General features: G+C 60.3%; 55 protein-coding genes (2 of these 55 running past the window's edge). 20 read left to right on the top strand and 35 right to left on the bottom strand.

Features of this window, described 5'->3' with window-relative positions:
* The 7 genes from MWL89_RS04345 to MWL89_RS04315 all read right to left on the bottom strand — a co-directional run.
* A protein-coding gene (locus tag MWL89_RS04345; RefSeq protein WP_244411900.1) for a 4Fe-4S dicluster domain-containing protein crosses the window boundary here: on the bottom strand, window positions 1–419 show its 5' portion. 199 nt of this gene lie to the left of the window's left edge; only the first 419 of its 618 coding nucleotides appear in the window; the start codon lies at window positions 417–419; the stop codon falls past the left edge of the window.
* Window positions 420–429: 10 nt separating this feature from the next.
* A complete protein-coding gene (locus MWL89_RS04340; protein ID WP_244411899.1) occupies window positions 430–2859 on the bottom strand; it encodes a molybdopterin-dependent oxidoreductase in 2430 nt (809 codons plus the stop codon).
* Window positions 2860–3049: 190 nt separating this feature from the next.
* Window positions 3050–3811 carry a hypothetical protein gene (locus MWL89_RS04335; RefSeq protein WP_244411898.1) on the bottom strand — a complete coding sequence of 254 codons (762 nt, stop codon included), beginning with the start codon at window positions 3809–3811 and terminating at the stop codon, window positions 3050–3052.
* Between the two features lie 896 nt (window positions 3812–4707).
* Entirely contained in the window at window positions 4708–5646 is a 939-nt protein-coding gene (locus tag MWL89_RS04330) for a slipin family protein (protein WP_244411897.1), read from the bottom strand.
* Window positions 5647–5666: 20 nt separating this feature from the next.
* A complete protein-coding gene (locus MWL89_RS04325) occupies window positions 5667–6062 on the bottom strand; it encodes a GntR family transcriptional regulator (protein WP_244411896.1) in 396 nt (131 codons plus the stop codon).
* Window positions 6063–6148: 86 nt separating this feature from the next.
* Entirely contained in the window at window positions 6149–7108 is a 960-nt protein-coding gene (gene nrfD / locus MWL89_RS04320) for an NrfD/PsrC family molybdoenzyme membrane anchor subunit (protein ID WP_244411895.1), read from the bottom strand.
* 55 nt (window positions 7109–7163) lie between these two features.
* Window positions 7164–8414, bottom strand: coding sequence for a helix-turn-helix transcriptional regulator (locus MWL89_RS04315; protein ID WP_244411894.1), 1251 nt, complete (start codon window positions 8412–8414; stop codon window positions 7164–7166).
* 445 nt (window positions 8415–8859) lie between these two features.
* Between MWL89_RS04315 and MWL89_RS04310 the strand changes: the two genes are divergently transcribed.
* Complete coding sequence (locus tag MWL89_RS04310; protein ID WP_244411893.1) at window positions 8860–10134, top strand: aminopeptidase; 1275 nt, start codon at window positions 8860–8862, stop codon at window positions 10132–10134.
* On the opposite strand, the gene MWL89_RS04305 is transcribed toward MWL89_RS04310, so the two are convergent.
* A complete protein-coding gene (locus MWL89_RS04305; RefSeq protein ID WP_244411892.1) occupies window positions 10131–11078 on the bottom strand; it encodes a DMT family transporter in 948 nt (315 codons plus the stop codon). The two genes, MWL89_RS04310 and MWL89_RS04305, sit on opposite strands and share 4 nt — an antisense overlap.
* Before the next feature lie 130 nt (window positions 11079–11208).
* Between MWL89_RS04305 and MWL89_RS04300 the strand changes: the two genes are divergently transcribed.
* Window positions 11209–12090 carry a LysR family transcriptional regulator gene (locus MWL89_RS04300; RefSeq protein ID WP_102378834.1) on the top strand — a complete coding sequence of 294 codons (882 nt, stop codon included), beginning with the start codon at window positions 11209–11211 and terminating at the stop codon, window positions 12088–12090.
* On the opposite strand, the gene MWL89_RS04295 is transcribed toward MWL89_RS04300, so the two are convergent.
* The 4 genes from MWL89_RS04295 to MWL89_RS04280 form a co-directional block, all read right to left on the bottom strand.
* Window positions 12081–12785, bottom strand: a complete 705-nt coding sequence (locus MWL89_RS04295; protein ID WP_244411891.1) for a Pr6Pr family membrane protein — start codon at window positions 12783–12785, stop codon at window positions 12081–12083. The genes MWL89_RS04300 and MWL89_RS04295 overlap by 10 nt on opposite strands.
* A 102-nt stretch (window positions 12786–12887) precedes the next feature.
* The gene (locus tag MWL89_RS04290) at window positions 12888–13148 is read right to left on the bottom strand and encodes a helix-turn-helix domain-containing protein (RefSeq protein ID WP_102378836.1); all 261 of its coding nucleotides are present in this window, start codon (window positions 13146–13148) and stop codon (window positions 12888–12890) included.
* Between the two features lie 17 nt (window positions 13149–13165).
* Window positions 13166–13723 carry a DUF2975 domain-containing protein gene (locus tag MWL89_RS04285; protein ID WP_244411890.1) on the bottom strand — a complete coding sequence of 186 codons (558 nt, stop codon included), beginning with the start codon at window positions 13721–13723 and terminating at the stop codon, window positions 13166–13168.
* A 290-nt stretch (window positions 13724–14013) separates the two neighbouring features.
* The gene (locus MWL89_RS04280; RefSeq protein WP_102378838.1) at window positions 14014–15267 is read right to left on the bottom strand and encodes a radical SAM/SPASM domain-containing protein; all 1254 of its coding nucleotides are present in this window, start codon (window positions 15265–15267) and stop codon (window positions 14014–14016) included.
* 216 nt (window positions 15268–15483) lie between these two features.
* On the opposite strand from MWL89_RS04280, the gene MWL89_RS04275 reads away from it, so the two are divergent.
* A complete protein-coding gene (locus MWL89_RS04275; protein WP_102378839.1) occupies window positions 15484–15723 on the top strand; it encodes a hypothetical protein in 240 nt (79 codons plus the stop codon).
* 50 nt (window positions 15724–15773) lie between these two features.
* On the opposite strand, the gene MWL89_RS04270 is transcribed toward MWL89_RS04275, so the two are convergent.
* From MWL89_RS04270 to MWL89_RS04220, 11 genes are all read right to left on the bottom strand, one after another.
* Window positions 15774–16409 carry an HAD family hydrolase gene (locus MWL89_RS04270; RefSeq protein WP_244411889.1) on the bottom strand — a complete coding sequence of 212 codons (636 nt, stop codon included), beginning with the start codon at window positions 16407–16409 and terminating at the stop codon, window positions 15774–15776.
* A gap of 10 nt (window positions 16410–16419) precedes the next feature.
* Window positions 16420–18171 (bottom strand): proline--tRNA ligase, encoded by a 1752-nt coding sequence (locus tag MWL89_RS04265; protein ID WP_279611957.1) that lies wholly within the window; start codon window positions 18169–18171, stop codon window positions 16420–16422.
* Complete coding sequence (ispG, locus tag MWL89_RS04260; protein WP_244411888.1) at window positions 18168–19271, bottom strand: flavodoxin-dependent (E)-4-hydroxy-3-methylbut-2-enyl-diphosphate synthase; 1104 nt, start codon at window positions 19269–19271, stop codon at window positions 18168–18170. The genes MWL89_RS04265 and ispG overlap by 4 nt, the downstream gene beginning before the upstream one ends.
* A gap of 15 nt (window positions 19272–19286) precedes the next feature.
* A complete protein-coding gene (locus tag MWL89_RS04255; RefSeq protein WP_244411887.1) occupies window positions 19287–20378 on the bottom strand; it encodes a site-2 protease family protein in 1092 nt (363 codons plus the stop codon).
* 249 nt (window positions 20379–20627) lie between these two features.
* On the bottom strand, window positions 20628–21539 hold the full coding sequence (locus MWL89_RS04250; protein ID WP_244411886.1) for a carbohydrate kinase family protein: 912 nt from the start codon (window positions 21537–21539) through the stop codon (window positions 20628–20630).
* A gap of 11 nt (window positions 21540–21550) precedes the next feature.
* Complete coding sequence (gene dxr, locus MWL89_RS04245) at window positions 21551–22789, bottom strand: 1-deoxy-D-xylulose-5-phosphate reductoisomerase (protein WP_244411885.1); 1239 nt, start codon at window positions 22787–22789, stop codon at window positions 21551–21553.
* Window positions 22790–22841: 52 nt separating this feature from the next.
* Window positions 22842–23750 carry a phosphatidate cytidylyltransferase gene (locus MWL89_RS04240; protein WP_244411884.1) on the bottom strand — a complete coding sequence of 303 codons (909 nt, stop codon included), beginning with the start codon at window positions 23748–23750 and terminating at the stop codon, window positions 22842–22844.
* On the bottom strand, window positions 23751–24530 hold the full coding sequence (locus MWL89_RS04235; RefSeq protein WP_244411883.1) for an isoprenyl transferase: 780 nt from the start codon (window positions 24528–24530) through the stop codon (window positions 23751–23753).
* 22 nt (window positions 24531–24552) lie between these two features.
* Window positions 24553–25110: a ribosome recycling factor gene (gene frr, locus MWL89_RS04230; RefSeq protein ID WP_244411882.1), complete on the bottom strand. Its 558-nt coding sequence runs from the start codon at window positions 25108–25110 to the stop codon at window positions 24553–24555.
* Window positions 25111–25178: 68 nt separating this feature from the next.
* On the bottom strand, window positions 25179–25895 hold the full coding sequence (gene pyrH / locus MWL89_RS04225; protein WP_102378848.1) for a UMP kinase: 717 nt from the start codon (window positions 25893–25895) through the stop codon (window positions 25179–25181).
* A gap of 314 nt (window positions 25896–26209) precedes the next feature.
* Entirely contained in the window at window positions 26210–27691 is a 1482-nt protein-coding gene (locus MWL89_RS04220) for a S1C family serine protease (RefSeq protein WP_244411881.1), read from the bottom strand.
* Window positions 27692–28165: 474 nt separating this feature from the next.
* On the opposite strand from MWL89_RS04220, the gene MWL89_RS04215 reads away from it, so the two are divergent.
* The 3 genes from MWL89_RS04215 (at window position 28166) to MWL89_RS04205 (ending at window position 31344) form a co-directional block, all read left to right on the top strand.
* Window positions 28166–28681, top strand: a complete 516-nt coding sequence (locus MWL89_RS04215; protein ID WP_102379597.1) for a D-alanyl-D-alanine carboxypeptidase — start codon at window positions 28166–28168, stop codon at window positions 28679–28681.
* Between the two features lie 9 nt (window positions 28682–28690).
* A complete protein-coding gene (locus MWL89_RS04210; RefSeq protein WP_244411880.1) occupies window positions 28691–29866 on the top strand; it encodes an iron-containing alcohol dehydrogenase in 1176 nt (391 codons plus the stop codon).
* A 68-nt stretch (window positions 29867–29934) separates the two neighbouring features.
* Window positions 29935–31344, top strand: coding sequence for an aldehyde dehydrogenase (locus MWL89_RS04205; protein ID WP_244411879.1), 1410 nt, complete (start codon window positions 29935–29937; stop codon window positions 31342–31344).
* An 18-nt stretch (window positions 31345–31362) separates the two neighbouring features.
* Here the strand turns inward: MWL89_RS04205 and MWL89_RS16300 are convergent, their stop codons facing one another.
* Window positions 31363–31491 (bottom strand): hypothetical protein, encoded by a 129-nt coding sequence (locus MWL89_RS16300; RefSeq protein WP_279611956.1) that lies wholly within the window; start codon window positions 31489–31491, stop codon window positions 31363–31365.
* A gap of 65 nt (window positions 31492–31556) precedes the next feature.
* Between MWL89_RS16300 and MWL89_RS04200 the strand changes: the two genes are divergently transcribed.
* Both MWL89_RS04200 and MWL89_RS04195 read left to right on the top strand, forming a co-directional pair.
* Entirely contained in the window at window positions 31557–31811 is a 255-nt protein-coding gene (locus tag MWL89_RS04200; RefSeq protein ID WP_244411878.1) for a hypothetical protein, read from the top strand.
* Window positions 31812–32184: 373 nt separating this feature from the next.
* Window positions 32185–32802 (top strand): helix-turn-helix domain-containing protein, encoded by a 618-nt coding sequence (locus MWL89_RS04195; RefSeq protein WP_102378854.1) that lies wholly within the window; start codon window positions 32185–32187, stop codon window positions 32800–32802.
* A gap of 160 nt (window positions 32803–32962) precedes the next feature.
* Here MWL89_RS04195 and MWL89_RS04190 read toward each other — a convergent pair whose 3' ends face one another.
* Window positions 32963–34804: a flavocytochrome c gene (locus tag MWL89_RS04190; protein ID WP_244411877.1), complete on the bottom strand. Its 1842-nt coding sequence runs from the start codon at window positions 34802–34804 to the stop codon at window positions 32963–32965.
* A 332-nt stretch (window positions 34805–35136) separates the two neighbouring features.
* On the opposite strand from MWL89_RS04190, the gene MWL89_RS04185 reads away from it, so the two are divergent.
* A complete protein-coding gene (locus tag MWL89_RS04185; RefSeq protein WP_180995102.1) occupies window positions 35137–36522 on the top strand; it encodes a helix-turn-helix transcriptional regulator in 1386 nt (461 codons plus the stop codon).
* 41 nt (window positions 36523–36563) lie between these two features.
* Here the strand turns inward: MWL89_RS04185 and MWL89_RS04180 are convergent, their stop codons facing one another.
* Window positions 36564–37004: a hypothetical protein gene (locus tag MWL89_RS04180; protein WP_102378857.1), complete on the bottom strand. Its 441-nt coding sequence runs from the start codon at window positions 37002–37004 to the stop codon at window positions 36564–36566.
* A gap of 97 nt (window positions 37005–37101) precedes the next feature.
* Complete coding sequence (locus tag MWL89_RS04175) at window positions 37102–37911, bottom strand: MerR family transcriptional regulator (protein ID WP_102378858.1); 810 nt, start codon at window positions 37909–37911, stop codon at window positions 37102–37104.
* Between the two features lie 237 nt (window positions 37912–38148).
* Here MWL89_RS04175 and MWL89_RS04170 point away from each other — a divergent pair, with 237 nt between their 5' ends.
* The gene (locus MWL89_RS04170) at window positions 38149–40305 is read left to right on the top strand and encodes a molybdopterin-containing oxidoreductase family protein (RefSeq protein WP_244411876.1); all 2157 of its coding nucleotides are present in this window, start codon (window positions 38149–38151) and stop codon (window positions 40303–40305) included.
* Window positions 40306–40373: 68 nt separating this feature from the next.
* Here the strand turns inward: MWL89_RS04170 and aguA are convergent, their stop codons facing one another.
* Window positions 40374–41495, bottom strand: a complete 1122-nt coding sequence (gene aguA, locus MWL89_RS04165) for an agmatine deiminase (protein WP_244411875.1) — start codon at window positions 41493–41495, stop codon at window positions 40374–40376.
* Between the two features lie 267 nt (window positions 41496–41762).
* Here aguA and MWL89_RS04160 point away from each other — a divergent pair, with 267 nt between their 5' ends.
* The 5 genes from MWL89_RS04160 to MWL89_RS04140 all read left to right on the top strand — a co-directional run bounded on the left by MWL89_RS04160 (window position 41763) and on the right by MWL89_RS04140 (window position 47611).
* Entirely contained in the window at window positions 41763–42428 is a 666-nt protein-coding gene (locus tag MWL89_RS04160) for a GNAT family N-acetyltransferase (RefSeq protein ID WP_244411874.1), read from the top strand.
* A gap of 44 nt (window positions 42429–42472) precedes the next feature.
* A complete protein-coding gene (locus MWL89_RS04155; RefSeq protein ID WP_244411873.1) occupies window positions 42473–43282 on the top strand; it encodes a helix-turn-helix domain-containing protein in 810 nt (269 codons plus the stop codon).
* 194 nt (window positions 43283–43476) lie between these two features.
* Window positions 43477–44886, top strand: coding sequence for an MFS transporter (locus tag MWL89_RS04150; RefSeq protein ID WP_244411872.1), 1410 nt, complete (start codon window positions 43477–43479; stop codon window positions 44884–44886).
* Window positions 44883–45923, top strand: coding sequence for a hypothetical protein (locus MWL89_RS04145; RefSeq protein WP_244411871.1), 1041 nt, complete (start codon window positions 44883–44885; stop codon window positions 45921–45923). The genes MWL89_RS04150 and MWL89_RS04145 overlap by 4 nt, the downstream gene beginning before the upstream one ends.
* 137 nt (window positions 45924–46060) lie before the next feature.
* Complete coding sequence (locus MWL89_RS04140) at window positions 46061–47611, top strand: FAD-dependent oxidoreductase (protein WP_244411870.1); 1551 nt, start codon at window positions 46061–46063, stop codon at window positions 47609–47611.
* 637 nt (window positions 47612–48248) lie between these two features.
* Here the strand turns inward: MWL89_RS04140 and MWL89_RS04135 are convergent.
* Window positions 48249–49784: a helix-turn-helix transcriptional regulator gene (locus tag MWL89_RS04135; RefSeq protein WP_244411869.1), complete on the bottom strand. Its 1536-nt coding sequence runs from the start codon at window positions 49782–49784 to the stop codon at window positions 48249–48251.
* Window positions 49785–49880: 96 nt separating this feature from the next.
* A complete protein-coding gene (locus MWL89_RS04130; protein ID WP_244411868.1) occupies window positions 49881–50537 on the bottom strand; it encodes a histidine phosphatase family protein in 657 nt (218 codons plus the stop codon).
* Window positions 50538–50714: 177 nt separating this feature from the next.
* Here MWL89_RS04130 and MWL89_RS04125 point away from each other — a divergent pair, with 177 nt between their 5' ends.
* On the top strand, window positions 50715–51008 hold the full coding sequence (locus MWL89_RS04125; RefSeq protein ID WP_244411867.1) for a DUF3795 domain-containing protein: 294 nt from the start codon (window positions 50715–50717) through the stop codon (window positions 51006–51008).
* A 130-nt stretch (window positions 51009–51138) separates the two neighbouring features.
* On the opposite strand, the gene MWL89_RS04120 is transcribed toward MWL89_RS04125, so the two are convergent.
* Complete coding sequence (locus MWL89_RS04120) at window positions 51139–51468, bottom strand: YbaK/EbsC family protein (RefSeq protein ID WP_244411866.1); 330 nt, start codon at window positions 51466–51468, stop codon at window positions 51139–51141.
* 253 nt (window positions 51469–51721) lie between these two features.
* On the opposite strand from MWL89_RS04120, the gene MWL89_RS04115 reads away from it, so the two are divergent.
* Window positions 51722–51916 carry a hypothetical protein gene (locus MWL89_RS04115; RefSeq protein WP_244411865.1) on the top strand — a complete coding sequence of 65 codons (195 nt, stop codon included), beginning with the start codon at window positions 51722–51724 and terminating at the stop codon, window positions 51914–51916.
* Between the two features lie 9 nt (window positions 51917–51925).
* Here MWL89_RS04115 and MWL89_RS04110 read toward each other — a convergent pair whose 3' ends face one another.
* A complete protein-coding gene (locus tag MWL89_RS04110; RefSeq protein WP_244411864.1) occupies window positions 51926–52759 on the bottom strand; it encodes a C39 family peptidase in 834 nt (277 codons plus the stop codon).
* 244 nt (window positions 52760–53003) lie between these two features.
* On the opposite strand from MWL89_RS04110, the gene MWL89_RS04105 reads away from it, so the two are divergent.
* On the top strand, window positions 53004–53222 hold the full coding sequence (locus MWL89_RS04105; RefSeq protein WP_244411863.1) for an acyl carrier protein: 219 nt from the start codon (window positions 53004–53006) through the stop codon (window positions 53220–53222).
* A gap of 155 nt (window positions 53223–53377) precedes the next feature.
* Here the strand turns inward: MWL89_RS04105 and MWL89_RS04100 are convergent, their stop codons facing one another.
* Both MWL89_RS04100 and aspS read right to left on the bottom strand, forming a co-directional pair.
* The gene (locus MWL89_RS04100; protein WP_244411862.1) at window positions 53378–54232 is read right to left on the bottom strand and encodes a DegV family protein; all 855 of its coding nucleotides are present in this window, start codon (window positions 54230–54232) and stop codon (window positions 53378–53380) included.
* Between the two features lie 260 nt (window positions 54233–54492).
* On the bottom strand, window positions 54493–56271 hold the full coding sequence (aspS, locus tag MWL89_RS04095) for an aspartate--tRNA ligase (protein ID WP_244411861.1): 1779 nt from the start codon (window positions 56269–56271) through the stop codon (window positions 54493–54495).
* 270 nt (window positions 56272–56541) lie between these two features.
* On the opposite strand from aspS, the gene MWL89_RS04090 reads away from it, so the two are divergent.
* On the top strand, window positions 56542–56811 hold the full coding sequence (locus tag MWL89_RS04090) for a type II toxin-antitoxin system prevent-host-death family antitoxin (protein WP_244411860.1): 270 nt from the start codon (window positions 56542–56544) through the stop codon (window positions 56809–56811).
* Complete coding sequence (locus tag MWL89_RS04085; protein ID WP_244411859.1) at window positions 56801–57115, top strand: type II toxin-antitoxin system RelE/ParE family toxin; 315 nt, start codon at window positions 56801–56803, stop codon at window positions 57113–57115. The genes MWL89_RS04090 and MWL89_RS04085 overlap by 11 nt, the downstream gene beginning before the upstream one ends.
* Before the next feature lie 86 nt (window positions 57116–57201).
* Here MWL89_RS04085 and MWL89_RS04080 read toward each other — a convergent pair whose 3' ends face one another.
* Window positions 57202–57671, bottom strand: partial view of a helix-turn-helix transcriptional regulator gene (locus MWL89_RS04080; protein WP_244411858.1) — the 3' portion only. Its footprint extends 1015 nt past the window's final position; only the last 470 of its 1485 coding nucleotides appear in the window; its start codon lies beyond the right edge, outside the window; its stop codon occupies window positions 57202–57204.

Below are 57671 nucleotides of genomic sequence, written 5' to 3'. Positions count from 1 at the left end.
ACGACGCCCTTCTGCCGGACAGGAACGCTTTTGTCGCCATAGTTGAAATCAGGGTCGCGCACCGGGTCTTCCCAGTTGAAAACGCGCGCGTTGTACGGGCATGCCGCCATGCACATGCGGCAGCCGATGCACTTGTCGTAATCGACCTCGACGCGCCCCTGGTCATCCTTATACGTCGCACCCGTCGGGCACACCTTTTGGCACGCGGGGTTCTCGCAGTGCTGGCACGCGATAGGCAGATAGGTGCGATAGAGATTTGGATATTCCCCGAGTGCTCCGTCGGGAACATCGCAGCCTTCGGTAATAACGCGATTCCAGCGCATGCCTGTAGGCACGTTGTTCTGCATTTTGCATGCATGGGCGCACGTCTGACAGCCGACGCAGCGCGTCAGGTTGATCGCCATTCCAAGCTTAGTCATTTCGTATCACCTACGCCTTTTCGATCTGGACGAGAGTGTCGTTATAGGGGATCTGAGGGCCATGGAACATAGCGTAGCAACGCTCGTTGCGCGCCGAGTTCGTCACATTCTGCAGAAAGCCCTCTTTGTAGTATTTCGTGTAGGTCGTCTCGGCCATGAAAAGCACGCCGGGCTGCAAGCCTGGATTTACCAGCGCAGTGCACACGAACGAACCGCGATCGTTGAATACTTTCACATCGTCGCCGGTCTTTATGCCGCGAGCCTCGGCGTCGGACGGGAAGATGTTGACGCAGGGGCCGAAATCCTCCTGGAACCATTGCGACGAGCTGTAATACGCGTGGATGCGATAGCGGGATTTGCCCTGCATGAAGTACAGCGGGTAGGTTTCCTTCAGCGGGTTGCTCTCGTACGCTTCGTTGGCATCCTCGTAGACGGGGAATTGATGGCCCTGGTCAAGCAGGTACTCGTAATACAACTCGATCTTCGTCGAAGGCGTCGTGTACACCTGGTCGGCGTGCCCATCGGGCCGCCAATCGTCGCCGGTTCCCGCTACCGGCATGCAACCGCCGTTCTTGAGAAGCGCATCGTAGGTTATGCCCCTCATGTTCGGATCGAGTTTATCGACGCCGTCAAGGGAGAACTTCGCCAACTCCTCGTAGGTTTCGGGTATCAGATGATCCAATCCCCATTTCGCTGCGAGCAAGCGCTCTATCTGCAGATCGCTCTTCGATTCGAACAGCGGATCGACCATGCCGTTCGCAAGCATGACATACCCGAAGCTGTCACGTAGCTGCTTGACGTCTTCCTCGCATTCGAACTTTGTGCAAGCAGGTAAAACGATGTCGGCATAGTCGACGGCAGACGAATGGTATATGTCGATGATCGCAAAGAAATCGAGGCTCTTCACCCATTCCAGCGTATCGTTGGCACTTGCGGCTTCAAGGGTAAAGGCATCGCCGAACGTCAGGGCGCAATGGATGTTGTTCTCCATGTACGGCATTTCGTACATGGCCATGCCGGAATCGTTGTAGTGGTACTCCTCCGGCAAAGCCCAGAAGTTCAAAGTCGCTGCGGGGTTATCCGCGCCAACGCCGCCGTAGAATCCGAACCCGGAGCCTTTGCGACCGTAGTTGCCCGTAATGGCCGTGAGAATGGACATGGAGTGACCGAGGACGTCGGCGTTCGTGTATTTATCGGGGCCGCCAAGGCCGTAGTCGATGATCGCGGGGCCGTTGTTTGCATAGCGATCGGCAAGATCAACGATCGTTTGCCTATCGATGCCGGAGGTTTCTGCAGCCCAGTCTATCGAATAGTCCGAGATCCATTCCTTCATCAGCGTAAACTCGGTAACAAGCTCTTTCCCGTCGATCTTCCACGAGCCCTCGAGCACGGGGTCGATGCCCTCCTCGCTGTAAAGTTTGAGGGAGTCGCTCACCTTATCCCATACGTACGGGGCCCCCGTTTCTTCGGCGGTTACAACCGTCGGGTTGGGGCACGTAACCTCATCGCTACGATAGCTCTTGCCGGTTTTCCGATCCACCAAGAACGGCAGAGACGTGTTGGCTTTAACGAAGTCCTCGTCGTACCAGCCTTCGTCGAGAATGGCGCGGATCATGCCTTGGATAACAGCGGCATCGGTACCGGGATGCACGGGCAGCCACAGGTCGGCCTTCGATGCCGTACCGCTGAAGCGCGGATCGAGGGCGACAATGTAGACTCCGGCTTCTTTTGCGTCCATCAAAGCACGCGACCACACGATGCCGCTTTCAAGCGGGTTATGCCCCACTTCGATGATGGTGGCGGCATCGGAGAATTCCCAGATAGAACGCGAGGGGCAGTAGCTGAATGCACCGAACGCCGGCGTTTGGCCGTTTGGTTGGCCGCGGTCGAGACCCCAGTTTCCACCTTGGTCCGCCAGAAGGAGCTGTCCGATAAAATCAAAGCCGATCGATGCTTCGGTTGATTTGCGAATGAATACAGAATCTTTTCCGTGCTTTGCCCACGAGTCGTTTATAGCCGTGGCGATGGCGTCGATGGCTTCATCCCAGCTGATAGCCACAAACTCCCCTTCGCCTCGCTCGCCAACGCGTTTGAGCGGGGTCTGCAGACGATCCTTCGAATAGATGTGCTCGACTTCGTTGATGCCGCGAAGGCATATGGTTCGATGGCCTTCATCGACAAGATCGCTCGGTTCGATAAGCGCAACGCGCTCGTCGCGAATGGTGCATTTCAAATTGCATCCGGTTAAACAATGGAACTGGTGGCAAAGATGCGCCACCCTTTCTTCCGGCTCGGCGTGAGCCTCCGTCGGAGACAGCCACCCTTCGGCCGTTACCATGCCCGCAGCTCCGGCTATGCCCAACGCGCCCGCAGCAGCACCAGACGCTTTGAGAAAGCTCCTGCGAGTAAGCCCGCCTTGCAGACTTTTCTCTCCCGTCATTTCTCCTCCTCAATGCTTACAGTGGAACACCGCAGGAAGCGTTCGACAAGAGGTCGATGGCAACACGTAACGTCGCCTCGTCTCGTTCACGCACACCCAGCGTCCCAAAACCATTGTAAAGACCGGCCGGATCTTTCCAATCATATTATCATATTGAAATAGTACAATATAGCAATTAGATTATGCTATCTTAAGAATATATTGGTGAATCATCGCCGTAAAGAAGCGTACGCCGCAAGACGGCGCGCTGAGCCGACCAATCGCACGTCGGCATTCGGCGATTTATGCCAAGGCAATGCTTTAGCCGCTGAACCACCAGATCAAGCTCGGCCTCGTTTTGCATCTGCCGCTTCGTAACGGTGACAACCGTATGAACGCCAAGTTCGGCTAACGCTGTGCGCCGAATCGAATCGTCTGCAATCCTCTCGCCGTGGTCCGCCCCGTCGTACTCGACCGCCAAACCGGCTTGCGGCCATAAAAGATCGCACCGAAAACTTGCTCGACCCGTTGCTTTTCGAACAGCATCGGTTGTCGGTATCGTCTGGTTGAGCACGGGCAGCGGAATGCCGTATCCGCCCAAGCTGATCGGAAAGCACAGAAGGATTACCAGCTTCGCCTCCATAGGCGATTCCGATCCGTCGCGAACGTAGCGCATCGCATGCTTCGCCTCGACGATCCCATGCATGCCCCCGCATTGCTCAAGATAGTCGGCAATCGCCGCAGCGGTGGTCAGGGGCGAACGCTGGAAAAGAGCGGGCTGGTTATTAACGGACATGCGGAACGCGCCGCAGATCTCGAATCCCGTCAATACCGCAGCGGGAAATGCGAGGATACGCATAGCTTGGACAAACGCAAGCTCGGGGCGGCAGACGTAAACGCCTTCGCAAATCTGGATGAACGACCCTTTGGGGATGCGCCGAGAGCACACATGGCAAACCACGTTGTTTCTCACCGATCTCATCCGATCGCTTGGCACGAGAAGGTGAGTTGGTTCCGATAAAAACTCGAATCCCTGGTTGCGCAGCTTTTTGATTCGGGAGCTGGTCAGATTTTGCGCGCCTTCCCCTATCGCGTCAACCTCAGGAAAGCGATCGGGGCGCCGAAGCACGAACTCTTTGCCGGATCGCCAGAATTCCAAAGCGGAGATATGCGAAAGGATGATCATCATGTGGGCAGAGTACCACGTATCCGCTGTAAAGATCTGGTGTTTTGGGTATTTGATCTGGTATTTATAACTTGCATAGTGTTGGAAACGCGTAAGGTTTTCAAGCAAAACACGCAAGGTTTCGGTAAGCTCTGAGGCGCATCGCCCGCACCCCGCGAAACCTGCTTCTGCCTTCCAGCAAGCCCATCGCCTACCAATGCCGAGCACCGCGCTAGCGGCAGCGCGACCCCGCCCAACCCGAGCAGGCGCGACGCAAGCGGATCGCAACCTGCCGACATCACAATAGGGAACATGCAACCTACGTCGTTTTGTGAAAGACTATTCGCTTTTCGGAAGCACCGTCTCTCCCCGATCAGGCGAAACGGTATTGCACGTCATGCCGCCTACGTCGTTTTTTTCACAAAACGACGTAGGTTGCACATTACCTATGGCAAAGGGAGCCTTCGGCGTGCACCTCAGTCGCAGTCCGCCTCCGATCCCAATGGAATAGCGAAGCGGTTAACAGCCGCATCGAGCACACAGGAAACAGCGGATGCAGCGCAGAAAACGGCTGCATCCATGCTCGCGGCGATAAGCGTACAACGATCCGTGCTCAAGGGGAGGGCGAGGCGCTCAGCGAAGGAAGGGCACGTACTGGGCGAGAGGGCGCTCAACGAAGGGGCCATTGGCGAGGGACGACACACCTAGTCGCCACCCAGAATCTTGCTCACGTCGAACCCGTCGGCAAGCGAGCTTGGGGCCAGCACCATGCCGTTGCCGTCCTTCGCGCTTTCGTACGCGAGGTTCATCGCACGCAGTTTGAGCGCCTTGGGATTCTTGTCGTAAACGTCGGCGGCTTCCACGAACATCTCGGAGATGTCCTTCTCCACTTCGGCCAGAATAACGCGCGCATTCCGCTCACGTTCGGCCTGAGCCTCCTTCGACAGGGCGTCCTGCAGTTCGAGCGGAATCACGATGTCGCGGATCTCAACCGACATGACCGTTATCCCCCACTGCTCGCATTTTGCACCCATGACCTCTTGCAGCTCGCGGTCGATCTGCTTGCGGCGCATGGACAGATCGGCAAGGTTGATCTGCCCGATCGCATCCCGCATGGCGGTTTGCGCCGACCACAGCACGGCCTTCGGGTAGTTCTCCACCTCAAGGCACGCCTTTTCGGCATCCCATACGAGCCAGAACAGGATCGCATCGACGTCGACGGGAACCAGATCGGCAGTCAGCGCCGCCTCGGCTGAAAACGACGAGGTCATGATACGGTGATCCACATGGATGGCGGCGTACTCGACGAAGGGAAGCAGCACGTAAACGCCCGGCCCCGCCACACGGTGGAACCGCCCCAAACGCAGTACCGCAACGCGCTCCCACTGCGGAGCGATGCGCACGCAGGTGGCAAGCAGCAAGCCGACAGCCGCTGCGGCGATCACCGTTACGACCGACATCCACGCGAGCGTCGCAAGAAACACGACAGCGAAGCCTACGGCGAACATAACGATGGCGAACACGTAAACGCCTACGCGCGTCGCCTCGTTCGGCTCCAACTCCGTAGCCGCGACCGTTCTGCGATCGTCGAGCTTCGGATTCGATACGTCCTTCTTCTTTTCGCTGCGAAAACTAAACTTCATGGCGAGCCCCTTGAATCTACTTACTCCGCTTCCCGCAAGCGCCGCTCGACGAGCGAGACGATATCCTGTCGAGGAATCCCAAACTCCCGACATTGCCGTATAAAATCATCGACCAGAGAATCGGCCTCGTTATCGGCCGCACCGGCATTGCTCAAGTACTTATCGGATACGAAGGTTCCGCGGCCACGGTAGGATGCGATGTAGCCGTCGCGTTCGATATCCTGGTAGACCTTGCTGACCGTGTTGTAGTTGATCCCCAGGTCAACAGCAAGCTCGCGGACCGTCGGCAGTTTATCGCCCACCGCGAAATGACCCGACCCGATGAGGTAGACCAGGCGGTTCCTCAGCTGCAACCATATAGGTATGCCGCTGTCGCTGTCGATGGTTATCTGAACTGTCTTACTGGCGTCTTCCAAGGTATCCTACAACTGCTCTTCCCGCTCGAAATGTTCCCGTACATGATACAGGAGGTCGCCCGTATTGCCATAAGAAACTATGACAATCATGCAAAACCGCCTATCGCGAGCGGGCTGTACAGCGCCGCACCCACAATGCAGAACCGCACGAAAAAGCCTCCGACGAGCACCCCTGCGGAAGCGGCGAAAACGAAGGCTTCGTTATGCGCGCTGCGATGCAGAGCGTGCAGCACGAGCGGTACGAGCATTCCGCATCCCACCACGCCTGTCCAAAAGAAACCCGCAAGATCACCCGTAAACAGCATGTCGCACGACGCTCGCGCGGCATCGGAGTAGCCGTACCGGTTACAAAAAAGCAAGATCACCACCAGGGCTTCGGCAATCCCGACAAAGCCGCTCGCCTTCCACAGGCAGCAGGAGGTCGATCTTTTGCCCCCGCTCGCCAGAACCCCGAACGCGAGCACGAGCGCGAGTCCCGTGGCAAACGACGAGGCGACGAACAGCACCGGGAGCAGCCAGCTGCGCCAAAAGTCTATCGATACCATATCCGACAGCAAGAGGCCCGTGTACGTCATCACGCCGAAGGCCAGCGCGCTTCCGACGGTCCACGCCAACCAGAGAAACCATGGGGGAATGCGGCGCATCACCAACCCGCACACTGCAACGGCAGCCGACAGAGCGAAAAACAGCGCAACGAGCCAAGCACCCGTTGACACGATCGATTCGAACGGCGAAAGCACGACAAGCCACGCGCGCTCGGGAGAACCCAGGTCGAGGAACAGGAACAGGGCCGCAAATGCGATGATGACGGGGGCGGCAAGAAATCCCGCTTGGACGCGAACGGCAACTTCCTCGGAATCGTCCGTCTGCCGAAGTGCATCGTAGGCCGAGCAGGCCGATGCGACCACAAACGCCCCCGCAGCCGTTCCTGCAAGGAAGAGATACCATACGATGTACGAGCTGAAAACCAAAACGCTTTCCCCCGACGGCAACCCCATTGCCCTATCCGCTTCGACGCACTGCAGCCATTGTACCATCTTTGTCATAAAGAACTAGTACATTCGGATCGAGCGGTGCTCATCGGGGAAAAGCGCGCAGCACCTACTGCGCCTCGACGTCGATGACCGATGCCTGCTTCTTGCGGCGGCGCCACCAGCGCGATACCGAATGCACGGCCCACTCGACGAGGGGAATCGTCAAAAACGCGACCCACGCGGGATGCGGCTGATTCAAAACGAACGCCATCCATAGAAACCACGCCACCACGGCGATCGGATACAAACCCCCAACGAAGTGCGCAACCTTCTTAGATTCGACCGTATGGCCGATCATGTAGTACACGGGTATCGTGAAGAACACGAACAAGCCCGTGCCCCACTCGTTCGCCGTAAAGCCGATGAGCAGATAGGCGATGATCACCACGAGCGGATAGGGAAACTTCATCCACGCCGCCATGCGGTAGTGCTTGCGCACCGGGATGCTCTTGCCCACTTCGTCGCCATAGCGCGCTCGCGCCTCTTCGAGCGTATCGAAGTATTCACCCTGAACCGTATAGCCGCTCGGCCTGCCCCAGTGGCCGCCGTGTCCGTTGCCGTACTTTTCCTGCGCATCGTGCCAGTTGTCGAACTGCTCCCCGTTGATCACCACGCCGCCGCTCGTCCATTCGACCGTGTTGCCTTCGTCGTCGCCCGCGGCACACCAATCCTTCCCGCTATGCGCGGTCGAGCCGGCCCAGTCATCGCGGCGGCCGCCGCGGCGACCCCGCGGCGAACCCTCCTTGACGTGGACGCCGTTCCATCCGACGTGAACCTCGTCGCCGTCTTTGGAGTCTTTCACATGGACGCCGTCGCGCCACGATACATGCACGTAGTCCTCGCCGTCGAGCACATGGATGCCGTCGAGGCCGATGTGAACCTTCTCGGGGCCCTTCCCGCTCGTCCAACCAGTCGAAGAGGTCGAGGACCCCGCTGCATCGGAAGCGCCGGGGGCCTCCGGACCGCCGGCAGAAGCCGCACCCGCCGGATCGCTTCCCGCCGCAGGCTCGCCCGGTGCAGGCGGCGTCCCGGGGGAAGCCTGCGCTTCTCCGCCCACGGAAGCCCGCTGCGCTGCGCGATCGGACATTTCGAACTCCACATCGTCTTCGATGCTGCCGTCTACGTAGAGGAGGTCGTCGAGAGAGACTCCGTACAGCTTCGCCAACGCGATGAGGTTATCGGTATCGGGGGAGGATTCGGAGCGCTCCCACTTCGAAACCGCCTGCCGGGAAACCCCGAGCTTTTCCGCTAAACCCTCTTGGGAAAGCCCTGCTTCCTTGCGCCGTGCCGCGAGGCGCTCCGCGATCTCAACGTTCATGCGTAACCCTTTCTTCGGTATTCAATCATCTTACCTTATCCAAGCTTACGGTTGCGGCTCCGTTGATTCGACCAATTCCAGTTGGAATTTTAGGAAACTATTGGTTGCGGGTATACGCCAAAGCGCTGAACAGGCAATTCGTAAGCTATACTTACCAACGTGGAGCAGAAACGCCCTCCGAAGAAAAGGCGATTCGTCCATCATCGCACCACAGGCTCACCGAAACGAGGGACAGAACCAACCTCGTATCTCGACCGAGAGCCCATCGCCATCTAACCTGACACCGAAAGAGGCGCGTCGAGTAACACCCGCATCGTCCGTCGAAGACAAAGCCCCGATATGCATGCACGTCGACCCATCGCGAGCGGCAAGCGCCCTTGCATCGACTCGGCAGCTGCGTTATACAATAGGAGTCCGTCTCGCACAACCGCCGGTAAGGAGCCCCGTGAAAAACACCGACCGCCCAACCGATTCCTCCGCATGCTTCGAATCGAACCTTGAGAAATACGCCCGCCTCATCGTCGAATCGGGCTGCAATGTGCAGCAAGGCCAAGAGCTTTTCCTTACCGCTTCGGTGGAGACCGCGGATTTCGCCCGCCTCGTTACCCGCATAGCCTACGAACGCGGAGCGCGTCACGTAACCGTACGGTACACCGACGAACAGATATCTCGCATGCACTACGACCATTGCGACCTCGCCGTGTTCGAAACCATGCCCGAATGGGCGGCGATGCTCAACAACTCGATGGCACGCGAAGGCGCGGCCATCCTTTCGATCATATCGGAAGACCCTGAGATCATGACGGGCATCGATCCGGCAAAAGCCGTCGCCAACGCACGGGCCTCGCACCTCGCCTGCAGCGAATTCTACGACGCTCTCGACTTCGGCCGAAACGTTTGGTGCATCGCGGGAGCTGCCTCATCCGCATGGGCGCGCAAGGTCTTCCCCGGCGTTTCGGAAAGCGAAGCTGTCGCGAAGCTCTGGGATGCGATCTTCACGACAGCTCGCATAGGTGATGCCGACCCCGTCGCGGCATGGGAAGAGCACCGCAAAAGCTTTGCAGCCCGCACCAAGCTCTTGAACGAGCAGCGCTTCGACGCACTTCGCTACCGCAACGGCGCAGGCACCGATTTCACCGTGGGGCTTACGGATAAGCACCTCTGGAACGGCGGCGGCGACACCACGCAAGGCGGTACGCCGTTCTTCCCCAACATTCCCACCGAGGAGGTATTCACAACCCCCGATCGCCTTCGCGCCGACGGCGCCGTCGTCTCGGCGATGCCCCTTATCCACAACGGTACGCTCATCGATAGCTTCAGCATTACGTTTCGAGACGGCAAAGCGGTCGATTTCTCGGCAGAACAAGGATACGACACGCTTAAATCCATCATCGAGACCGACGAGAACTCGTGCAGGCTCGGCGAAGTCGCGCTCGTGCCTTTCGCTTCCCCCATTCGCGAAACCGGTATCCTGTTCTACAACACGCTCTACGACGAGAACGCCTCGTGCCACTTGGCGCTCGGCCAGGGCTTTCCCGATTGCTACGAGGGAGGCACCGAAATGGATGCAGAATCGCTCTTCGAAGCGGGCGTCAACAAGAGCGCGACCCACGTCGATTTCATGATCGGCACCGAGGACCTCCGCATCGAGGGGATCAAGGCGGACGGGTCGGTTCTGCCGATCTTCGAGAACGGAAACTGGGCTGGGATATTCGCCTAGCTTGAACCGGATTCCAATGCGGGCGATTGACTTGCCCGCGACCCCCGCCTCGCCTTACTGCGTACATTCGCGGCGAGGCGGCCGTCGAGATACGTCTCGACGAGCACGCATGCCACGATAAGCCCCGCACCGGCGAATCCGACACCGCTCAGCATCTCACCGAGAACGATCCACGAGAACGCAGCCGTGAACAGAGGTTCGCCGCACAACAGCATCGATACCGTCGTCGAGGAGAGCCTCGTAAGGGCGACGTTCTGCAGCGCAAACGTCAAGCACGTACTCAGCAGCGCGAGAAACACGATAACGCCCCACGCAGGCGGCTGCACGGCCGCGACGTCGATCATAGGCTCGAGGGAGAGCGCCCCGACGAGCGACAGGACGAACGTCACGCCTATCTGGGCGGCCGACACCGTCGCCACGTCGAGGCTCTTCAAGCCGCGCTCGCCGAACACCAGGGCTCCGGCAAGCGACGCAGCGGAAACGAGGGCCAGCACCTCTCCCCATCCGAAGACGAAGGCCCCGCCGTTGCAGCACAGAAGGTACAGGCCGAAAACCGCGAGGGCCTGAAACGGGAGATGCACGAGTTTGTAAGGACGCTTGAGTACGAAAACCGCCGCGACCGGAGTGAACACGATAGGCAGCGCAACGAGAAACCCCACGTTCGTGGCGCTCGTCAACGCAAGCGCCACGTTGCATGAAATGTAGGAGACGGCCATGCACAGCGCCGCCGGAAGCCAGTCCACGAGGTTCGCTTGCCGAAGCTGCAATACGATACGACGTCCGAAGAATACAGCGAACACAAGCAGGGCGAGCCCGAAACGCAAAGCCAAACACCAAAACGGCGTGATGCTGTCGTAGGCAAGCTTGGTTACGGCGTTTCCCAACCCGAATATCGCCGTTTGCGCCACAATGCACCATACGTATGTCCAGCTTTTCGAACCCACAGCCCGTCCTTTCCAATTGCCGGAGAACATGGTACTGTTGAGCTTGATATAAGTAAAACGAGAAATTCTTCAAAAGAATTAAAGTACTTCTTGTTTTCTGAACGAACGATAAACCCCGAGCGGAGACGGCATGGGAGAGCAAAAATACGAAGCGTTCATCAAAGTCGCCGAAACCGGCAGCTTCAAGCAGGCGGCCGAAGAGCTCGGCTACACCCAAGCGGGCATCAGCTATATGATCAATTCGCTTGAAAAGGAGTTCGGCCTCACGCTGTTCGTCCGCGAATACGGCGGCACGCACCTTACGTCGGAGGGCAAAGAGCTCCTCCCCTGGGTTCACAGCGTCCGCAACAGCGAGCGGCAACTCGCCGCAAGGCTTTCGGAGCTCAAACAGCTTGAAGGAGGCTCAGTGCGAGTCGCCACGTTCACGAGCACTTCCATTCATTGGCTTCCGGGCATCACGAAGCTCTTTCACAAGCGCCACCCGACCATTGAACTCGAATTCATCTGCAACGACAACCAAAGCGAGGTCGAATCGCTCGTGTGGTCGGGAGACGCCGATTGCGGATTCTTCGCCCTCCCAGTGAAACTGGAGCTCGAAACGATCTCGTTGCGCCACGACCCGATGCTGATCGTCCTGCCCCGAAACCATCCCGAAGCCTCCAAGGAACGCTTCTCGCGCGAAGCGATGGCGAAATACCCGTGCATCAAGCTGAGCGATGGGTCGGATCTCGAAATGGACGAGGTATTCGCCCGCAACGGAGTCGAGCCGAGAATAGCGTTCTCCATCGCCAACGACTACGCGGCGCTCGCCATGGTCGATCAGGGATTGGGATACAGCGTATTCCCGGAGCTGATCCTTCGCGATCCCCTATTCGACATCGTCTGCAAGCACCCGGAGATCCCCACGAGCCGAGAACTCGCCATCGCGGTAAGGTCGTTTTCCGATGCGTCCACGGCTACGCATGCGTTCATCGACTGCACAACCGAATGGGTTGCCCAAGCCTACGGCTGAGAAGCGTCCACCTCGCCAAGCGGTCCCCCGCGACTTTCCGAGAGCCTTCCCAGCAGCCGATCAACAGCGAGCACCGCGTAGCCGAGCGCAAGAAACGCTGCCCCCACAAGTACGACGTTGACGGCCACACCCGACCATCCGATAAGGTTCGGGTCGATGAAGAAATAAGGATAGCTTGATCCGCCTCGATACGTAGCGCCAAGCGGAGCGGCAACCAGAGCAAACACGAGATAGTACAGCGGTAGAGCCAACCACCTAACCGGATCGAACGGCCTGATCGATCCTTTCCGATCGAACAGAAGCCAGTCGGCCACGGCCATAAGGGGAACGACGAGATGCACGGTTAAGTTCGAGGCCTCAGACCCGTTCGGCACCATAGAGAAATTTGCTCCCACCAGCACGAACCAGTATATCAGCAGCGTTACCACGATCCCCATGGTAACCGCGCCCTTGACCGCAGGAGAATAGTTGACGGTTCCCACCGCACCGCTGAATCTGATTTCGCGTGCGCATTTGCCAGCCGCATAGGCGAAGTACGCAAACACGAAAACATTGCTTTGAATGGTGTAGTAGAGAAACGTCGACGCGTTGAGCCGGCCGTCGGGTATTCCCGAGTTGAGGAAGATGCCCCATGCCGCGACGAGGACCAGAGCCGTTTTCCACACAAGGGAAGCGTATCGGTTCGTGATGCACATCGAGATTCACTCCCGTCCCAGTCACGCGGGCATATTAGTTATGTTCTTATCTAATATAGCGCTGCCTACAGGGTCGCACTCGGAAAACACATGCTTTGTAAGCTATTCGGCATCCTCTGACGAGATATCGGATCTCTCGTCGATGAAAATCCCTTCGCCGTTCGGGACGTACTCGAGTATATCGCCCGGCTGACAATCGAGCGTTTCGCAGATCATTTCGAGCGTGGAAAAGCGAATCGCTTTGATTTTCCCCGTCTTTATGCGCGACATATTCACGTTCGATATGCCAACCTTTTCGGAAAGCTCGTTAAGGGACATTTTCCGATCAGCCATGATGCGATCGAGCCTGAGGATGATTGGCATCGCTACCCGGCCTCGCCCTACAACGTTTCGTCAGAAAGCTGCTGGAGGAGCGTCCCGTACTCGAACACAAGCGATAGGCAATAGAGTATCGCGGCCGCGCTCAGCATGCCAAAGTTGATAGATAACGTTGGATTGCTATTAACGCTCGTCACAGAATACTTGACCATGAGCGATCCACTCTCGACCAGAGTGGTTTGCCCTATAGAGAAGACCGCCTCCACCACAACGTATACAATAAAGATAAGAGCGACAACCCTGATTCTTCTAACCTGGCGCATCGAAAAAGGCGACTCTCCCTTTTCGATGTCGCTAAGGAAGTGTATAGCCTGCCTTAAAAACACCGCAATCAACAAACCGAAAACTATGCAAAGGATAAAGGGGACGGCGCCTGCTGATTCCGCATCCGGAGAAACAATCTCAGGAAAAAAGGACAGGCATCCAAACAAAGCAACCAGCATAACCCAGACTATACAGAACAAAACAAAGACAACTTTGAAGAATACCCTGATTGCCTTTGCTGACTTTTTTAGCCGGTTCAAAGAGGCTTCGGTTTTTGTATATTCCTCAGTAGTCATAAAATGATTCCTTCATACGAAATAGCGCTTAGGCGAATCGTCCCGTACAGCAAAATCCAGCCACTTCCATGCATTATACAAACAACTCAACTAGATTGCCCAGAGGCATACACGTAAACCCACCGTCAGTAATAACGAAAGCAATACAAATGGCCCCCGTTACTACTGAGGGCCATCGAGTCTTTGGCGGAATCCATTAGCGCCACTACAGACCAACCTTAAAGCAAAATCCGTAGCCCACCTCTACACATGCAGCCAGCGTTCCCGCCTCACTATGAAACAGCATATCGTCACCTCCTTCCCTGCATCGCCACAGCGGCTTTGACCATTTCGCCGTAGCCGCTGAAGAACTCTTTCATCATTACGCAATACGCGTCGGGGGATCGTAGATTGCCAAACCCGAACAACGACCGGGCCCGGCACCCTCCCCCGCACAGCAGCTCGTACTCGCATTCGGCGCAACCTTCGAAGTCTTTCGTGTTCAGCGATCGAAACCCCTGGCCCACCTCGCTCGACAGGGCACTGTGCATGGAATCGCTGAACAGGTTGCCCATCGCGAGCTCTTTGCGGTGGAGCATATGGCAGGGATACACGGTTCCGTCGGCAGCGACGCTCACCATCCCGCGTCCGGCTCCGCACGAGCTCTTAACCGTGAGGTTAGCCCCGATCGGGGAGTCGGATACGGGCATCGGACCGCCCTCGCCAACCGTCAGCATCGACCTGCCGAGCTTCCTCAGCTCGGTCTCTCGGGGAACAAGTTCGCCCAACGCCGCATCGTCGCAAGAGCACGAAAGCAGGCTGAACGAAACCGTGACGCCCAAACGCTCGGCGAGGTCGAGGTAGCCGCGAACGTCGTCGATGTTCTTAGCGTGGATCGTAGCTATCATGTGCGCAGGAATGTTCGCTGCCTTTACGGCTTCGATCGCGCGGACAAGCTCGGGGTATCGCTGCTGACCGCGGATATAGGCCGGCGACGACGCCGTGCACCCGTCGAACGAAATCGACACGCGATCAACGAACGGGGCAACCCGCTTGAGCTGATGCGCGTCAAGCCCAATGCCGTTCGAAAGAACGACAACCGAAGGAATGCCGCATTCGATTTTCGCATAGGCGGCAATGGCGGCAAGATCGTCGCGAAGGAACGGCTCTCCGCCCGATATGACGATCTGTTCCACTCCCGCCGAAGCGAGCTGCGAGATGGCGTGGTTGATCTTCTCGGTCGGCGCATCCGCGAGCCTGTTGCGATCATCGTCAAGAGAGTAGCAACCGACGCACTGCAGGTTGCATCGTTGCGTAATGTGCACGTACGCCGATTTGAGAGAATCGTCAGGTTTTTTGTATCCGAAGAAGCCGCCAATGCCGAGATGCTGGAACAGCGCCTCGTCAACGGCGACGATCTCGGCGGGAGGTACGTCTTCATGCATGAGACGCTGGCAGATGTCCCTTCCTTCGGCCGTCAGTCCGATGGCGTACCCGGTGTTCAAGTTTCCGATCATCGGAATGCCCTCGAAATCGAACATAACAGCTTGATCGCCGAACCTCATCCAACCTCCGCTCCTTGCGTGCTATCGATAGAGTACACCGATAGACCCCTGTATTACATGATGGATTCCACCATTTTTGTGATGATATTCATTATGGACGAGTGGGAGAAAAGTTCCTACTGGTATTTTTATCGTTTTATGATAAATTCTTAAGCCTAATCGTTCATGTAGCTTATTGCATACGGGACGGAGTCAGTACCATACGAGGAGCGCCCTATGTTTGAGGGTTTTATCATTCCAGATATCTCGGAAGTACTCTTCCCGCTCTGTCTCGCGGTCGGCTATGTGGCGATTATAGGATCGGTATCCGCGATGGTGGTCAAACTCGTACGCTGGAGGGGGCAACGTTCAGAAATGGGCTTGCTCGCAACGGCTGAATGCAAGATCACCCTGCTTTGCTGCTCGACGTTCATGCTCATGGGCATATTGATCGTCGTCTTCTTCAATAGCATATAGGCATTCCCCCCGCCCGGACCCCCACCGCTACATTCAACCGGGCAAGCCACTTACAGCAAGCAGGGCACATCGCGGATACCGGCACAGGCGAAATCGGGTCGCTCGGCCAACAGCGTCGCCTCGGAGAACATGCCCCACAGGGCGGCCGTCGTCTTGCATCCCGCACCGTTTCCCGCCTGGATGTCGTACGGGCTGTCGCCGACGTACATGCAGTCTTCGGAGGCGAATCCCAGAAGAGCAGCGCCGTGAACAACCGGCCCCGGCTGGGGCTTGTGCTCGGGCCAATCGTCCGAGCCGATCATACAGCCCAGATACGCGTCCAACCCGAACAGCTGCAATCCCTGCATAGCCGCCTCGTGGCGCTTCGACGTGACGACGCCGAGCGGATACCCCTCAGCGGCAAGCGCCTTCAACGTCTCCTCGGTGCCATCGAACGGGCGGACCATGCCGTCGTGCTTGATCGCGTTGTATTCACGGTACACGCGGAGCAGCTCATCGTGAAGCGCCTGATCGCTTGTAAAATCCCACATCTGCGTCGTAAGGGGCTGGCCGACTTTGGCCATAAGGCGCTCGGGAGGGATCTCCTCCCGAAGCACCGTTTTCACCGCATGCTGCATCGATTCGAGAATGAGGTCGTGCGTATCGAGCAGGGTTCCGTCGAGGTCGAAGAGAATCGCTTTGGTCATGGATGCCGTACTATTCCGAGAACAGGCTGCCGAAGGCGCCGATACCCGAACCTTTGATGTTGCGCTTGGTGAAGGCCAGCGCCTCGGCTACCGCAGCGATGGATATATCGCGCTTTTCGCCCGTCCTGCGCAGCTTTATCTCGACCTTGCCCTCTTTAAGACCGCGTTTGCCAACCACGATCTGCAACGGCCAACCGATGAGGTCGGCGTCGGCGAACTTCACGCCCGCGCGCTCGTCGCGATCGTCGATGACCACTTCAAAGCCGGCACGCGCGATATCGGCGGCAAGGCGCTCCGCCGCAGGCTGCACCTCTTCGTCGCCCACGTTGAGCGGAATGACGCACACGTGCGCGGGAGCCACCGAGACGGGCCAGAAAATGCCGTTCTCATCGTTATGCTGTTCGACGATAGCCGCCATGGACCTCGAGATGCCCACGCCGTAACACCCCATGAGGAAGTTCTGCTCGGAACCGTCTTCGGCTGAAAACGTCGCGCCCATCGATTTGGAATACTTGTCGCCGAGCTGGAACACCTGCGACACCTCGATGCCGCGGGCCCCCTCGAGCGGAAGGCCGCACTTGGGGCAGCAGTCGCCCGGTTTGACGACCACGAGATCGGCCCACACGTCCACTTCGAAATCCTCGCCTTGCTTGGCACCGACGTAATGGTAACCGTCCTCGTTCGCGCCGACCACCCAGCGGGGTATCGCCTGCAGGCTGCTAGCCGCAACTATGCGAACGCCCTCGGGAAGGCCAACGGGGCCCATCGAGCCCTTGTGCAGGCCCGCCGCCTCCATTTCCTCGTCGGTCAAAAGCTCGAAGCCCTCGACCACGCGAGCGGCCTTGAGTTCGTTGAGGTCGTGATCGCCCGGCACGAAGAACACGGTGATTACGCCATCCTTGCCCTTGCCGGAAAGCGCTTTGACCGTTGACGATTCGGGAATGTCGAGGAACGCCGCCAATTCGGCGATGGTGTGCACGTCGGGCGTTGCGATCTTCGTAAGCGCATCGGCCGCCGTATACTCGGTCGGACGGGCAAGGCCCTCGCCTGCTTCGGTATTGGCCGCATACCCGCACGAGCAGTGCACGAGCTCGGCTTCGCCCGCGTCGGCAAGAGCCATGAACTCGCAGGTCACACTGCCGCCGATCTGTCCGGAATCCGCCTCGACGGGACGATAGTCCAAATCCATGCGCTCGCAGATCCTGCCGTAGGCGGCGCTCATGTCATCGTAGGTCTGCTGAAGCGATTCCTGGGAGTCGTGGAAGCTGTAGGCGTCCTTCATGATGAACTCGCGACCGCGCAGAAGCCCGAAGCGCGGACGGATCTCGTCGCGGAACTTCACCTGGATCTGATACAGCGAAAGCGGAAGCTGCTTGTAGGAACGCAGTTCGTTGCGAACGAGCGCCGTGATGATCTCCTCGTGGGTGGGCCCGAGGCAGAACGGGCGATCGTGACGGTCGACGAGGCGCATGAGCTCGGGGCCGTAATCATCCCAGCGGCCGCTCTCGTGCCAGAGTTCCGCCGGCTGAAGCACCGGCATCATGATCTCCTGGGCGCCGATGCCGTCCATCTCGGATCGCACGATGCTCTCGACTTTCGCCAGAACCTTCTTGCCGAGCGGGAGGAAGGTGTAGACGCCCGATGCGGCCTTGCGAATCATACCCGCGCGAACGAGCAGGCGATGGCTCGCTATCTCGGCATCGGCGGGATCTTCCTTCAAGGTGGGAACGTACAGTTCGCTCATACGCATAATGTCAGTCATAGTCTTCCAATCTCCTCCATCAAAGCATCCACAATAGCGCCCTCCTCGACCTTGCGCAAGGTCTCGCCCTGGGCGAATATCACTCCCGAACCCTTGCCGCACGCCACGCCGATATCGGCATCGGCCGCCTCGCCGGGTCCGTTCACCACGCATCCCATTACAGCCACCTTCACCGGTAGGTCTACCGACCGCAGCCGCGCTTCGACCTCTTTCGCGAGCGCGATGAGGTCGACCTGACAGCGTCCGCACGTCGGGCAGCTGATGATCTCGGGAGATCGGCGGCGCAGGTCAAGCGCTGCAAGCAGCGTCCAACACGCACGAACCTCCTCGACGGGATCGTCGGTAAGCGAAATGCGCAGCGTATCCCCGATGCCGCTTTCGAGCAGAATGCCCAAACCGCTCGCGGATTTGACGATGCCCTGGAACAGCGTGCCGGCCTCGGTGACGCCGATGTGCAGCGGCACATCGGGAATCTCAGCCGAAAGCATACGATACGTGAGCACCGTCGTCATGACATCATGCGCCTTCGCAGACACAACTATATCGTAAAATCCCTGTTCTTCGAAGTGTTTTACGTAATCGGCAGCCGAACGCGCAAGCTTTTCCGGCAAGGTCATATCGCTTCGCGCAGCCAGTTCGGAATCGAGCGAGCCCGCGTTCACGCCGATACGGATGGGAATGCGGGCTTCGCGCGCCGCCGCTATCACGCGATCGGTTTCGGCCAGCCCCCCGATGTTGCCCGGGTTGATGCGCAGCTTCGCAGCGCCCCGCCTGGCGGCCTCGATGGCGATATCGGCGTCGAAATGGATATCGGCGACGACGGGAAGGGGCGACGCTTTGCACACGGCCTCGAACGTGCCGAGGCAGGCTTTGCGCGGAATGGCCATGCGCACGATCTCGCATCCAGCCTCGGCAAGCCGCTCGATCTGCGCCAGGTTGGCTGCCGCATCGTCGGCTGCCGCGTTGAGCATCGACTGCACGGCACACGGCGCACCGCCGCCCACCGGCACTTCGCCCACCATCACACGGCGCGTCCTCGCGTTGGGCCGCGCCCGTACCGCCTCGTCAGCAGCTCCCTTGCCGCTTCGCTCCTCTTCCATCGCAAACCCCTATCGCTAACCCCAGTTCCCGAATATGAACCGCTGGATATCCTGGTTGATCATCACCAGGAACAGCCCGACGAACAGCAGCATGCCGACCGTGCTCATGTAGTTGAGCGCGCGCATGGTCACGAGCTTCTTGGTGATCTTCTGGAACACCTCGATGATGAAGCGCCCGCCGTCGAGCGGGGGGATCGGGATGAGGTTCATGATGCCGAGCGACACCGAGATCATCGCCACGAACTGCAAGAACATCACGATGCCCGCATCGGCGTAGTCCTTGGCCAAAACGGCGATGCCCATAACCGACGTCGAGTTCGAAACGGTATCGCCGAACGTTGCGGGATTGAACAGTCCGATCACCGCCGACACCACCGCGCCGATGTAGTTGAACCCGGCCTGGACGGCCTGCAGCGGGTTCACGGTCATATGGGATATCTCACCCGTCTGGGTGTTCTGCACGTCGAAGCCGATGATCGAGAACAGGATCACGAACATGAGGATGGCGAACAGCAGGTTCACAAGCGGACCCGCGAGGATGATGGTCGAGCGCTTCCAGAACGGAAGGCTGCGGTACTGCTGCTTGCGCTCGCTCTCGAAGAACCCGTGCGGATCGGCAACGATGCGCTGCTGTCCGAGCTCGTAGGGCTCGACGCCCTTTGCAAGCTCCTTGGCGCTCGGCTTCACTTCAGGTGCGCGATAGGTGTTGAACTGGTCTTTCTTGGTGGGTCCGGCGATACTGCCCCATTCGGTGAGCTGCTCGAGCGCATCGTAGGCCTCGTCGTCGGTAATGCCGAGTTCCGATGCGACATCTTCCATGTTGGCAACGCCGCGCCGGTAGACGCAGGCGAGCACGCGCTCGAGATGAGGGCTCTCGCCGCCGGGCTCCATGCCGCAAATGCGCGCATAGCCGCCAAGCGGGATAGCGGTCACGCCGAATTTGGTTCCGCCCCGGGTAAAGCCGATGTTCGGGCCGGGAAGGCCCAGCATGAACTCTGTGACGCGAACGCCGAACGCGCGCGCTGCAAGGTAGTGCCCGCCCTCGTGGATGAAGACGAGAAATCCCAGTACGATGATGCCGTACAAGATCATCAGGATGACGTCCATATGCTGCTCCTTATGAAAAACGGCGTATCCGCCGATAAAATGTCGAGGGTATTATTATAGAAAGACTTACATTCAAACGGCCAGACGCACGGTAATCCCACAAACTTACGCAAGAATCTCCGTCCGAATACCGCAAAAGGCGTAGGGCGAAGGTCCTCGAAGCAGCGAGAAGCCCGCATCCTTTGCAACGCGGCACGCAGCGAACTTCGATGCGAAGCGGAAACCCGATCCGCCCAGAGCAGATTCGGCTTACAGACAAACTCCCAGCTGCGCGAACCTTTCATCGGAAAGCGTGCCACCCGCGACCGTGCACACGGCACCCGCAACCTTGTTCGCAATCGCGAGCGCGTCCTCCCAACCGCACCCCGCATTACGCGCAGCCACAAGCGCACCGAGGTGGGCGTCGCCAGCGCCAACCGTATCGACGGGCTCCACGGGGTCGGTCGGCACAAACAGATGCTCTTCTCCTGAGAACAGATGCGCGCCCCGCGCCCCTTCGGTGACCACGACGGTATTGCCGCTCGCAGCCTCGATGGCTCGCGCCGCTTCCCCAATGGTCGATTTTCCCGTATACGCAAGCGCCTCCAGTTCGTTCAGGTGCCATATCGGATGAAGAGCGTTGATGCGGGAGGTCTTTTCGGGTCCGACACCCTCGATGCGCGGACCGGGTGCGTAGAAGAATTCAATCGCGGAATGCTCCTCGAGAAACGAGATTATCGCGTTGCCTCCGGCGCCCTCGATCTCGTAGCCGCTCGCAAGAGCCTGCCCGAACCGGGCGGCGTCGACGGCTTCGAACCATGCAGGCTCGAAGCGCCGCTCGATTCCCGGCGACGTGATCATGGTCCGCTCGCCATCCGGCTCCACAAGGCAGGTGCACGAACCGCAATCGAGCGAAGTATCGATCCGGAGCGCCGCCAAACCGCGCGCCTCGATCTCCTTTTTGACGAAATCGGCGAACACGCCGCTTCCGATCGGCGCGAACAAGAATCCCGGTCTTCCGAGCTGCCGGATAACGTTGGCCGAATTGAATGCGCTTCCCCCGACTATCGCATCGCGATGCTCCACCACCACGCCTTCGCCCCTCTCGGGCAGGCGCGAGACGCTGCACACGATATCCACCATGATCGCACCGATCGAGAGAACGGCTTTCTCTTGCACCATGCGATCCCCCGTTATCTCGCGTTGATCCATGCATCCGCCGTACGGCGTGCCCACCCGTCGGTCTCCTCGAGCTGCTCGAGGCTTTCGACCGGCCTCGTCTCGTGCGCTTCCATGACCGCTTCTACGCACCCCGCGATATCGAGGTACGCGCACCGTTCGGCGAGAAACGCGGCCACCGCGATCTCGTTTGCCGCGTTCATAACGCACGGCAGCGTACCGCCCGCGCGCCCCGCCTCGCGAGCAAGCGCAAGACACCGGAACGTATCGGCATCGGGTGCAGCGAATTCCAGCGAGCCGAGCGTGCGGAAGTCCATCGGCCGCACCGGCGCATCCCATCGATCGGGGTACGAAAGCGCGAACTGGATCGGGATGCGCATGTCGGTGGTGCCGAGATGCGCCTTCACGCTGCCGTCGGAGAACTCCACCATCGAATGGATGGCGCTCTGCGGCTGCACGACAACCTCGATTCTGTCGTAGGGCATGTCGAACAGATGGTGAGCCTCGATCACCTCGAGGCCTTTGTTCATGAGCGTCGATGAATCGATCGATATCTTCGCACCCATGTTCCACGTGGGATGGGCGAGCGCTTGAGCGGGCGTGATATCGACAAGCTCCTCTTTGGTGCGGCCCCTGAACGGTCCGCCCGAGGCGGTAACCCAGAGCCTGGTCACCTCGTCGGCACGCTCGCCGAGCAGGCACTGATAGATTGCCCCGTGCTCCGAATCGATGGGCATGAGCGCACCCGCAGGACCCGTCTTCGGGGCGAGTCCGTTTGCACGCCGCTGCGCATCGACTTGAGCGGCCAGCGGCATGATAAGATCGCCGCCTACCACCAGCGATTCCTTGTTCGCAAGCGCAAGCACCTTGCCCGCGCGGAGCGTCTCGTAGCTCGCGCGCAACCCTGCCGCGCCCACAAGCGCGTTCACCACAACGTCCGCCTCGGGAAGCCGAACGAGGTCGACGACCGCATCCTGGCCGAATCCCAGCGTTGCCGCGCTTTCGGCATCGCCTGCGAGCGCCAGATGCGCCGCCAGCGATCGGGCGGCCGGCGCTTCGCGAAGGTTCTCGTCGCCCACCGCCGCATGGAGAACGCCGAACTCGCGAACCTGCGCCTCGAGCACGTCAACACGCGTCCCGAGCGCCAGACCGACCACTTCGAGCCTATCGGCGTGCCTCCGCACCACGTCGAGCGTCTGGCCTCCGATGGACCCCGACGAACCGAGAACGACGATGCGCTTCCTGGAAGACATATGGCATGCACCTTTCCGCGACGTGGCAGCGCCGCGCACCCGTACGCGGGCCTCAAACGACAAACGGAATACAGCCCCCGGCAACCAGCAGTATCGCAGACGTCACCGAGACGAGGAACAGCGAATCGGTACGGTCGAGCAAGCCTCCGTGGCCCGGCATGATCGTACCTGAATCCTTGAATCCTGAATTGCGCTTGATGCGGCTTTCGGCGAGATCGCCGAGCACGCCCATAAGACCGCAGATCAAACCGAAGAACAACGCCTGAACCACATCCATGGTGACACCCGGAATGTAGGTCATCGCGTACCAGACGACCATGGATCCCGCCAAACCGGCGAAAAAGCCCTCCCAGCTTTTCTTAGGGCTCGTCCGGGGCGCGAGTTTATGCTTTCCGAATTTCCGGCCGATCAGATAGGCGAACGTATCGTTGGCCCATACGCTGAGGAAGATGCCGAGCACGAGAACGCCTCCCCACGGATCGGGAAGCGACATCCGCACGACCATGATGCCCGAAAGGAGCAGCCCCGTGTAGGCTGCACCGAAAAAGCTCACGCCCACATCGGGCACCCGCGCGCGCGTCCAGAACACGTACCACGCGATGAGGGTAACGAGCAGGCCGACGCTTACCATGAGCGCGCCCGCAAGCCCGAAGAAGAACACGCTCAACGGGTAGAGGATCGCCGCGATGATGCCGAGCAACTCGTTGGGGAGCTTCGCGTCGGATCGCAGCATATAATAGAATTCACCTGCGGATATACCAGCCGTGGCTGCAAGCAGCACGACCGTGGTGATATCGTTTACGAGAATGCAGATGACCGAGATGGCGATGTAGATGAACCCCGTGCGAAAACGCACCTGGATATCGGTCGGGTTCTTGAGTTTCTCGGGCGTTTTATCGAGGGCGAATTTCTTGATGCGCCCCGTGCTCCCGGGATTGTCCTTCGACTCGTCGGCGGCCATCTACCCCACCGCCCCGAACCGGCGATCCCTTCCCTGGTAATCGAGCAGCGCGCGAAGGAACTCGTAGCGGTTGAAGTCGGGCCACAGCACCTCGGTGCAATAGAACTCCGTGTAGGCGATCTGCCACAAAAGGAAGTTCGATACGCGCATCTCCCCGCTCGTGCGGATAAGCAGGTCGGGATCGGGAATGTCGGCTGTGTACAGGTAGCGCCCGAACGTTTCCTCGGAAAGCTCCTCGGGGGTTCCGCCTGCGGCGAGAGCTTCGTGGGCCTGCCGCATGTACGCGTTGATGCCGTCGATGATCTCGTTTCTGCCCCCGTAGTTGATGGCGACCACAAGCGTCATGCCGCTGTTGTTCTTGGTTTTCTCCCACGCCTCGTCGAACGCGTCGCGCGTTTTCTTCGGCAGGGCGCCCGTGCGGCCGATCGTCATCACGCGCACGTGCTCTTCGTGCAGCTCGTCCACCTCGGCGAGCATGGTTTGCGCGAAGAGGTCCATGAGTCCCACGACTTCTTCTTCGGGGCGTTTCCAGTTCTCGGTCGAGAACGAATAGATGGTGAGGTACTTCACACCTATGTCGTTTGCGGCACGAATGGTCTCGCGCACCGCCTCGATGCCGGCGGCGTGCCCCTTCAAGCGGTTGAGAGCGCGTTTCTTCGCCCATCGACCGTTGCCGTCCATGATGACGGCAACATGGACGGGAATGCGCCCGACGTCGACCGCCGCCGGGTTGAGATCGGCGGGCGGATCGGGGAATATCTCGGCAAGGGGCTTGTTCACGTCGACCTCGGGTAGAAGGAGATTAGATCTCCATAACCTCGGCTTCCTTCTTCTTGAAAGCGTCTTCGATCTGCGCGACGTAGCTGTCGGTCAGCTTCTGGCTCTCGGTTTCGGCGCGCTTGGCGTCATCCTCGGAAATCTCGGAATCCTTCTTGAGCTTCTCGATCGCCGTGTTCGCATCGCGGCGCGCGTTACGAACGGCTACGCGTGCCTCCTCGGTGTAGTTCTTGCACTGCTTCACGAGCTCGCGGCGGCGCTCCTCGGTAAGGGCCGGGAACGGAAGGCGGATGACCGAGCCGTCGTTGGAGGGCTGCACGCCCAGATCGCTCTGCTGGATCGCCTGCTCGATGGTGGAAAGCGTCGATTTGTCCCACGGCTCGATGACGAGCATATGGGCGTCGGGGGTTTTAACGGCCGCCATTTGGTTGATCGGCGTAGGCACGCCGTAGTAATCCACCTTTATGCGGTCGAGCACCATAGCGTTGGCGCGGCCCGTGCGGACTGCGGCGAAATTCGTGCCGAGCGATTCGATCGCCTTCATCATTCGTTCTTCGGCCTGAGCCATAATATCGTCAACCATCTGCAGTTCCTTTCAACCGATCCAAGCGTTGTGCGCCGCTTCCCTTGTCGGCGCGGAGCTTTTCGCCCCTATTGTACCGTGGTTCCGACGTTTTCGCCTTTGAGAGCTTTGGCAATGTTGCCCGGAACGGTCAGATCGAACACGATCATGGGAAGGTCGTTGTCCATGCACAGCGAGGTTGCCGTGGAGTCCATGACGTTGAGCCCCATCGACAGCACGTCGAGGTAGCTGATCTTGTCGAACTTCTTGGCGTCGGGGTTGGTGCGCGGATCGCTGTCGTATACGCCGTCGACCTTGGTCGCCTTGAGCAGGCATTCGGCATCGATCTCGCAAGCGCGCAGCGCTGCGGTGGTGTCGGTGGTGAAGTACGGGTTGCCCGTGCCGGCAGCGAGGATGACCACGCGGCCCTTCTCAAGATGGCGGATGGCCCGGCGGCGGATGTAGGGCTCGGAAACCTCTTGCATGTTGATGGCGCTCTGCACGCGGGAGTAAACGCCGTGGCGCTCGAACGCGTCCTGCAGGGCAAGCGCGTTCATGACGGTGGCAAGCATGCCGATGTAGTCGGCCTGGGCGCGCTCCATGCCTTCGGCGCTCGCAGCCATGCCGCGGAAGATGTTTCCTCCCCCGACGACAACGGCCAGCTCGACGCCGTCTTTGACGATATCTTTGATCTGAACAGCCAGGTCCTCGACGACCTTCGGATCGATGCCGTACCCCGCATCGCCCGCCAGGGCCTCGCCGGACAGTTTTAGAAGGACGCGCTTGTACTTGTAGCCTTCAGACATTCATCGACCTTTCTCACCGTATCTGATATGAAAGCGCCGGATCCGCTGGCGGCGCCAAACCGCAGCCGCAATCCAAGCGTGTATTCGCCGCGACTATAGTAACCGAAAAACCGGTTCGACACGCAAGCGAGCACAGCCAATCTGGGGCTTTCCACGTAATGAGCAAACAGGTACGCCCGAGGTTAGCGAAAGCGGCGACAGCCGATGCGAGACGAGCGGACGCTGCACGGCGCAAAAAAACGGTGGACCCGCTTTCGCGGATCCACCGTAGGGTTGGCAGTGCTGAACCGTTTCGAGAATCTACGGTGCAGGCTTTACGAGGTGTAGCCGTCGCTTCCGTAGCCGTTGCCGCCGTAGTTGCGCAGCAGGTCCTCGAGCGAGCCTGCGCCCTGGCTCTGCTGCTGGGTTGCGGCTTGCGTGCTCTCGTCGGAGCCGAGCGTCACCTCGAGCGTTTCGGTCTGGCCGTTGCGGTTGATCTCGACCTCGGCCTTATCGTCCGGGTTCAAAGCGCGGATCTGGAGCATCAGCTCGTCGGCGGACGTGATGGTCGTGCCGTTGAACTTGGTGATGATGTCGCCCACCTCGATGCCGGCCTCGGCAGCGCCGCTTCCCTCGCTCACGTTGGCGACGTAGGCGCCTTGGTTAACCGCGAGACCGTAGCGCTTGGCGATCTGCTCGTTCACCGTGGAGAGGGATACGCCGAGCTGAGCATGGGTCGGGGTCTTGCCGTCGATGATCTGCTGCGCGATGTTGACCGCGTAGTTCACGGGGATCGCGAAGCCGACGCCGGAGTAGTTGCCCGAGTACGACGTGATCAGCGTGTTGATGCCGATGAGCTTGCCGTCCGCATCGACGAGCGCGCCGCCGGAGTTGCCGGGGTTGATGGCGGCGTCGGTTTGGATCAGGTTCGCATAGATCATCGTGGAGCCGTCGGTCTGCGAGTTCATGATCTGCGAGCGGCTCGTCGCAGAGACAATACCGGTCGCCACGGACTGCTCGAGGCCGAAGGGGCTGCCGAGCGTCATAACCCACTCGCCGATGATGAGGTCGGAAGAATCGCCGATCTCGATCGGAGTCAGACCCGTTGCGTTCTGCGCCTTGAGGACCGCGAGGTCGGAACTCGGATCGGTGCCGACAACCTCGGCATCGTACTCCTCGCCCTCGATGGTCACCTTGAACGCCTCGCCGCCTTCGACGACGTGGTAGTTCGTGATGATGTAGCCGTCTTCGGAAAGAACGACGCCGCTGCCGAGCGAAGACTGCGTCAGCGAACTCGCATCGGAGCCGGAGCCTGCGCCGTACCCGTACATGCCGGACGATTGGCTCGTGTAGACGTCGACCGCTACGACCGAAGGCAGTGCTTTCTGGGCGACCGCTTCGGCAAGCGTCGCATCGTCATCGGTTGCGTCGATGCTGCCGTTGCCGGAAGACCCGATGACCGTAGACGAGCCGGAGTCGCTTGAACCGCTGCCGCCGCTCATCGCATTGTAGATGCCGAAGCCCGACAGGGCGATGATGCAGGCCAGCGCCGCACCCGCAAATGCGAGCAGAAACGTTTTCGGACCGGTCGACTTCTTGGCGGGCTCGACCGGCTGGGCCGAAGGAGCCTGGTAAGCGGGCTGCTGGTAGTATCCCTGCTGCGAATGCTGGGCATGATGCGGCAGGGGCTGAGCTCCCTGGGCGGACTGGCCGGGCTGCGTCGGCTGGCCGGGCTGCGTCGGCTGATTCGGCGCGGTGTAGCCGCCATTGCCCTGGGGCGGTGGAACCGGCGCACCGTTTCCATTCGTGTTATCCATTGTTTACCTCCGTCTTAGTGCGCGCATTGCACGCGGTTCGATTTGTGTTGCCGCAACCTTACCACCGCTTTTCTCCGCTCAACCTACACGCAACCAATCCGTCATCGTCGTGTCATGGAATTACACCAGATGGAGTACACCCCAAGTATGAGGGCGTGACCTCGTGCGGGGAAGTCATTACAGAAAAGGGCGCCCAGCTGCGGGAAACGATCGAGCCGACGGAAAAACCGGTGTCTGAGAACGGCTGCCCGAAGGCGGGCCGATGCCTTAAGCGGGCTCGACGAGCGAACCGCAGCGGCCGCTCAGCTGGCTTCACGGTGATTTTCCCATGAACGAGCGCTCCGCGAACAGCACAACCCGCTATTATTGGTTCGACGCTCGGGCGGCGCTGCCCGAATCGCTGCGGCGCCCGAAGACGCGACGATCGTACACGATCGCCCTGACTGCAGAGCCGATAAGGGGATTTGAGTGATCATGGCAACGCAAACGCAACCGACGTTCAGCGAACGGATGAAGAAGCTGTACGTGCGCATCCTTCTTCGCATGCTGGCCTTTCTTTCAAGCAACATGCGCTATGTGTCGCGCAAAGTTCAGGCCGAAATCGATTATCTCGATGTCGGGTACACCTTCATGCTCGACGTGAAGGGCGCCGATCTAACCTGCATCTGCAGGAAAACCGAGGAGGGAAGATTTCGCCGCGTGCCGCTGCGCGAAGTCGCAACCGACGTCGAGCCGGGAAGCGGCCTTTCGAGCGCGCAGAACGACGCCGTCACCGTCGACTACGTGATCGCCTTCCGCTCGCTCGAGTATGCATTCCAGTGCTTCTCGGGCGGCAAATCGCTCCAAGACGCCCTGGCCGAACGCGCCTTCACCACGCGCGGACCCAACAGCACCGGGGTTTCGCTCACCTATATGTTCACGGCGCTTCTCCGCTCGTTTTTCTTCTGGCGTCGCGCCTACCGCAACCAGCCCGTCGCAAGCACCAACTAGGAGGTTACCGTGAAAGGGTTCGAGTATTCATGTCCCACCAAGATCGTGTGCGGCGAAGGATCGCTGGCGAAAATCGCCGACGAGCTGCGCGACCAGGGCATTGCCAAGCCGCTCGTCATGACCGATCAGGGCCTCGTGCAGCTGCATGTGGCAGACCACCTGTTCAACGAGCTCATGGCAGCGAACGTACCCTACGAGGTGTACGACAACGTGCCGCCCGATTCGTCGATGGACGTGGTGAACGAGGTGGCCGCCCTTTACACCGATAAAGGCTGCGACGGGTTCATCGCACTCGGCGGGGGCTCGGTCATCGACACGACCAAAGGTGCCGCCGCATCGCTTTCCGCCGAAGGCGTCGATTTCGCCACGCTGCAAGGCTCGGAGATTCTGCAGGGCAGCCTTCCGCCCCTCGTCGCCATCCCCACCACGGCGGGGACCGGCAGCGAGGTCACGCTCGTAGCGGTGGTCGCCGATACCGAAAAGCACGTGAAGCTGAGCTTCACGTCCTACAAGCTCGTGCCGCACGTCGCGATCCTCGATCCCGTGCTCACCCAATCGCTGCCGCCCAAGCTTACGGCAACGACCGGCATGGACGCGCTCACGCACGCCGTCGAAGCGTACACCTCCATCCAGAAGAACCCCGTAAGCGATTCGCTTGCGCGCTCGGCCATCACGCTCATCGCCGACAACCTGTTTACCGCGTGCGCCGACGGGAAGAACGCCGATGCACGGACATCGCTTGCGCTCGCAAGCCTCATGGCGGGAGCCTCCTTCTCGAACGCTATGGTGGGCATCGTGCACGCCATCGGGCACTCGCTCGGCGGTCTTGCGCACATTCCGCACGGGCAGGCCATGATGCTCTTGCTCCCCCACTGCGTCGACTACAACATTTCCCAGGGCTTTCACAAGGGGCTCTACGGCGAGCTTTTGCGCGACCTCGACGAAGCGTGCTACATCGCCTCCGATCCCGACAATCGCGATACGGTGTTCGCCCGCAGGCTCCACGAGATGAACGAGCGGTTCCATGCGGAATACGGCGTGCCCGTCAAACTGCGCGACCTCGGCGTCGAACCCGAACAGTTCGAGGAGATCGCCAAGCAGGCGCGCTACGACGGCGCCGCCCTCTACAACGACAGCGAAATAACGATCGATGTCGCAATGGGCATCCTGAACGCCGCGTACTAGAGAAAGCAGCAGCCCCGCTTGCCGCAAGCCAAGCGAATGCGGGGCGAGACGAGATTGCAGGAGGATCGATGGGACAGAAGGTGCAGTTCGAGAATCTCGGGGACGTTCAAAAGCAGGCGCAGCGCATGCGCGACTTCTACGCCACGGGCGCGACGCTCGACGTGGAGTACCGCAGACGGGCGCTCACGCAGCTTCGCGCGTACCTCAAGGCGAACGAGGAGCGCCTGCTCGACGCCCTGAAGGCCGACCTCGGCAAAGCGCACTTCGAGGGCTACGCCACCGAGCTCGGCATAGTCTACGACGAGATCACCACCTGCCTCAAACATCTCAACCGCTGGTCGAGGCCCAAGCGGGTGGCTACGCCCATCGTCCATTTCCGCTCGTCTTCCAAGGTCTATCCAAGTCCGATGGGCGTCGTGCTCGTGCTCTCGCCCTGGAACTACCCCGTGCAACTTGCCCTCGTGCCCATGGTCGATGCCATCGCAGCGGGCAACTGCGTGGCGCTCAAACCCTCACGCACGTCGAAAGCCACAAGCGAGCTTCTAATCGACATGCTCGCCGCCGTGTTCCCGCCCGAATTCGTGTGCGGGTTCCCCGGATCGGGCGATATGAACGACTGGTTGCTCGAGACGCGCTGGGACCAGATATTCTTTACGGGCAGCCCGAACGTGGGCCATACCGTCATGGAGGCGGCCGCCAAACACCTGACGCCCGTCGTGCTCGAGCTCGGGGGCAAGAGCCCGTGCATCGTCGACAAAACCGCCAACATCAAACGCGCAGCCCAGCGCATCGCCTGGGGCAAGGGCATCAATACGGGCCAGACCTGCGTAGCACCCGATTACTTCCTCGTGCACGAAAGCGTGGTCGACGATCTCGTAGCCCAGCTCGATGCGTGCTTCCACCAGTACTACGGCGAGGACATCCTCGCCTGCGACGAGTGGCCTCACATGATCAACAGCCACCACTTCGAACGCGTGATGGGTCTCATCGAGAACCGCAACCCCGACGCAACCGTCGCGTTCGGCGGGCGGGGGGATCCGCAAGCGCTCAAAATCGAGCCGACGTGCCTTCGCGGCATAACGCTCGACGATCCGGTTATGGGCGAGGAGATATTCGGACCCGTGCTGCCCGTCATCACCTACCGGACGCTCGACGAGGCCCTCAACATCGTGCGCACCTTCGAGAAACCGCTCGCAACCTACGTCTTCTCCGACGACAAGGACGTACAGGAGCGTGTGATCCGCGAACTGCCCTTCGGCGGCGCAACCATCAACGACGTGGTGATCCACCTCGCCAACAACCACATGGGCTTCGGCGGCGTGGGCAATTCGGGCATGGGCGCCTACCACGGCAAGGTGGGCTTCGACTGCTTCACGCACTACAAATCGACGCTCAAAAAGGGAACCTGGCTCGAGCTTCCCGTGCGCGTTCCCCCGTTCGGCGATAAGATCAAGCTGTTGCGCATGCTCATGAAGTAGCAGCGCGCGCTGTCTAGCTTACGGACGAACGATGCGCTTCGCCGGCTCAAGAGCTTTGATGAGGAACTCGGGCATGAAACCGATGCGCAGCTTCGTCATTGCGCGAGCCGATTGCACCATGCCGCCGCGCACCCAATCCTGCGTCATGCACTGCGCCTCAGCACAAAGAAGTCGATTTCGAGCAGCTCGGCCAGTGCTGCCCTTGCACGAACGTGGGAGAACGGCAGAGCGCGCCCATCGATCCCAGCGTCGACAACGGCGTGCCCCTCGAGGCGGACATCATCGAAGAGCTCGTCGGCATGATGGGGCTGCCTAAAGAAGGGACGCTCACCACCGTCGAGCGATATACCGAACTCGCCGCGAAGGGAGTCGACGAAGACTTCCGCAAGGTGCCTTTCAGGTTCACCGCGGTTGACGGGGTCCGTTCCGCGCCCGCAAACTCTCAGGTTGGCTGCTCTCGGCCATGAGCGGCGTTCGCGTCGATTCCACGTACGCCCTGCTCGCGCCCCCAGCACGACCGTTGCAAGTGCACTGCAGACGCTTCATGCACGCTTTTGACAAGGCTTTGCCTCCCATAGGGGCTGTTTTGCTTGTCAAAAGCGTGCGCGAAGCGTCTGTACAAGGCAGCAAGCGGAGAGATACCGCGAAAAACATCGAACGTCGCGAACGCTCGCTTTTGGCGCAGTTCCTTTTTCGCATCGCGAGCTTAAGGTGCGAAAAGAGCGGTGCGAGACCTTTTGCTACCGCGGGTTGCCGAAACGCCATGCGCGGGTGGTGGTATCGCAACCGCGCGGTGGCGATCATTGGACTATGATAAATCCGCAGAGAGAAAGGGTTGCCATGAACATAGCCGACCGCATACAGCACTTGAGGAAGGTGAAGGGCGTGTCGCAGGAAGAACTCGCCGACAAGATCGGCGTGTCGCGCCAAGCGGTATCGAAATGGGAGAGCGAGCAGAGCATCCCCGACATCGACAAGGTCATCATCATGAGCACCTACTTCGATGTGACGACCGACTACCTGCTCAAGGGAATCGAGAACCCGCATGCAGACGAGGCCAGGCGCCCCGATGCACGCATCTTCGTCATCGTAGGCACGGTGCTCGACTTCGTAGGCGTCGTCATAGCGGCAGCGCTGTGGTACGAGCAGCAGCTACCCATGGCACTCGTCGTCGGACTCGTGTTCATAGCGCTCGGATGCATGGTGTTCGGGGTCGGCATGATCAATTCGGATCCGCGCTCGAAGACCAGCGCGCAGCGTACCTTCTGGATCGTCAACGTGTGGCTCATCGCGTTCATCCCGCTCTCGTTCGCCTACAACGTGCTGTTCACCGGCACCACGGCGCCGTACCCGCTTGTGGCGGATCCGATCATCGCGTTCGCGCTCTTCTGGCTCGTCTACATCACCCTCTGCCTCGTCGTGGTGTACTTCCAGGTGAGGCAGAGCGCGCGGGGCTAGAGCGACTTGAACGATCGCGCAGCCTTGGCGCGAAAAAGCACCGCGATATCGAAACGCGCAAAAACCGGATTCGTGCGAAGCGAATCCGGTTTTATCGTTGCGGATAGGAAACTAGGGGAAAGATCATCGAGAACCAACCCAAGCCCCTTATGCCAAGATACTACTCGACTGCTGCCCCCGCATTCTCGGCAGCATGAAGACCGGCGTTTCGTCCGAACGTCATGATGTCGGCGATGGCGTTGCCGCCCAGACGGTTCGAACCATGAATTCCGCCCGTGCACTCGCCCACCGCATAGAGGTTGGCGATGGGGCTGCCCGAGGCATCGAGCACCTGGGAATCCACGTCGATCCTGATGCCCCCCATGGTGTGATGAACGGTCGGAACCTTCTTGCATGCATACCACGGTCCCTCGGTTAACTGAACATCAGCGCTGTTGTTGGCCTCGAAACCGAACGGATCTTCCATTTCGCCCGCCACAACGGCGTTGTAAGTATCGATCGAGTCCTTGAGCTTCGCCTCGTCCATGCCCGTCGCCGACGCGAGTTCTTCGAGCGTGTCGGCGGCGATCACCGATCCGAGGGCGATCATGTCCTTAAGCCTCTCTCCATCCTTATCAGGCTCGGTCAACGAGGGGTAGCGCACCTTGTTAACGACGATCCAGTACGTCGAATTAGTCTGGTCGAATATCGCCTTGCACAGCGTATCGCGCGCCGCGCCTTCGCTTACGAACCGAGCGCCTTCCTCGTTCACGAACACGCGGTTGCGACCCGACGTTCTGATGTGCTGCATCAAGCCCGTACCCGGCGTTCCGCACGGATGGAGCTGGATATCGGAAAGCCCGATGAGTTCGGCACCGACCGATTCGGCGAGCTTCAGGCCATCGCCTTGGGCGCAGGGTTTGATGTTGGTGCAACCGATCGTTTCGTCAAGCGGCACCTCAGCCCACACACCGGTGTTGACTTGCTGGCGGTACTCGACATTCGACCCGAAGCCACCCGTCGCAAGAACGACCGACTTTGCTGTAACCGCGATTTCCTCGCCGTCTTCGCGCCGGCCCCTCACGCCGGTCACGCTTCCGTCGGATCCCGTGATGAGTTCCGTTGCCTGCGTGCCCGCCACGACGATTATTTTGTCAGGGTTGTTTGCAATCCAATCGCGGAACGCATCCGTGTAGCCGCTACCTGCGGGCTTTACCGTATAGTGGCTGCGCTCGCCAAGAGAACCCGTCGCAGAACCCACCTTCATCTTGAATGCGCAGCCTATCTCCTCAAGCCACTCCACCGACTCCATGGCATGAGCTGTAAGGAAATCGACGAGCACGGGGTCGCCGATGTTGTGGCCGCCTTCGAGAGTCGACTGGTAGAATTTCTCGACCGAATCCTCGATCCCTTGTTTTTCTTGCCGATACGGATCAACTGCATTGAGGGCCCCGCCCGACACGTTCGTGGACCCGCCGAGAATGCCGCATTTTTCCATCACGACCACCTTGGCACCGGCTTGCGCCGCACGAATCGCAGCCACGCAGCCGCCACCGCCACCACCGACCACGCATACATCTGCGGTATACTCCGTTTCCGCCGCTTCGCCTGAATCGACAACAGCCGAAAGCTCTCCGCCACCCGCTTGCCCGATGCAATCCTGCACCCCTTGGATGAGCGCCATGCTCGAAAGCGTAGCGCCGGCAACCGTGTCGACGTCGAACGATTGGGTCGATATGATCTGCTCCGCGATCCTGTCCATCGCATAAAGGCCAACTCCCGGCGATTCCAGGCTGCTGCTCGTATCGATATCGACGATCGCGTACTCGTTGAACGTCACCTCCACCGTAAAGGGCGCGTTATGCCCCATAACCTCAGCCGCATACTTACCAGGCATGAACGCAGCCGATCCTCCGCTCGGACTTCCCTGAGCTTGGCTGCACCCCGCTAGTCCCGCAAGACCTCCAGCCAGCCCCACGACTGCAGCTCCCTTGATAAACGAGTGCCTGCTTACCTGTTCCATGATTATCCTCCCTTATGCCTTGTAGGTTTCCATCGTCGGATGCGTCTGATTCGCATCCGCATCCAACGTCGTCCATCCTAGGAGCTCGCGGCTCTGCACTCTTCCGCCGAGAGAGGTGATTCGTCTTTTTCCGCTCGTTCGCAAGGGGTGGTTCACCTCACCCAAAACTAACGAGATCGCACTATGCGAGCAAAAAACACCTGAGAGATTCGACCTAATAGGTATAATCGTCCGCAGGGATCAAGGGATGGAGGTGGACTTCGTTGCACGTACTCTCGATGCTTCGCACCAAAAACGGGATCGTTCTTTTCGTTGGATGGATGTTTATCTGGATGGCTCTCGAGAAGGTGTTCTTCGGAGAAGCCGCATATTCCTACTCGACCGATCAGGGGGGATTCTTCGCATACGCGGTTGCCCTGCTCGTCATTTGCACAGCCTCCTGCGTGATCGCCGTTCGCGACAAGATGCTCGAACGCATACGCACACTTCAGGCGATCCCTCTAGCGGCCGGCGTGCTCGGAACATGCGCGCTCGGGCTTTTGGCGATCTCGTCCAACGGATCGGCGCCGCTATCCACGCCGATCGCCACGCTCTACGGCATTGTATACGCGGTCTCGTTCAGCATCGTATTTATCCTGTGGTCTGTTCGCCTGCGCGATCTTGTGTTCGAATACGGACTATTCAACGTTCTCGCCGTTTCCCTTGTTGCAATCGCCGTGAGCTTCCTTATCGTGCCGAGCACCGCACGGTCTTCGGCGTACGGCCAGGTCGTCGTCATTCTTTCGCCCCTCATCTCAGGCGTATCGCTCGCCATGATAAAAAGCGTATTCGATCGGCCGGGTTCGCCTCCCATCGAAAGCGGCCACGCTGCGAAACCCGTAAGGCTCTGCCTCTTCATGTTGGCGGCGTTCTCGTTTCTCGTGCACCTTATGGCCTATGTCGAGTTCATAGCCCCTGGCTACGTACCGATTTCCGACGAGAATCCTTACTGCTTCGCACTGCTCTTCGTAGCCATTCTCGTATTGCTTGCGATTCTCGCATGCTCCGACTCAAGCGCACGATTCTGGGACGGCATGTTCATCAACATACTCGTCGCTTCGGTTATCCTGTCGTTTCTCGTGTTCTTCATGGTTTCCGTATCGATATCGTCAGGAAGCGCCTACTCGTACGACCTAACGAAAATGCTTCGAAGGATCATCAAGATCGTCGTCTTCTTCACTGTCGCAATGATCGTCTACCGCAACGGCATGAAAGCAGCTCCGACGTTCGTACTGGTACTGCTCGTTCCCTCGATCGTCTCGAAACTGTTTCAAATGGGCCTTTCCTACGCCTACCCCCAGATTGGCAGCAAACTCGTGTTCTACATCGCCATCATCGGGTTTCTGCTGGTCGTCTGCTGGTCGCTGTTTCTTTTGTTCTACACCCGCGGGAGCGCGATGTTCTTCGCAAGTGACGAACGGGATCGAAGGGAGGCTGACGGGGAACGGGAATCACGCGCTGCGGTCGAGCTGGTTTCCGCAAGGTACGGATTCACCGATCGAGAGCACGATGTGCTCGAATACCTCGCGCTCGGATACAGCACGCAGAAGATTTCGGAACTGCTCTACATTTCGACGAACACCGTCAAGACGCATATAGCCTCTATCTACCGCAAAACGGGAGCCCACTCAAAACAAGAGATCATCGACCTCGTACATTCAGCGGGCGAAAGAACCTGATAGGTGCACGCCTTTGCCGCCCGAAACGCGGCGGTTAAGCGCTACTCGGCAGACGGCTTCTTGGAGAACATTTCCTGGCGGAGCTGCGTGGCCTCAAAGCTCATCCACGAGCATTTGCAGTCGACGACGCGGCCGTCTTCGTACGTGATCTCGATGATATTGCCCCGCTTCGTGCGAAGGCTTTCGCGTTGCGGCTCGCTCTCTTTGAGCGTTTCGTAGCGCGGCGTGTAAACCTTTACGATTTCCGTGGCGCTCTTTCCCGATTGGTAATGGACCTCGAACGTCACCATGTTCTTGCCGTCGGAGGCAAGCAGGTAGGCCTTGTCGACCGGACCGTATTTCTTGGCGCGCTTCTCGTCGACCACGCCGTCTTTCGCCTGGGATTCGCTTCCCTTGGCCGCTCCGAGTTTGCCTTTGTACACGAGCACGGCAAGCACGCCGAGAATCGCGATAACGATGATCACGCGAACGAAATCTGGCACCGGTTTCCTCCCACCACGTTGTTTTCCCATCACCGTCAATCATACCCGAAATCGGCGCCGGCACCCCTCGGGGCATCGACGCCGATTGGAAAACGATTTACGCCTGTTCGATGGGAACCTGGATCTCAGTGAGCCAATCGGCCTCGTCGGCCTGGTTCCATATGCCGTCGATGTAGCTTTCACGCGGGCTCTCCGTCACACGGTAGCCGTTGCTTTCCACCCAATCCATCACGAACGCATACGCCTGCGGCACGTCGGCGTACGATCCTTTGTGCATGACCGACGCCACGGTGACCGGGTTGGTCTCACGGAAGTAAATGCCGTCTACCTCGTTGCCGAATTCCGTGACGGCCTCGTTGTACTGGATGTTGATGTCCTTCTCCTTGTACTCCCCGTCAAGATACGTGATGAAGCAGTACTCGGGCTCGGCGCACGTAAGATCGGGATTGGCCGCCTTGACCGCTCGGCCGATCGCGGGGATGACCTCGAAGTACGCCGTGTAGTCCGGCACGGTCAGCTCTTTGGTGTACACGATGTAGCTGGGAATATCCTTGATCGTCACCTGATAGTCCATGAAAAACTCCTTCTCTTCGTTGTCCAAGATGAATGCGATGCGTGCGAGCTGCCCTTCGCGCTCGCGGAGTTCCCGGGCCACTTCGGCCTGACGCTGCTCGAGCACCGTGCGTATGTCGGCGCCGTCGAATACTCGGACGACCTCGTCGATCGAAAGACCGGCTTGGCGCAGCGCCTGTATGCGATGCAGTTCGACCAGCTGACGCGTCGTGTAGAGGCGGTATCCCGTTGCCCGATCGACCTCTTCGGGGCGGAGAAGACCGATCCTGTCGTAGTAGTGCAGCGTCTTCACCGTCGTCTTGCCCATCTTCGAGAAACTCCCAATGTAGAACATGTTCGCACCTCCTTCCACATCGCATTCAACCGTCTCCTCTTAGAGGAGGGTCAAGAAGTTTTTTGCATTTTCTCATAGTTTTCTTGCGGCTGCGAGCGCAGCCGACAGCGCACCCGCCGAAGCACCTCGCAGCGCCCGATACGTCTATCCCGAAACCCTTTTCTCGAAAGCCTGTTCGGCGCGCAAGGAAAAAGGTACTATATTCACAGGACGAGCAGTGCGGGAAAGGGGATTCTCATGACTGAAATCGAACCGGGGGAATCCAGGCACAGCACGTGCGTGCTCTGCGACGGATACTGTCCCGTCGCCATTCGAAACGATGGCGAGGTCACCGTTTCTCCGCTTAACCCGAACCTGCCCGCCATCTGCTCGAAGGCGCATCTGTGGCGCGAGTACCGCAGCCATCCCGATCGCGTGGTGAAGCCGCGTAAGAACATCGGGGAACGCTCGAATCCCGTTTGGCAGGAAATCGAATGGGATCAGGCGCTCGACGAGATAGCAGATCGCCTGTCCGCGATCATCGACACCTACGGGCCCGAAGCGCTTGCGGTTTCGGAGATGCCCCTGAACACCGGATTCGGAGGCATCACCCGTCGCTTTATGAACCACCTGGGATCGCCGAACTACATCGCGCCCACGCTTCTGTGCATGGGCAACACCGCTCAAGTGCATCGGGCGGTGTACGGATGGTACACGAGCTCGAACTGGGACGAAACCGATCTCATCGTCTACTTCGGGCAAAACCGCGGGCCCGAGCTCTGGCCCGTGGAATACCTCAAACTCAAAGCCGCACTCGCGCGCGGGGCAAAGCTCATCGAGGTCGACCCGCGAGAAACCGATACGGCGCTGCTCGCCTGCGAGCACCTTCGCATCCGATACGGAACCGATGCGGCGCTGCTGCTCGCATGGATCAACGTCATCATCGAAGAGGATTTGTACGACCACGCGTTCGTAGAAGCATCGACCGTGGGGTTTGCGGATCTCGCCGAACGGGTGCAGGCCTACGCTCCTGAAAGCGTTGCTTCGATCTGCGGCATCGACGCCGATGCCATCCGCAGGACCGCGCGTATGTACGCGAACGCCAAAGCCGCCATCATCCCGTGGGGCGTCGTGGGCGACATGCAGCGCAACTCGACCTCCGTGCTCCACGCCCAATGCATCCTGCGCGCCATCTGCGGCTTCGTAAACGTGTCGGAATTCGTCGGAGGCCCGGCCAAAGGGGCCCTCACCACTACGCAGCTCGCTGACTACCCTGCGCTGTCGCAAGAGCAGCGAGCCAAGCAGATCGGATCTGGAGCATACCCCCTCATGAGCTTCGAGGGCATGGCGCTCTTTGACGATGCGAGCCGCAAAGCGGGGATCGATTACACGCCCGACATCATGGGCTGCAGCTGTACCGCTCATCCGAACAGCCTGTTCACGGCCATGCAAACCGAAAACCCCTATCCCGTCAAAGCATTCTTCTCGGTAGCGAACAACACCGTGATGAGCTACGCCGACCAACAGAGCATCATCAACGGGCTCATGGCACAGGACCTCGTCGTCGCGTACGATCACTGGATGACGCCGACCGCCCAGCTGGCCGACTACGTGCTGCCGGGAGACGCTTGGATGGAGCGCGACATCATGGGGCCGACATCGGATGTTGCACCGGCAAGTACGTTCTGCGAAGCGTTCTGCGAGCCCGCAGGCGAATGCAAGGATTGGTACTTCGTCGTCAAGGGCCTGGCCGACCGCATGGGCCTCGGCGACGTCTTTCCCTGGGCTTCCCGCTACGAGCTGTACGACTGGCGTCTCGCACCCCTGGGAAAAACCTGGGACGGCGTTCGCGAACAGCCCGCCATACCCGCCAGGCCCGTAGCTCCGGGCGCGTTTCTCACGCCGTCGGGAAAGGTCGAGCTCAGAAGCTCCGTGCTCGAAGCGCTCGGCTGCGATCCGCTCCCCTCGTACGTCGACCCCGGCGAGCCGAACGTCGATGCGGCGGACTACCCGCTTGTCATCTTCGCGGGAGCGCGCGACGTGTTCTCCTACAACACCAACCACCATCAGATGCCGACGCTGCGCGCACGGGGACCGGAGCCCGAAGCGTATCTCAATCCCCAAGACGCCGAACGCTACGGCGTGCGCGACGGGCAGTGGGCTCTCGTCAGCACCCCGCACGGATCGATCGAGCTTGTGGTCAAGGCGGATGCGCGTCAACCCGAAAGCACGATGCGCGTGCCGCACGGCTGGTGGAAACCCGAAGCCGCCCAAGGGCTCGCAAACGGCCTAAGCAAGGCGTGCCTTCACAACGACGGCATGCTGTTCAGCGGCGAGCCGTGGAACCTCGACCCCGTACAGGGGCTGCCCAATCTGCGCGGGGGGATCCGCGCGAAGATCGAACCTGTCGCGTAGCGGCAAAGACGCTCCCGGCGGGGCGACGCGCTGGCGGGGCGGCTCGTATCGAGCGGCTTCCATGCACCCTATCGCCCGATGCCGCTCGGCTGATGTTGGGTGATGCAGTGGATGTTCCCGCCGCCGTACACCACTTCGACGGTATCGACGCCTACGACCTCGCGCTCGGGAAACATCGCTTGGATCTGCTCAAGCGCCAGCGCATCGTTTTCGTCGCGGTACTGCGGCACGATCACAGCCCCGTTCACGATGAGGAAGTTCATATACGAAGCGATGCAGGGCTCGTCGGTGGTTCGCTCGACGGTCTCGTCGACAAGGTCGATGGAGGCCACCTGCTCCCCGGTCATGTAAACGGGCTTCTTGGGCAGGCAGAGCTTATGTACTTTAAGCGAGCGGCCCCGCGCATCGACCGCCTCGGAAAGCTCCCGATACGCAGCCTGGCTCGCCTCGTAGAACGGGTCGGTTTCGTCCTCGGTCCAGATGCACGCCACCTCGCCCGGAGCCACGAAGCAGGCCACATCGTCGATATGGCCGTTCGTCTCGTTCGGGTCGATGCCGTCTCGTATCCAGATCACCTTTTCGGCACCCAGGTACTCGCACAGCTTCTCTTCGATCTCGCTCCTCGAAAGCTCGGGATTGCGACCCTCGGAAAGCAGGCACATCTCGGTTGTGAGCACCGTACCCTCGCCGTCGACGTGGATGGAACCGCCCTCGAGAACGAACGAATCGGGACGGTAGCGCACCGCGCCCGCCAAATCGGCCACCTTCACGCCCACGAGGGCATCCTTGTCCCAGGGGAAGTACATTCCGTCGACAAGGCCGCCCCACGCGTTGAAATGCCAGTGCACCGCGCGCACGTCGCCCTGGTCGTTGCCGACGAACGTCGGGCCGCAATCGCGCATCCATGCGTCGTCCGACTCCATTTCGACAACGAGGATTCGCTCCTCGTCGGAAAGCGTACGCCGTGCGGCTGCGTAATCGTCGGGTTTCGCGCACACGGTGACCGGTTCGAACCGCGCGATGGCGCGCGCCACGTCGGCGAAGGTTCTCTGAGCGGGCTTCGCCCCGTCGCGCCAGTTGTCGGTGCGATGGGGCCAGAGCATCCATATTCTCGTCTGGGGCTCGAATTCGCCCGGCATACGGTATCCGTCCCGCTTCGGAGTCGATTCGCTCTCGTAGATCGTTCTCATGGCAGCTCTCCCTCGCATCGCTTGCCGGTCTCGTTCCACCGTCACGCAGCCGACGGCGTCTTCACCGGCTCTCGACGGCATCGCCTTCCGATGTTTGCCGCCTATTCTCCCCCGAAACGACCTTTTCGGACGATTCTGTTGCGCCCCTGTTTGCTTACGCACATGCGGGCTTTCTGCATTAGCGCGCCGCGAACTCGACGTGCCTGCCAAGGTGTGGCAGAATCGGCAGTTGATTGATACGAACGTCACGAAAGAAGGATCAGCGTTATGCAGTTGCCAGGACTCGTTACCGTCAAACCCGACCAGACCGACACCATCGAGAAGCTCGCCCATATGATGGGTAAAAGCTTCATGGAGGAACTCTGGACCGAAGCCTGGCTCGAATCGCTCGACTGCCTCGGCACAACCGACGAGCGCAAGCTCGAGATATCCCGTGCGATTATGAAGTACGATTTCATGGTGGGTACGCGCCATCAGTGCTGCTACACGCTTCCCGACTTTGCCGCGGGTGCCGGAGCATATCTTTCCAGCGACCTTGACGGGCGCATCTGGAGCGACCTCGAGGACGAGGCGACCGAGCTGATGGCAGAAGCCACCCTGACGGATGACGAGAAGGCGGCGCTTTTCAAGCGCGCAGAAGAGATGGGGGGCATCTCGAACTTCAAATGGATGGTTCCCGAAGCCGACGGCGATGACTTCATCCACTTCTTCTCGATCGGCGTCAATCCCGACATGCGCGGCTCGGGAGCTTTCCGCAGGCTCATGACGCCGTTTCTCGAGTTCGCCGACAGCTGCGGCATCAACTGCTACCTCGAATGCTACACCGATCGGCTCGAGAGCCTGTACGGTCATTTCGGATTCGAAACGGTGCACCGTTTCACCGATCCGGCATTCGATGTGTACGAACGTGCAATGGTGCGCACGCCCCGCTAGCCGAAACGAGACGACCAAGCCGCACCGAGCGAGAGGAACCGACCATGCGCAGCGGAGAGATCGCACGACTTGCAGGAGTTACGGTGCGCACGCTGCGCCATTACCGCTCGATCGGGCTTTTGCCCGAGCCGAACCGCAGCGATAACGGGTACTGCGAGTACACGCTTGACGACCTTTTGCGCCTGCTGCGCATCAAGCACCTCGCCGCGCTCGGCTTCTCCCTCGATGATATCGGCGGCATGCTTGCGACCCTCGACTCCGACGACCGTTCGAAAGCGACCGATCTGCTCGACGAGCTCGATCGTAGCCTGGTAGACCAGATCGAACGACTCGAGCAGAAGCGGCGCACGCTTGCGTTTGTCCGGGCGAAGGAGCTCGATGCCGATATCCCCGTGCGGCTTGCCGCCATCGTCGACATGCTCAAGAACCACGGCCTGCCCGAGGACGCCCTCAACAGCGAGCGGGACGTCATGCTGCTCGCAGGAGCGGTGCTGAGCGAAAACGACCTCGACGAAACCGAGAGGGTGTATCGCGCCCTCGTCGAACGCGGCCTCATCGACGATTACGTGAAGATCAACGGCTGGATCATGGATCTGCCGCCCGATGCAACCGAAAAGGACAAGTCCGCTGTCGTCGAGAGGATCATCGAAGTCATGGAACCCCTCCTGGATTGCTTCGATCCGGCCAACTGGGACGAGGAGCCGACGGAAGCAGGGCTGCAAAGCGAAGCTCTCCTGAGGCAGTACCAGGCCCAATCCCTCAACCCCGCGCAGCAGGAGGTGAGCGATCGCACGATCGCGCGTATCGAAAAGCTCGTGCTCGGCAAGCGGGAACAGGCTGGTCGGCCTCAGTAGGCGACCAGCCGCAAAGCGGCAACGCGGCCCCGGCGAAGCGCCTGCCGCCACCCGCCCGGCAAACCGAACGCCATCGCACCGCCATCGCCATTCAATGTCCGCGCGGTTCACGGAGCCTGCACATTTTCGCGATGCCTCTTGACCCGGACGTAACGTCAGGGTTTTTACTCCTTTTTGAGAAGAAAGGAAGCATCATGCCCGGAAAGACCACGACCGTCCGATTCCTCACCGCGAGCGCGCTTTCGCTGCTCGGCAACTCGGTTGCGGGAATCGCGCTCCCCCTCATCCTGCTCGCCACCACCGGCGACCCGCTCGCAGCGGGTACGCTCGCCATCATCTGCGCCGTGCCTCAGGTGCTCGCAGGCGTACTCGGCGGAGCCGTGCTCGACCGCCTCAACCGCCGCAACGTCTCGATCTTCTCCGATATCGTTTCGGCGCTGTGCGTAGCCGCGCTGCCCATCGTCGATATGACGGTGGGCTTGAGTTTCGGATGGTTCGCGCTCTTCGGCGTGCTCGGTGCCGTCGGAGACATCCCCGGCATGACCGCGCGCGACGCCATGCTGCCCACCGTCGTCGAGCGTGACGGCGTGAGCCTGCAGCGTTTCCTCGGCATATCCCAATCGCTCGACTCCATCGTCACGATCGTCGGCCCCGCGCTCGCAGCCTTCCTCATGGGCATCGTCGGCAGCGTGCCGTGCCTGTGGATTACCGCGGCGCTCTCCCTTTCGGCATCTGCCGTAACCGCAACGCTCCCGCGTTCGATCGGTGCGATCGGCTCCGGTTCTGCGGCTCCCGTAGAAGCCGCAGGAAAAACCGCCTCGGTTGCCACTGTCGTGGTGCATGGCCATTCCTCGACCGCCGCGCGTTTCGGCTCGCTTGCCAAAACCGCTTGGGCATCGGCGCTTGACGGCGCGCGCGTGCTGTTCAAGAACGATCCGGTCCTCCGTGCCGCCACGCTCATGACCTTCGGCATCGTCATGGTTATGGGAAGCTACCAAGGGCTCGTGCTCCCCGTGTTTTTCACCGAGGCGAACGCGCCCGAACTGCTCGGCTATACCCTTTCCGCCATGTCGTGCGGGCTGCTCATCGGGTCGCTCGTTTACGCCGCGTTCACCCACAAGCTCAGCAGAAGGGCTTGGTACTCCTTCTCGCTGATCGGAATGGCCATAGGCCTTGCGATCATGGGATCGCTCCCACGCTACCCCGTCATGCTTGCCGGCGCATTCGCGCTTGGACTCACCGCAGGTCCCGCCTCGGCGCTGCTCGGGTTTTTCATGTTCGACCGCATCCCCGAAGCGCGGCGCGGCAGCGCGCTCGGCACGCAGAACTCGCTTTTGCTCGTCGCTGCGCCCGCAGCGCTGTTCGCCACTTCGGTGCTCGTAACGGGCATCGGGCTTGAAATCGCCTCGTGGGTGCTCGTGGCAGCATGGTTCGCCATCACCGTGGCCGCGCTGTTCGCGAAGAGCATGCGCAAGCTCGAAGAGAGCGAACTCGCCCCGAAGCCGGAAGGCACCGGGTCCGCTCGGGCAATCGGTACATCCGCCCCGAACACCCCGAACAAGCCCCGTCGCGCCAACGCGCAGAGAGAACCGGAGGCACCATGAAGGTAACCGTATCGAAAAAAACGTTCTTCACCGCCGCAGCTGTCGCGGGCCTCGCCCTGCTCTATCTCGCGGGAATCCTCGCCATCCAAGCAGCGCCGACTGCACCGACGAGGGCGATGCTCGCCGCCTATGCGTTTCCGATCGACTGCATGATCGTTCTCCCAGCCCTCTTCTACCTTCTCGTTATCAGAAGGTACGCTCTTTCGCCGTTGTTCGCGCTCCCTGTCATGTGGGCAGGCGGTGCGCTCGCCTCCTTCTTCGCCCAGGGCTCTGACACCGCGGTACTGGCCGTCCTCGGCTTCGGCGCCCTCGTCGTCGAAGTCGCTATCGCCGCCCGCGAGATCGCGCGCTTCGCCCGTGCGTTTCGCGCGGCGCGGCGCAAGACGGACGACGCCCTCGCTTGGTTTTTCGCACCGTTTATGCAGATGACGAACAACGCAAAGGCTTCGCGACTCGCGGCCAACGAGTTCGCGATGCTCTGCTTTGCCCTCTTCTCCTGGAAACGGCGCGCTCCCGCATCGCAGGACGGCGCGTTTACATACCACAGGGATTCGGGGTATGCGGCTTTCATCGCGGGCATGATGCTCGTGATACCCGTTGAAACGCTGGTCGTCCATCTGCTCGTTTCGCAATGGAGCGACGTCGCAGCATGGGTGCTCACCGCAGGCTCGCTCTATGCAACGCTCTGGCTCGTAGCCGATTGCCGCGCATCGGTGCTCCGGCCGATCGCCTTCAAGGGAAGCGTGCTCGAGATCCGTTCGGGCATGCGCTTTTCCGCCGACATTCCGCTGGAGCGAGTCGCAGCGTATGAGGAGAAGGCGCCGAAGGCCGACAAGAAGCGGATCGTCAACCTCGGCATGATGGGCACCGCGAGCGGGTGGCTCGTGTTCGACGAGCCCGTTACGGTCGAAACCTCTTTCGGAGGCGCTCGAGAGATCGAGGCGATCGGCATCGCCGTGGACGACAAAGCGCGGTTCGCCCGCATGATGAGCGAGAGCATCAAGCAGCACCATCCGATTCCCTCACCCGATCGATAAGGCTTTCACCTGCCCCGATACATCTTTCACATCGCTTTTCACATCACCTATGTGATTCCCGAAACCATGCTTGAACCTATAGTGCGTCCCATCGCACCGCTATCGTGCGAGCACGTCGATTCAATCTGGAGGGAATCATGGAAACAAACGTAACACGAAGGAACTTTCTCGCAGGTGCCGGCATCGCGGCAGCAGGTTTGGCGGCGTTCGGCCTTGCCGGCTGTTCGCCGAGCGAAAGCGCGTCGACCGCCGATTCGGGTACCTGGGATCATGAGGCCGATATCCTCATCGTAGGCGCAGGCGGAGCAGGACTCGCGGCTGCCGTCGTCGCAGCGAAGGGCGGCGCGCAGGTAACCGTACTCGAAGCGGCGGCCATGGCGGGCGGCAACACCGCCAACTCCTCGGGTGTCATCCAAGCGGCCGGCACCGAAGAGCAAAAGCAGTTCGCGGGCGTGAGCGACGACACCCCGGAGAAGCATGCCGAGTACTACCTGCAATGCGGCGAAGGACAGTTAGACGAAGAGCTCGTCCGCTTCGCTTGCGAGCAAGCCCCATCCTGCATCGAGTTCATGAAGGACCTCGGCATCAAGTACGAAGTGGTGTACGGCAACGGAACCGTACCCAACGTCGATCCCGAGGTGATCAAGCCCCGCATCCACCTCGCGGGAACCGACGAGAACGACCTCATGTACGGACAGGCGCACGTAGCCGCCCTGCTGAAGGCGGCGGAGGATGCCGGTGTCGAGTTCGTCTACAAAACCGCCGGCAAAGAGCTCGTGCAGAACGCCGACGGCGTTGTGACCGGCGTCGTTGCCGACGACAACAAACGCTATCGCGGCAAAAAGGCCGTCATCCTCGCAACCTGCAGCTACGACCGCAGCGAGGAGTTCGCCAAAGCGTTCAACTACCACATGGTGCAAGCGCTCGAGGACGGCCGGTCCCTCACGGTTGCGACCAATACCGGAGACGGCCTGCGCATGGGCATGTCGGTCGGTGCGGCGCTCGACGGTATGGGCGGGTTCATCGGGCTGCCCGGAAACATCGGCGGCACACCCACCCTTCCGGGCGTTCCCGAGGTTCCCGGCATCATCGTGAACAAGTACGGCCGCCGCTTCGTGAGCGAATCCGATCACTACGCCTGGGTCCTTCGTGCGGTCTTCTCGCAGGAAGACCATATCGCCTGGGGCGTCTTCGACTCGAAGGCAGCCGCTCTCACCGGTGCCGTCGTGGGCGGCGTGAGCCCCATGAGCGACGACTTTTCCAAGGAGATCGCCGACGGTTCGGTGCTCGTAGCCGACACCGTCGAAGAGCTCGCCGCCCAGATCGACGTGCCCGCCGCGAATCTCCAGGCAGCGCTCGACACCTGGAACGCCGATATGGCAACGCCCGAGAAGCGCGACAGCCAGTTCCCCACCCGCGCATGCGGCCTTGAAGCCATCGACACGCCGCCGTATTACGCGACACGCACCTACGATTACAACCTCGGCGCCCTCGGCGGCCTGAAGATCAACACGAGCGCACAGGTGCTCGACACTGCGGGCGAGGTTATCCCCCATCTCTACGCCGCAGGCCAGGTTGCAGGCGGATTCATGGGATCCTACTATCCCGGAACCGGCACGGGCATCCTCTCCACGCTCGCGTTCGGCCGCGCCGCCGGCGAGCACGCGCTTGCCGAGTCGGAGGCGTAAAACGCCCAGCACATCGCGTGCGGCGCACCGTGCGTGCATGTAATCGGAGCCGAAGCGTCTTGCCGCGCTTCGGCTCCTCCTTCGATTGCACCCCGAACAGCGCGGTAAGGCGACGGGCGTTTGCCGATTCCGACCTCATCGACATGCGGCCGCTTGTCGATCCCGCCCATCGTCGCGACTGCTTGCACCTGCGGCTCGGCTTTCGATCCGTCCCCCGTCCCCCTTCCTTCCCCCCTCTTTTTCACCCATTCGCAAGCAGTTGCGAATGGGAGCCTCCGGGTGCCACTGCTCGGTTTTATCGATAATGAGGTTTTGTCAAAATAATCCCATGCACTGGCGACCAATCGTCGTTTTGCGAAAATAACCAGCCTTCGAAGGCGGTTTCAGAGCCCATTGCGTTACGCTGACCTGCGAAACCGCAGGTCACAAAATAAACCTTGTCTAACTCGCTTGCCTGTTTTTCGCAAAACGACGACTGGCCGCCATCTACGGACCGTTTTCGCGTAAAACCGCATTATCGGAACAACCTTGTCGCCGGAAGCGGCATAGGAGACAAAGCAGAACCGCAACGAAACAAGACCGCGGCACGCGGCAGGGAAAGCTCGGTCCAGCCGGCAACCCCCCCCAACGGCGCCCGCTATTCGGCGGCTTCGCCTGCGCGCTTCCCCTCAAGCAGGTCGATCAGCTCCTGCTGCGAGTGCACGCCGAGCTTGCGGTAGACGTTCTTCATATGCGTACGCGTCGTATTGTCGGAGATGAACAGGGTCTTCGAGATGTACACCCGGTTGCGCCCCTTCGCAAGCAGCTCGAATACCTCGGTCTCGCGCGCAGAGAGCCCGAAGCGCTTCGCCCAGCCGTCAAGTGCGGCGGCATCGGTTCCCGCAAGAAGCCCGCTCGCCCCGGGGTCGTCCGACGCCGCAATCGACCGCTGCGCCTGCTCCTCCCGCGCACCACCCGAGCGATCGAACGAGAATATCCCCGCCATCAGCAGCAGATATACGACCACAAGAGAAACCACGGCCAGAGTCGAACCCGAATCACGCACGGCCGTTACGACCTGTATGCCGATCAGCGATCCGAGTGACTCGGCTCCAACCAGCACGAACAGTCCGAGGATGAATCGCTTCGGCAGAGCGAGGCCTCCCTGATCGCCCGCCCAAAGCGCCCAGACCATAAAGTAAAAGCTGTTGAATCCGATAATGCAGATAGCCTGCGCGGCCTCGCCCGCGTCCGAGAACAGCGGGAGCATCACGAATGCGATGCCGATGATGGGAATCGCCACAAAGCACACGAGCTTAATGAGTTTGCGAGAATCGAAGAACAGGGCCGCAAGCGCGATGAATACGGCCGAAAGGAAGAACGAGACGATGGTTGCGATGTTCACCTCGGCGGCTCCCGAGGTATACGCATCGCCGGTCAAGCGCTGCATCAGGCCGTAAGCGAGCCCGACCACCAACGGCAGGGCAACAACGCGGATCGCGATCGCGCGATTCGGAGATGCGCCGAAGCCAGATGGGGCGGTATCCGAGGCGGCCGATCCGGAAGGGGCCGCGCTCGGGTCGCCCGAGCCTGACGGAGGCGCGCTCGAAGCGCCCGTGCCGCTGCGCGTCGATACGGCAAGGAGAACCACGCAGATAACCGGCAGCAGCGAAACGATCATGGGTTGAAGGTCGGGAGACAGGTACAGCAGGACGGAGTCGAAAACCGAGGCAACGAGCAGGGCGAGGGCCACGTTGATAAGAAGCGGCTTAGGGCCTTTGCGGGCGAACCCGATGCCCTGCAGCACCAGCAGCACCGCGCTTCCGAAGCCGGTGAGCGCGACGCCCGCAACCCTCAGAGCATCGGAAGCCGCATCGGCGGGCGCAAACAGGACGAGCACCGTACCCGCGAACAGGCAGGTGCCTGCGCCGACCGCAATGGGAAGCGACCGCTCGGAAACGAACCGCACGCACGCGCATGCGACGAGCAGCGTGCCCGCCTCGACGGCAAGCCACAGCGCCCGCAGCTGCAGGAAGTCGAACTGCGCAGTCGATACGCGCGCAACGAACAGGTCGCTCCAATACAATCCGAACATCCACGCGAGCAGCGCGGCGAACGCAAGCCACGAAGCCGGTGCTTCGCTTAGCTGTTGCCGTACTGCATCGAGATACGATCGGATGCCCGATCTGACCATGCGCCTTCCTCCTATCGACTCAAAGGGCTATGATACCCCAACGGACGAGTTCGATCATCCTCCGAGCTATCGAGCGCATGCCGAAGCCCCCTTTCCCTACGCCGTCAAACCGATTCCCCCGATCTCGAAACGATCCCCGTCGAATCGCAATTCGGTCACGCTCAGGTTCTCGATCTTGGGTCTCTCGTTCACCCTGTCGCGCGCGTAGAGGTACACGAGCGTCTTGACCACGAACGCATGGGTCACCACGAGCACCCTGCCGCCGCCCGCGTCGAGAGCGGCCGTTCCCGCTTCGAGAAAGAACGACATCAGGCGCTCCTCGATCGCATCGAATCGCTCGGATCGACCCGAGCGATCATGATCGGCCAGGACGTCGGCGATCTCGGGCATGCGCCCGTTGAGTTCGGTCATCGGCAGATCCGCTCCGAACCCCTCGACAAGCGCATCGTGAAGCCTCGTGCCCGATTCGCCTTCGAGATCGCCATAGCACCATTCGCGCAAGCGCTGATCGGAGTGCGGCTTCGGCGCAGCGTCGTTGAAGCTCAAAACCTCGCCGAGCGTCGCCACCGCCCTGCCGCTGTCGCTCGAATACGCAGCTTCGAACGAAACGGAAGCGAGCTTTTTCCCGAGAATGCGCGCATCTGCGATCCCCCGCTCGGTAAGCGGCGAATCGCACCATCCCTGTACCTTCTGCAATACGTTGAACAGCGTCTGCCCATGGCGAACCACCGAAAAAACCACGTCCTCGGCCATACCACCCATCCAATCCGACCAGCGTCAAAGAACCTTTTCCCGATTGTAACCCACATCCGATGCCCCGCACCCGGCAGACGCGCGTACGGCAATCATGGTATGCTATTACCGAGTAGCGGGCCGCCGCTTGCCGTCGAGGATTGCCGCGCCCCGTCGATCAACCGGAAAAGGAGCACCATGTACCTAGCATGCTGCGGCTGGAGCTGCACCGAAGACTGCACCGAATACCCGCATTCGTGCGCTGGCTGCAACGAACTTGAGGGGAAAGCGCCTTGGACCCGAGAAGCGGGATTCAACCGATGCTTCTTTTACCAGTGCTGCGTCGTCGACAAAGGCTTCGCCCACTGCGGAGAGTGCGACGAGATGCCGTGCTCCGCATTCGACGACTACGCCGACCCCTCGCTGGACGAAGCGACCAAGCAGCAGGAGCTGGCCAAGCGCATCGCCCGCCTGAGAGCTACGACTCTCTGATCTTGCACACGTCCACCCAGCCGAGAGAGCCCGAAAGGTCTTCAAGCTCGGAGATGGCAAGCTCGATTGCACTGTTGTCGCTGCCGCACGCAGGGAACACCGTCTCGAACCGACGCAACGATTCGTCGAGCTACACGGCAACCCCCTCGTTCACCGCAAAGGGACAAACGCCACCGACGGCATGGCCGATGGCAGGCTCCACTTCCTCGAACGCAAGCATTTTCGGCTTACAGCAGAACTGGGCTTTGAACTTCTGGTTATCGATGCGGGCATCTCCGGCAGCCACCACGAGTACGGTGCCTTCGCTCCCATGAAACGATAGGGTCTTGGCGATGCGAGCCGCCTCGCACCCAGCGGCCTGCGCCGCAAGATCGACTGTGGCACTCGATGTTTCGTATTCGCGAATCCGCTCTTCGAAGCCACGCTCCCGAAAATAGTCCCGAACTCTGGCGATCGACATCGCATTCTCCCTTGCACGCTTCCATCCGATGCGCCCATGGTAGCATAGGGCGCATCGGATGCCCCAGGGGCATCGGCTAAGCGCTGCCGTTCCCCGCCGACCGCTCCCGACGATTCGAGGACCGCTGAAGCACGTCCCAACATACTATCCACCGCTTTCTATCGGGGTATGGTTTGCGGTCATCGCCCTCGCACGGCTCTGCTCCCCGCCGTGGCATTCATTCGGCATCGTATATGTTCGGCATGATCCATACGTGGGGAACAAAGCGACAGGATTGCTTTTATTCCTCTACCCGTTCGCGCTCGCCGCCAACGCATCCGGAGAAGCGCTCTATGCGCTGTGCGCCCTCGCATCGATTACGGCCGTCGAGGAGCTTGCCATCCAGCTCACCCCGACGCGCCACGATGGCGACCGGCCCTCGCTTTTCTCAAAGGAGCCTGTGCGCTGAGGCAGAGCATCATTCGATTACAACCGCCTGCGAACCGAGTTCGACAAACCGTTCGGCCAGCAAGCCCATATCGTAATCGACGATCCCCTCGAGCGGATCGCATACGGTAACCGTCGACGCCTCGGTATCGAAACCGCACACCACCATACAGTGGTTGTTCGCGTACAATCCGTACAGGCGGCCGTTCTCCCATTGGGTCAGATACGGCTCGTCTCCCGGATCCTTGAGGTCGACTGTAGCCCAAACGATTACCGGGCATCCGCTCTCCACCTTGGCGAGCACTTCGGAAAACGTCCAGCCGGTCATATCGGACGCCGAAAGAGCCGATCCGCAGTCGGACAAATAGGAGTTTGCCGTCTGCGCGATGCAGGGCGCAAGGCAGGCATGGGACGCCGCATCGCGGGGATCGCCGAGGAACGAGAAGACGAAATCGGTCGAGCTTGTGGGCAGCCACCAATCGGCTATGTCGGTTTTCTCGAGATCGAATCCGTAGAAAAGGAGCACGTCGGTCAAGGCGACCGATTCGCATCCGGTCGGAAGCTCGGGGTTTTGAAGGAGCGATGGAACCTCTACGGTTGCAGATGCCGAACCGACGGTCCGCGCGGCTTCGCTTGCCGCCGCTGCGGCGCTCACACGATCTGCAAGGCTGAGCTCCGCCGCACTGGCAACGGGGTCGCCGATGGGGCCGAACACGGCAGCGAATGCCGCCGCCGACGCGAAGATGCAGGCAAACCCCGCTTTCAGGAACACCCCGCGCCGCCCATGCGGTGTACAGCGCGCGGTGCGCGGCGAGCCCGCTTCCGCGCAACAGCGCGTACGGCTTTCGTTCGTCTCTCGGTCCATGCCCTGTCCCTTCGTTGTGCGTCCGGACGCAACCCGAACTGTATCGGCCGCACCTGAAAACAACCTGAAACGCGGTTCGGCCCAACAGGCCTTGCACGAATCGCCCACAAGCCCTCGACAAACAAACGGATGGGGAATGATGTTCGTTGCATGCTACACAGGTAATCCTCGGTACGTTCACAGCATCCGAGCAAGCGCACTCTAGTACAATGGACGGCATCGAAGAACAGGAGGTAACACGAACATGGCCACCATCGATACGGTTAAGGAAATCCTGCAGGAGAACCTCGATATCGCACCCGATCAGGTTAACGAAGAATCCACGTTCGATTCGCTCGGCGTCGATTCCCTCGACATGGTCGAGCTGATCTGCGACCTTGAGGAGAAGTGCGAGATCGACTTCGGCGAGCCCGAGGGTCTCGCAACAGTAGGAGACCTGGTCTCCTACGTGGACAGCCTGTAAAAAAGCGCTGCCATCAGCAAACGCCGGGCGCAACCTACATCGCGCCCGGCGTTTCGCCGCAGTCGGTCATCCCGCATGCGAAAGCCCGTCTCGTCAATCCAGAACGAGCAAACGCGCCACCCCGAGCGGCACACATCGACGGGTGCGCCGTCAACCTAACCCATCGGCAGGTTCGGTACCGCTTTGAGGTCGATGGCCTGGATCGCTATGCAATCGGGGCCGCCCTGCGTTATGAACGCGGGACCCAGCTCGAACAGGCCGTTTTCGCATGAGGGGAACGCCTCGGCCAACGCCTCCTGCGCCACGCGGGCCTGCTTGATGTTGCCGGCATGACTCACGCCGAGGTAGCTGGTATCGGTGATACCGCGTTTTCTCAGATCGCCGATAACGGCATTGAGCGCCTTGCCGAAGCCTCGCGCAACCGTCAAACGCTCAAGACGCGTGCCGTCGGACGTCTGCATCATCACGGGAACCGCTTTGAGCAGATGGGCGAACTTCGCCGCCAAAGGGGTCAACCGTCCCCCACGACGCAGGTAATCGAAATCTTCGGGCAGCAGATACGAATGGGCACTTTCGATTATGGGCAGCAGGCGGCTGACGACCTCCTCGGCGCTATCGCATTGCTTGGCAAATTCGACTGCACAGAGAGCTAAAGCCCTGTGGGGAATGCAGAGCGTTCTCGAATTGACCACATGGATCCGCTCGGGGTGCCTCGCCTGCTTCGCGAGGCCGCATGCAACCTCGTACGCCCCCGACAAGCCGTCCGCCATCGCGAGGTGCACGACCTCCTCATCGGTTTCGTAGGCGGCAAGCGTCGCCGCAGGAGACGGAGAAGAACTCTGCGGCAGGGCTCCGGCCCGCACGCGCGCAAGGAACTCGTCGGAGCTCATCTGCTCGTATTCGGCCCAAGTTTCGCTCCCGATGGCGACCGACAGGGGCAGGATCTCGATACCGTGCCGCCTTCCCTGCTCGATGTCGAACATAACCGAAGAGTCGGCAATGATCTTCATGCGGGTCTCGTTTCTCTCGTCAAACGCATCGCACTTCCCCCGGGCGACACGCATGGTTTTTGCGTAGTCGACTCATCATGAAGATCAAAGGCTCCGCGCGCAATACTATTTCAACAAATAGGTTCGATTGGTTCGGTTTATTCCATGATTGGCTTCAGCGGGTACATCCGCTGGGTTACACCCCAATCGCTTTGAGCGTCGAAACGAAACGGGGCCGCACCCAGCGGATGCGGCCCCGATAAATCCCGTTGAACACCTGGCTACAGCGTGCGCAGGTTCACTTCCTTGAGCTGGCGCGCGGTGACGGAGCTTGGAGCGCCGGTCATCGGATCGGATGCCGAGCTCGTCTTCGGGAACGCGATGACGTCGCGGATCGATTTCTTGTTCGCAAGCAGCATGACCAAACGGTCGAGGCCGAGCGCGATGCCGCCGTGCGGGGGCGCACCGAGTTCGAGGGCGTGGATGAGATGGCCGAACTTCTCGTCGATCTCCTCGTCGGTCAGACCGAGCCTGCGCAGCACGCGGCGCTGCATGTCGGCGTTGTGGATACGGATGGTACCGCCGCCCGCTTCGAAGCCGTCCATGACGAGGTCGTAGGAGTAGCTGCCGCATTCGAGCGGTGCATCCTCGATCTTATCGACGTCCTCGTAGCGGATCTGCGTAAACGGATGGTGCTCGGCTGCGTACTTCTTCTCGTCCTCGTCGTACTTGAACATCGGGAAGTTCACGACCCACATGAGCTTGTGGCCCTCGCGCGGTACGTCGAGCGCGTCGGCCATATGCAGGCGCAACGCCGAGAGCACGGCGTTCGCCACGTCGGGCTTGTCGGCGGCGAACAGCACGAGATCGCCCGGCTCCACGTCGAGCGCACGCTTGAGCGCTGCAAACTCCTCGTCGGAGAAGAACTTGATGATGGGGCTCTTCTCGTTGCCGTCGGAGGTGAACGCGATCCAGGCCATGCCCTTCGCGCCGTTCTCGGCGGCGATGTCGGCGAGCTTTTCGACCTCGCCGCGGCTCCAATCGCCCGCACCCTTCGCATTGATGGCCTTCACGATGCCGCCCGATTGGGCCACGCTCGAAAACACCTTGAAGCCCGAATCCTTCACGATATCGGTCACGTTCACGAGCTCCATGCCGAAGCGCGTATCGGGGCGGTCGTTTCCGAAGCGGTCCATCGCCTCGGCGTAAGGCATGCGCTCGAGCGGGAATTCGTGCTCGACGCCGACGGCGGCAAGCACCTCGGCCATCACGTCTTCCATGAGCTTCAGCACGTCGTCTTCCTCGACGAAGCTCATCTCGATATCGACTTGCGTGAACTCGGGCTGACGGTCGGCGCGCAGGTCCTCGTCGCGGAAGCACCGCGCGATCTGGTAGTAGCGCTCGATACCGCCCACCATGAGCATCTGCTTGAACTGCTGGGGGCTCTGCGGAAGCGCGTAGAAGCGGCCCGGGTTCGGACGGCTCGGCACGATGTAGTCGCGCGCGCCCTCGGGCGTGGAATTCGCGAGGATCGGCGTCTCGACCTCGAGGAAGCCGCGCTCGTTCAAGGCCGTGCGCATCGCCTGGGCGACCTTATGGCGCAGATGGATCGCATCGAACATCTCAGGGCGGCGAAGGTCGAGGTAGCGCCACTTCATGCGGGTGGTCTCGTCGGTTTCGATGCCGTCTTCGATGGAGAACGGGGGCGTCACGCTCGTGTTGAGCACGTCGACGGAGCTGGCCAGCACTTCGATTTCGCCGGTAGCCATGTTGGGGTTCACTGCCTCGGCCCCGCGGTCGCGCACCGTGCCCGTGATCTTGAGCACGTACTCGCGGCCCAGGTGCTCGGCTTTCGCAAAATCATCGGCGCTCACGCAATCGGGGTCGACGACCACCTGCGTGTAGCCCGCACGATCGCGCAGGTCGATGAAGATCAGCCCGCCGTGGTCGCGGTTGTGCCACGCCCAGCCGGTCAGCACGACCTCGCGGCCCACATCCTCAGCTCGCAGCTCGCCGCACGTTGCGGTGTGCATGCAGTACTCGTTCATAAAGTCCGTCATCTGTTCTTGCTCCTCAGCGTTGCTATTGGTATTCGCCACGCGGATGCCCCGGCAACGGCGAACGTCACTCAAACCTAGTTATTGTACTAGGTAACGCCGACAAACCAACCCCCGAGAGCATCTTTTCATGGAAAACGAACGCGATCGCACCTGCTCGGACTTCGCGTCGGAAGGCGATGGCGCGGGAGTCAGGACGGCACCGGCGGTTTCGGCGAGCTTTTCGAGCATACATGATAATGCTATAATTATGTCAAACTAGAAGGAGGCACAATGCCAACTTGCATACCGATCAAAGACTTACGAGACACGGCGGCGTTCGCCGAGCTTGTGGAGACATCGCCCGGACCTGTCATCGTCACGAAAAACGGCTACGATCAGTTCGTTGTCATTCGCAGCAAGGACTACGACGAGATACGGGAGCTCCAAGCGAAAAACCATATTATGGAGCGCATGCTGATAGCCGAGCGCGAACGGGCAGCGAACTCCCACGCCAATGCCAAGGACTCTATCGCCTCGCTGAGAGCGCATTATGACCTATAGGCCCCGTATCCTCGAGAGCGCCGATCGCGAACTGAGCCAGATAGTCGCCTATCTGGCTGGCCACAGCAAAGATGCCGCAAAAGCCTTCCTAGACGAGTACGAGTTGCAGCTCGATCTCATCTGCTCGAAAACCGTAGCGTACGGGCCGTCCCGCATGCCCGAGCTCGCACAGCTCGGATACCATTGCGCCCTTGTGGGAAGGTATCTATTCCTCTATTACATCGAAGACGATGCCGTCGTGGTAGCGCATCTGTTCCATCAAAGGCAAGACTATGCCAAGCTGGTCGAATCCGAGCGAGCGTAGCTTTCCGCAGGAAGACGCTTCGATATCGGCAGAACGACCCGCCAGCCTCCTACGCATCCTAGCTTTCGAACGGAGCAACGGAGTCCCTACCCCTTGTCGATCAGCTCGAGCAGCTCCTCGCGCGACGAAACGTCGAGCTTGCGGTAGATGCTCTTCACATGGGTGCGAACCGTGCTTTCAGAGATGACGAGCGTCTTCGCTATGAACACGATGCCGTGCCCTCGACCGAGATACGAAAGCGTCTCGGTCTCGCGCGGCGAAAGTTCGAACCGCACGGCAACCGCCTCGATACGCCGCGAGAGTTCGCTCTGCGCTTCGCCGCCACCCTCCCTGCGCACCTCGCGCTCAGATGCGCCCTCCCGTCTCCATGACGACAGCAAGGGAGCCAACACGACGAATCCGAAGTACATCGTGCTGATGACGAGCAGGATAGGCCCCGCGTTTTCGGCAAACGCGGAAACCGATCCGAACGATATGCCGAGAAACGATGCGGCCATGAAGCACGCAACCGTCAGTCCGTAGATGAACGGCGACGAGAATTCGCGGGCATGGGCCA

The organism is Raoultibacter timonensis (assembly GCF_022845715.1).
GTDB classification, from domain to species: domain Bacteria; phylum Actinomycetota; class Coriobacteriia; order Coriobacteriales; family Eggerthellaceae; genus Raoultibacter; species Raoultibacter timonensis.
This window is presented reverse-complemented; position numbering and strand designations above follow the sequence as displayed.

Coding starts and splice junctions, on each gene's coding strand:
- MWL89_RS04340 (WP_244411899.1), bottom strand. CDS start 2,859: ATGACGGGAGAGAAAAGTCTGCAAGGCGGGCTTACTCGCAGGAGCTTT.
- MWL89_RS04330 (WP_244411897.1), bottom strand. CDS start 5,646: ATGAAGTTTAGTTTTCGCAGCGAAAAGAAGAAGGACGTATCGAATCCG.
- nrfD (WP_244411895.1), bottom strand. CDS start 7,108: ATGACAAAGATGGTACAATGGCTGCAGTGCGTCGAAGCGGATAGGGCA.
- MWL89_RS04315 (WP_244411894.1), bottom strand. CDS start 8,414: ATGAACGTTGAGATCGCGGAGCGCCTCGCGGCACGGCGCAAGGAAGCA.
- MWL89_RS04300 (WP_102378834.1), top strand. CDS start 11,209: ATGGGAGAGCAAAAATACGAAGCGTTCATCAAAGTCGCCGAAACCGGC.
- MWL89_RS04295 (WP_244411891.1), bottom strand. CDS start 12,785: ATGTGCATCACGAACCGATACGCTTCCCTTGTGTGGAAAACGGCTCTG.
- MWL89_RS04290 (WP_102378836.1), bottom strand. CDS start 13,148: ATGCCAATCATCCTCAGGCTCGATCGCATCATGGCTGATCGGAAAATG.
- MWL89_RS04285 (WP_244411890.1), bottom strand. CDS start 13,723: ATGACTACTGAGGAATATACAAAAACCGAAGCCTCTTTGAACCGGCTA.
- MWL89_RS04280 (WP_102378838.1), bottom strand. CDS start 15,267: ATGAGGTTCGGCGATCAAGCTGTTATGTTCGATTTCGAGGGCATTCCG.
- MWL89_RS04275 (WP_102378839.1), top strand. CDS start 15,484: ATGTTTGAGGGTTTTATCATTCCAGATATCTCGGAAGTACTCTTCCCG.
- MWL89_RS04270 (WP_244411889.1), bottom strand. CDS start 16,409: ATGACCAAAGCGATTCTCTTCGACCTCGACGGAACCCTGCTCGATACG.
- MWL89_RS04265 (WP_279611957.1), bottom strand. CDS start 18,171: ATGACTGACATTATGCGTATGAGCGAACTGTACGTTCCCACCTTGAAG.
- ispG (WP_244411888.1), bottom strand. CDS start 19,271: ATGGAAGAGGAGCGAAGCGGCAAGGGAGCTGCTGACGAGGCGGTACGG.
- MWL89_RS04255 (WP_244411887.1), bottom strand. CDS start 20,378: ATGGACGTCATCCTGATGATCTTGTACGGCATCATCGTACTGGGATTT.
- MWL89_RS04250 (WP_244411886.1), bottom strand. CDS start 21,539: ATGGTGCAAGAGAAAGCCGTTCTCTCGATCGGTGCGATCATGGTGGAT.
- dxr (WP_244411885.1), bottom strand. CDS start 22,789: ATGTCTTCCAGGAAGCGCATCGTCGTTCTCGGTTCGTCGGGGTCCATC.
- MWL89_RS04240 (WP_244411884.1), bottom strand. CDS start 23,750: ATGGCCGCCGACGAGTCGAAGGACAATCCCGGGAGCACGGGGCGCATC.
- frr (WP_244411882.1), bottom strand. CDS start 25,110: ATGGTTGACGATATTATGGCTCAGGCCGAAGAACGAATGATGAAGGCG.
- pyrH (WP_102378848.1), bottom strand. CDS start 25,895: ATGTCTGAAGGCTACAAGTACAAGCGCGTCCTTCTAAAACTGTCCGGC.
- MWL89_RS04220 (WP_244411881.1), bottom strand. CDS start 27,691: ATGGATAACACGAATGGAAACGGTGCGCCGGTTCCACCGCCCCAGGGC.
- MWL89_RS04215 (WP_102379597.1), top strand. CDS start 28,166: ATGGCAACGCAAACGCAACCGACGTTCAGCGAACGGATGAAGAAGCTG.
- MWL89_RS04205 (WP_244411879.1), top strand. CDS start 29,935: ATGGGACAGAAGGTGCAGTTCGAGAATCTCGGGGACGTTCAAAAGCAG.
- MWL89_RS16300 (WP_279611956.1), bottom strand. CDS start 31,491: ATGACGCAGGATTGGGTGCGCGGCGGCATGGTGCAATCGGCTCGCGCA.
- MWL89_RS04195 (WP_102378854.1), top strand. CDS start 32,185: ATGAACATAGCCGACCGCATACAGCACTTGAGGAAGGTGAAGGGCGTG.
- MWL89_RS04190 (WP_244411877.1), bottom strand. CDS start 34,804: ATGGAACAGGTAAGCAGGCACTCGTTTATCAAGGGAGCTGCAGTCGTG.
- MWL89_RS04185 (WP_180995102.1), top strand. CDS start 35,137: ATGGCTCTCGAGAAGGTGTTCTTCGGAGAAGCCGCATATTCCTACTCG.
- MWL89_RS04175 (WP_102378858.1), bottom strand. CDS start 37,911: ATGTTCTACATTGGGAGTTTCTCGAAGATGGGCAAGACGACGGTGAAG.
- MWL89_RS04170 (WP_244411876.1), top strand. CDS start 38,149: ATGACTGAAATCGAACCGGGGGAATCCAGGCACAGCACGTGCGTGCTC.
- aguA (WP_244411875.1), bottom strand. CDS start 41,495: ATGAGAACGATCTACGAGAGCGAATCGACTCCGAAGCGGGACGGATAC.
- MWL89_RS04160 (WP_244411874.1), top strand. CDS start 41,763: ATGCAGTTGCCAGGACTCGTTACCGTCAAACCCGACCAGACCGACACC.
- MWL89_RS04155 (WP_244411873.1), top strand. CDS start 42,473: ATGCGCAGCGGAGAGATCGCACGACTTGCAGGAGTTACGGTGCGCACG.
- MWL89_RS04150 (WP_244411872.1), top strand. CDS start 43,477: ATGCCCGGAAAGACCACGACCGTCCGATTCCTCACCGCGAGCGCGCTT.
- MWL89_RS04145 (WP_244411871.1), top strand. CDS start 44,883: ATGAAGGTAACCGTATCGAAAAAAACGTTCTTCACCGCCGCAGCTGTC.
- MWL89_RS04140 (WP_244411870.1), top strand. CDS start 46,061: ATGGAAACAAACGTAACACGAAGGAACTTTCTCGCAGGTGCCGGCATC.
- MWL89_RS04135 (WP_244411869.1), bottom strand. CDS start 49,784: ATGGTCAGATCGGGCATCCGATCGTATCTCGATGCAGTACGGCAACAG.
- MWL89_RS04130 (WP_244411868.1), bottom strand. CDS start 50,537: ATGGCCGAGGACGTGGTTTTTTCGGTGGTTCGCCATGGGCAGACGCTG.
- MWL89_RS04125 (WP_244411867.1), top strand. CDS start 50,715: ATGTACCTAGCATGCTGCGGCTGGAGCTGCACCGAAGACTGCACCGAA.
- MWL89_RS04120 (WP_244411866.1), bottom strand. CDS start 51,468: ATGTCGATCGCCAGAGTTCGGGACTATTTTCGGGAGCGTGGCTTCGAA.
- MWL89_RS04110 (WP_244411864.1), bottom strand. CDS start 52,759: ATGGACCGAGAGACGAACGAAAGCCGTACGCGCTGTTGCGCGGAAGCG.
- MWL89_RS04105 (WP_244411863.1), top strand. CDS start 53,004: ATGGCCACCATCGATACGGTTAAGGAAATCCTGCAGGAGAACCTCGAT.
- MWL89_RS04100 (WP_244411862.1), bottom strand. CDS start 54,232: ATGAAGATCATTGCCGACTCTTCGGTTATGTTCGACATCGAGCAGGGA.
- aspS (WP_244411861.1), bottom strand. CDS start 56,271: ATGACGGACTTTATGAACGAGTACTGCATGCACACCGCAACGTGCGGC.
- MWL89_RS04090 (WP_244411860.1), top strand. CDS start 56,542: ATGCCAACTTGCATACCGATCAAAGACTTACGAGACACGGCGGCGTTC.
- MWL89_RS04085 (WP_244411859.1), top strand. CDS start 56,801: ATGACCTATAGGCCCCGTATCCTCGAGAGCGCCGATCGCGAACTGAGC.